This window comes from Actinosynnema sp. ALI-1.44 (assembly GCF_001984155.1).
Classification (GTDB): domain Bacteria; phylum Actinomycetota; class Actinomycetes; order Mycobacteriales; family Pseudonocardiaceae; genus Kibdelosporangium.
The window spans coordinates 55,795-110,481 of record NZ_MTQO01000041.1; the positions used below are offsets into that span (position 1 = coordinate 55,795).

The following is a 54,687-nucleotide window of genomic DNA, read 5'->3' on the forward strand; positions in this document are numbered from 1 at the left end:
CGCTGGGTGCCATCGCCGCGATCCTGGCGTTGCGAGACGGGAAAGTCCCGCCGACCCGCAACCTGGACACGCTCGACCCGGAGATCGACCTCGACGTGGTGACCGCAACCGCGCGGCACGGGCGGTGGACGACCGCGCTGGCGAACTCGTTCGGGTTCGGCGGCCACAACGTCTCACTGGTGCTGGGCCCACCCTGACACCCCGTGCAACCAATGTGGCCTTCGTTGCACTGGGTGGAACCAATGTGGCATTGGTTGCACTGGGTGGAACCAATGTGGCATTGGTTGCGCGGGGTGGAACCAATGTGGCATTGGTTGCGCGGGGTGGAACCAATGTGGCATTGGTTGCGTCCGCCGACCGCTATTCGGGGCGGAGCATCCGGCGGGCCAGGTCGATCACCTGCGCCCGAACCTGCGTCATGTCGGCCGACTCGGGCAGTACGGTCCTGGTGAGCTGCGGCACAGCTGACGGCCACGCGGCGAGACCGATCAGGAACAACATCGTCACCGCGGCGCGGGTGCCCGGCTCGGTGCCGAGCGTCGACGCGAGCGTCTCGACCTTGTCCGCGTAGTGCCCCGCCCTGGTCTGCTCGTCGGGCAACTCGCCGTCACCGTAGTGCAGCGCTTCCCACAGCATCAGCCGCAGCACTTGCGGGTTGTCGCGGTGGAAGTCGAAGAGCCTGCCGACGTACTCGAGCAGATCGCCGGACGGCTGGCCGACGGCCTCGGTGTGCTCGGCGAGCGCCTGGCTCACCACCGCCTCGAACAGCTTCTCCTTGCTGCCGAAGTTGCCGTAGAGCCGTTCCTTGTTGACACCCGCCTGCTTGGCGATGCGTTCCACGCGTGCGCCCGCGATGCCGTACGCGGCGAACTCGTCCCGCGCGGCGGCGAGCAGCTTCTCGCGTGTGGACAGTGCGGTCACCCCGAACATTCTAGGACCGTTCGGCCGTCCACAGACCCGGCACGCCTCGGGTAGGGTGAGTTCGCCGGGCCGCACGGACCGGTTCCGTCCAGGCAACCAGGAAGCCGGTGTGACTCCGGCACGGTCCCGCCACTGTGACCAGGCCACGGTCTGGGAGTCAGGAACTGCCCTGAACGGATGGCCCAGCTGGGACGAGGACATCCCGGACGGAGTGGTGACCATGCGTTTACGGGCGTTGGCCCTTGCTGTTTGCCTGGTGTCGGCGGGGTGCGCGAGCCAGCCCGCAGCGGCACCGCAGACAGCTCAGTCGGCGGTGACGGTCGACAACTGCGGCAAGCAGATCGCGTTCGACCGCGTGCCCCAGCGGGTTGTCGGGTACTACCAGCACCCCACCGAGATCATGATCGCGCTGGGACTGCGGGACAAGCTCATCGGCATGGCGTACCCGGACAACGACCCGCTGCCCCGGTACGCGGCCGACTACCGGTCAGTCCCGCGGATCTCGGACAAGGACGCCTCGTTCGAACAGGTCCTCGCCAAATCGCCGGACCTGGTCTACGGCGGCTACGACAGCGCTTTCGAGGACAAGTCCGGCCGCTCACGGGACACGTTCGCGGGCGCGGGCATCAAGACGTACCTCAGCCGTGAGGCGTGTCTCGACCGCGCGGTCACCATGGACGACGTCTACGAGGAACTCCGCACGGTCGGCGGCATCTTCCAGGTCCCGGACCGCGCGGACGCGCTGATCGCGGACATGAAGGCGAGCATCACCAGGACGACACAACGCCTGACCGGCGCCGAACCGCTGAAGGTCTTCGTCTACGACAGCGGCGAGGCGACGGCGTACACCGCGGCGGGAACGGGAATCGGCACCGAGATCATCAAGCTGGCCGGTGGTCGCAACGTGTTCGCCGACGTCCAGAAGGACTGGGCGGACGTGTCGTGGGAGCAGGTGCTGCAACGGTCGCCGGACTTGATCGTGGTCTACGACTACTTCGGCACACCCGCGCCGGACAAGAAGATCGAGCTGTTGCTGAGCAAGCCGGAACTGGCGAACGTCCCGGCGATCAGGAACCGCCGGTTCGCCCGGCTGACCCTGCAGGACACCGTGCTGGGTGTGCGGGCGCCGTACGCGGTCGAAACCCTGGCAGCCCAGGTGCACCCAGACCGGACCCCATGAACCCCGTCACCGACAACGAGGTCACGCGGGCACTCGCGCATGTGACGACCCTCGGCGGCATGTTCACGATCCAGCCGGAGCACCAAACGGGCGGCGGACTCCTCGGCGCGGAATGCGCCGACCACGCGGCCATCGGTGCTCGCCTGGCGGCCGTCGGAGCGTCGTACGGCACGGACGAAGTACGGGTCGCCGCGTCCATGCTCCAGTACGAGTTGTCCGCGCGGCTGCTGGCCGTGCTGGTGGGTACGTGGAGCCACCACCGCATCGTGGTGGACCCGGCCGGATTCACCGTCGGCGCGGACCGTGGCGCGTGGCAGCTCGCCGCGGCGCGACATCGAGCGTGGCGCGCGACTGACGTACCGGCGAGCCGGATAGTGCACCTGGTCGCGGGGCGCCTGGAAGTACTGCACCGGACGATTCGATCCCACACGCGGATCGCCGACGGACTGCTGTGGGGCAACGTCGCCTCGACGGCGACAGTGGTCCTGCACGGTATCGAGGAACCCGGCCCGCTGGCTCGTGCCCGCGCGCTGGTCTCCACCGCGCTCGAGGTGGACCCGTTGCGGCACCGGCTGGACGGGACCGTCGGCGGGAAGATCACCCGCAGGAGCTGCTGTCTGTACTACCGCACGAACGATCCACGGCCGTGCGAGGACTGCCCGCTGACCGGCGCCACGGTCACCCGGCTCAGGAGGTCCGGGTGACCCGTGCGAGGTATCCCGTGGTCCTGGTCGTCCTGGCGGCGTTCCTCGGTGTGTCGATGGTCGCCGGGATCGCGATCGGGTCGGTCGCCGTGGCACCGCTGGACGTCGTCACCGCTGTGCTGCACCGGATCGTGCCGGATCTCGTGGCTTCGACCGGGCCGGAGTACGTCGACGCCCTGATCGCCACGACCCGTGGACCGAGGGTCGTCGTCGGCGCGGTGGTCGGCGCCGGGCTGGCGACAGTCGGGATGGTTCTCCAGGCGCTGGTGCGCAATCCACTCGCGGACCCGTACCTGCTGGGTGTCTCCTCGGGTGCGTCGGTCGGTGCGGTGATGGCGATTCTGTCCGGTGCCATGGTGTTCGGGGTGGCGACGACGTCGATCGCCGCCTTCCTGGGGGCCTTGGTCGCCTTGCTGGTGGTGTACTTCGTGGCACGGGCCGGTGGGCGCATCACGACCATCGGCCTTGTCCTTGCCGGAGTCGCCGTCGCCTACGTGCTGTCCGCGTTGACCAGCCTGATGTTGTTGCTCGCGGACAGTGCCCAGCACGCGCGTCAGGTGCTGACGTGGTTGCTCGGTGGGCTCGGCGGGTCCACCTGGGCGTCGATGTGGCTGCCGTTGACGGCGGTGTGCGTCGGGCTTGTGCTGCTGATGGCTCGTGCCCGCGCCTTGAACCTGCTCTACGCGGGGGAGGACGCGGCCGTCGCGATGGGCTTGGACGTGAGCCGGTTCCGGGCGTGGATGTTCGTGCTCACCTCTGTGCTGACCGGACTGCTCGTCGCGGTCAGCGGGCCGATCGGCTTCGTGGGGCTGATCCTGCCGCACGCGGTGCGGTTGGTCGTCGGCAGCGATCACCGGCGCGCGCTGCCCGCGGCGGCGCTGGCCGGGGCGTCGTTCCTCGTCCTCGCCGACATCGTGGCGCGGACTGTTGCCTCGCCGCAGGAAATCCCGGTCGGCGTGTTCACGGCGCTGTGCGGTGGCCCGTTCTTCCTGTGGCTGGTCCGACGGCAGGCGCGCAGGGGAGCGGCGGCATGACAGCACGTGTCGAAGTCGAACACGTCAGCGTCGACCTGAGCGGCAAGCGGGTCGTGCACGACGTGTCGTTCGCGGTGCAGCCCGGCACTGTGGTCGGTGTCGTCGGCCCCAACGGGTCGGGGAAGTCCACTTTGCTGCGTGCGGTGATCGGCATCCTCACCCCGGCAACGGGTTCGGTGCGCATCGACGGGCGTGACGTCGCCAAGACCAGACCACGCGACCGCGCGAGTGTCCTCGCCGCTGTCCTCCAGGACACCACGGGTGACTTCGACCTCACCGTCGACGACGTCGTGATGATGGGACGTGCCTGCTACAAAAGGCCGTTCGAGGGCGACGACACTCGCGACCGGACAATCGTGGCCGACGCGCTCGCCGCCGTCGGCGCCGCGGGCCTGGCGGACAGGCGGTTCGCGTTCCTGTCCGGCGGGGAACGCCAGCGTGTCCTGATCGCTCGGGCGATCGCGCAACAACCCCGGGTGCTCGTGATGGACGAGCCGACCAACCACCTGGACCTCAGACACCAGTTCGACGTGCTGGCGTTGCCGCGCGAATTGGGCATCACGGCCGTGATCGCACTGCACGACCTGAACCTGGCCGCACACTACTGCGACGAGATCCACGTGCTGCACCACGGCAGGCAAACCCGATCCGGCACGCCAGAGCACGTCCTCGACCCCGCTACACTGGCGGAGGTGTACGGAGTGACTGCCGCTGTCGCGCCGCACCCGGCCACCGGGCGGCCGCACATCACCATCGACCCGACCAAGAGCGTCCGCCATGGATGAGAACCTGATCGAGACCGTCGGGCTCGTGCACATCCGCGACCGGCGCATGCTGCTGGTCCGTGGGCACGGCAAGCACGCCTTCTACCTGCCGGGCGGGAAGATCGACCCGGGTGAGGACGACGAGACCGCGCTCACCAGGGAAATCATGGAGGAACTGGGCTGCGCGGTGGTCGGTCTGCGCGGGTACCGAACGGTGGCGGAACGCGCCTACGGTCAGCCGGACGGCACGATGGTCGCGATCTCCTGCTATTTCGGCGAACTGGACGGCGACCCGGCCCCGATGGCCGAGATCGCGCAGATCGGCTGGTTCACCCACGGCCAGTACGCCCGGCAACCGGAAACCGCCCCAGCCGCGCTGCGGATCATGGACGAGCTGCGGGACCTCGATCTGATCGCGTGAGAACGGGCCGGTCCCCGGGTGGGAACCGGCCCGCTTCGCCGCGCGGGTTTACTTGATGGAGAACGAGTCGCCGTAGACCTTCCACGACAGCGGGGTGTTGAGGTCGAAGTTCTTGTTCTTCAGGAACACGCGCTGTGCGGTGTCGACCCTGCTGGTGTCGGAGTGCGCCTCTTCCTGCTTCATCGCCCACACGCGGGCGTCGAGGAACGCGTTGAGGTACGCGGTCTCGTCGCCGCCCTGTGCTGGTGGTTTCGCCTTGGCCAGCGCGCGCTTGCGGATGCTGCTGAAACTGGTCGCGTCGCCGCCGTCGCCGTGCATGACGATGGCGTCGTAGTAGGCGAACTGGCCGAGGGTGCGCAGGCCGTCCTGCTTGGCGCGGTTCACCGCCGGGTTGAAGTACACGCGGTCACGCTCGAACTCCTGGGCGTCCTGGAAGACCTTGTCCTTGGCCGCGGTCTTCCAGTCCTTGGTGTAGTTGGGGTCCAGGCCTTCGTGCGAGTCGCTGCCGTCCACGCGTTCCAGCGCGGGCAGGTACTTGGCCAGGACGTTGCCCGGTTTGCGCTTGGTGTACTCCCGTACGAGTTCCAGCATGTCGTGCGTGCCGGAGCAGAACCCGATGATGCCGCCGGTGTAGCCGCGGCCGTCGTCGATGTCCTCGATGTACTTGAACTGCGCGCGCCAGTCCAGTGAGGAGTTCTCCGCACTGGACACGATCTTCATCGCGATCTCCTTCTTCGCGGGGTCGTCCAGCCCGACCGCCGCGACCGCCGCCGACTGCTGCGGCGTGTCCGGCATGCTCGCCTGCGCGGTCACGCCCGCGGCCGGCATGAGCAGGCACGCGGTGCAGACCGCGGCGAGCGTACGGGTCATCTTCACAGGGTTTCTCCTCGCTCAAGTCTCACAACTGTGTGGGTTCAACTCTGTGGCGGCGAGTGCCAGTGAGCGTGACACGCGTGCGGAACCCCGGTCAACACTGTTAGGAAAGTTTCCTAACTAACATCGGCGTGCGACGCCCGAATTGTTCAGTTCTCCGATCCGGAAAGCGGAATGAGCCGGATGAACGGGACGAACGGGATTTGGGACCCCTCCCATGCGGATGGTCCTACCGTGCCGACATGACGGACGCGATGATGCGTGACGGGCGACAAACGCGACCGGGCCCAGTACAGGTCGCTGTTGCCCTTTGGTGGCTCGCTGCCTTGCTGACGGCGCTCATCGCGTTCGTCACCTTCGCCACGGTGGCCGACAAGATCCGCTGGGACGACATGCCGAGGGTGTTCGCGAACGCCGCGTTCATGATCGTCGTCGCGATAGTGACGATCACGCATTTCGGCCGCGGCAAGCCGGTGGCGCGCGTCGCGCTGACGGGGATGGCGGTCTACTACGTGTGGACCCTGGTCATCGGTGTGACAGTGCTGGTCGCGGGCGAGTCGGAGGCGAACGCGGTCATGGTCCTCATCGAGGTGACACGCACGCTCTTCGTGGTCGCCGCGGCGATCCTGTCGTTCACCCCGAGCGCGCACACCTACTTCCGCTCTTACAACCTGTATGCGACACGCGTCAAAGCCACGGTCATCGCGGGCTTGGCCTGGTTGGTCGCGGTCGCGGCGATGGCCGTGATCGTCGCGGTGTCGTTCATCGACAGCCTCCCCAGCCACGGTCGCAGTTGGATCGACTGGGCCACGGGCACGAACGCGATCGCTTCGGCTCTGGTGACCAGTATGGTGCTCTGCCTGCTGCCGACGTACGTGGCGATAGTCCGGCAGTTCGAGTACGGCAGGCAATGGGCGCGGGTGACGTTGTGCGTGCTCGGCGTCGCATTGAGCCTCCTCGCGGTGGTCCAGGCCCTCGACGTGTTCGACGACAGGCGTCCGGAGACGCTGGAGACGGTCGGCGCGGTGCTGTGCCTCGTCTTCGTCGCAGCGGTCGGTGTGGGCTTCGTGCTGTCCTACCTGCCCGCGGTCAACGCGCACTTCCGGCAATCCCCGCGGCCGGGGGACGGCCTGGGACCGCGCGGCTACCACTTCAGCTGACTGTTCCATAACGCGTCTTGGGCGGTTTCGGCTTCTCGTCACCTGGATTCAGCCCTCGCTGAAACGCCTTGTCTTGTTAATTTCCAACCGTCAGCCTGGGTATCAGGTTGGCGCCGCCGTTTCATTCCCTGCCAGTGAAGGAACCGGCGTATGAGACTCTCGACATCGCTCCTGGCCGTCGTGACCGCGGCGGGCTTGGTCTGCGCGCCCGTCGTGGCCACGGCGGGCACTGACGGCAACGGCATTCTCGCGACGGACGTCGCACCGGCTCCGGCGTGGGTGCGGGCCATGCCCGCGCCCGCCAAGGTCCACGGCGTCCAGGCCGCGAAGGTGCTCACCATCCAGTACCAGATCCAGCAGACCGGTTACTGGTGCGGACCGGCCGCGACGCGGATCGCCCTCTCGGCCAAGACCGGGAACCTCCCGAGTCAGCAGCAGCTCGCCAACGAGCTGCCGACCACCACCAACGGCACGGACTGGATCGGCCAGGTCACGCGCGTGCTCAACAACAGGCTGGGCACGAGCTACTACGAGACCAAGGAAATGCCCAACGATCCGCCGACGCAGGCGCAGCGCGACCTGTTGTGGCGCGACGTCGTGTACGACATCGACCGGGGATGGGCGATTGTCGCCAACATCGTCGCACCGGCCAACAACCACCCGCCTGGTTACCCGAACTACACCGTGTGGCACTACTTCACGGTCATCGGGTACGACAGCTCGAACTCCAGTGTCAAGATCGCCGACCCGGCGAACTTCGGCGGCTACCAGCAATACTGGATCTCGTTCAACCAGTTGGCGACGTTGATTCCCCCGAAGGGCTACTCGGCCTGATTCCCGCCGCCGTCCGGCTCTCCTCCGCCCTGCCGGGGAGCCGGACGGTCCAGTAGTGCCACCCCTCGTCCGGACAGGGTGTGCACGGCCGATCCGTTGCGTCGCTGGGTGATCACCAGGCCCGCGGCGCGCAGGACCGCGGCGTGCTGCGAGGCGCCGGACGGTGTCGTGCCGGTCGCGCGAGCCAGTTGCGTGGTGTTCAGGCTCGGGCGGTCCGCGATGGTCCGCAGCACCGTCGCCCTGGTCCGGCCGAGCAACGCCACCAGCGTGTCCTGGGTCGGCGGCCGGCCGGGCCCGCCCGACGTCGCCCAGCCGATGACCGGGTCGATCGGGTACGCGAGCACCGGTTGTGTCGTGGTGTCGACCAACGACATCGGTGTCTGCCAGCAGAAGAACGACGGGACGAGCACCAGTCCGCGGCCGTGCAGGTGCAGGTCCTGGTCGACGGGGTAGCCGACTTCGAGGACCGGCGCGGTCCACCGGATCGACGGGTGCAGCGTGGACAGCACGTGTTCGAGGCCGTGTGTCATGGTCAACCCGGCGCGCAGCGACCATTCCGCGGCGACGTGGGATTTGAGCACCTGGGCGTACGGCAGCAGCGCCTGGGCGTGGTAGTGCCGGATCCGGTCGGCCAGCTTGCGCATGACGTCGACATCGCCGGATGCCAGCCGCGACGCCCAGCCCGGCAGTCTGGTCTGCCCGGCGAGCCTGCTCATGTCCGCGCGCAGTGTCGCGCTGCTGGTGCTCAAGAGCGCTTCCAGCCCGTCGTCGAGGTCGGGGCTGTCCACATACGGGGTCAGGAAGTCCGGTGAGTACCCCTTCGGCGGGGCCAGTGTGGTCAGCATGTCGCTGGATGGTCCCAACGCCGCGCGTGCGCCGCGCCGCCACGGCCCGTACACCGCGGCGCCGTGCCTCGTCTGCAGCAGGTGCAGGCTGAGCAGGACCTCCCAGAGGGGATGCGGCTGTGCCCTGATCCGTATCCGGGTGAGGTCTTCGGTCGTGAAGTGTATCCGTAGCATCAGCGCCCCCGATTGGCCACCGCGGAATTGTCGCACCCCTGGAAGTCCTTCTGAAGCTTCGCCGGGTGAACTACGTGGTGGCCATCCGGTTTGGCGCGGGCCAGTCGTCGCTCCGGAGCGCTGCCCGGCGATGACGGGACTCGTGCGGGGAAGGCGCAACAGCCATCGCTCGATAGTCTACAAGTGACAGTCACTTTAGGACTTCTAGAGTGTCTTGTGTGGACGACATCGCTGTCGGGGCTGGAGTTTCCCCGCCGTGTGTGTCATCCGCCCTTGACATTCGCGTTCGCGGTCTGCTCACTGTTCGGATCGGCCCGGAGTTCGGTGCCCGATCGATCAACGGGTTACTGTGTGGCAGACCTTCACGGGTCTGCTTTTCCTGGGGGTTGTCTTGAGGGGAGGGACAGACATGCCTCAGCCTGGCATGCACCGCGCGATCGTCGCGGTCGACGTGGAGGGGTTCTCCAGCCGGACCGACCTGCACCAGTCGGCCGTGCGCCGCAACCTGTACGAGTCGCTGGAACAGGGTTTCAACGAGGCCGGGATCCCGTGGCAGGCGTGCGACACCAGCCAGGACCGGGGTGACGGCGTGCTCGTGCTCGTGCCGCCGGACATCGCGCACACCAACCTGGTCGACCAGTTGCCGCACCGGCTGGCCGCCGCGCTGCGCCGCAACAACGCGATCTACGCGGTCGAGGCGCAGATCCGGCTCAGAGTGGCCGTGCACGTCGGCAAGATCGACTTCGACGACCGCGGAATCGCTGGTCACACGGTCAACTTCACCTGCAGGATGCTGGACGCCCCCGTGCTCAAGGCGGTGCTGGCCGCCTCCCGCGGGGTGTTCTCGCTGATGGTCTCCGACTGGTTCTACCGCCAGGTCGTCGAGCCGGACCCGGCGATCCGGCCGGACACGTACCGCGAGGTCTTCGTCGGCGTGAAGGAGGAGTCCGCCACCGCCGCGTGGATCCGGCTGCCGGAGGACCTGCTCAAGACGGCCGACCCCGGCCAGGCCATGGCCGACGTCGACGTGGAGATCCGCCGCTACGGCCTGCCGACCGGCCCGGCGGCGGCCAGCACCCTGCACGACGGCGAAGGCCTGCGGGAACACTGGGACTTCCGGCCGGCGGAACTGCCCGCCGCCGACTACCCGGCGCTCCCATCGGGCCAGCCGCGCCAGCGCCTGATCGACCGTCTGCAGCCGTTGGTCCGCACGGTCGTCGGGCGGGTCGTCCCGGCCAAGTCGCCGCGGGCGGAGTGGCATTCGCCGAGGGAACTGCCGCACGACGTCCCCGGTTTCAGCGGCCGCACCGCCGAGTTGGAACGCCTCGACGCGCTGCGGGCCGCGGTCGGCGTCGCCGTGATCGACGGACCTGCCGGTGTCGGCAAGACCGCGCTGGCCGTGCACTGGGCGCACCAGGTGGCCGCGGACTTCCCCGACGGCCAGCTGTACCTGAACCTGCGTGGCTTCGACCCGCACCAGCGGCCGATGTCCCAGGCGGACGCGTTGCGCAAACTCCTCGGCGCGCTGGGCGTCAACGCCCAGCGCATCCCCGCGGACCTGGACGAGCAGACCAGGCTGTTCCGGTCAGTGGTCACCGGGCAGCGCGTGCTGATCGTGCTGGACAACGCCCGCACCGCCGAGCAGGTGCGCAGGCTGTTGCCCGGCCACTCGACCTGCTTCGTCGTCGTGACCAGCCGCAACCGGCTGGAAGGGCTGATCGCGTGGGACGGTGCGGTCCGGGTGAACCTGGATGTGCTGCCGCAGCCGGACGCGATCGCGCTCGTCACCGACATCGTCGGGGAGGCGAGGGCCGCCGCGGAACCGGACGCCTGCGCCGAACTGGCCAGGCTCTGCGGCTACATGCCGTTGGCGTTGCGGATCGTGGCCGAGCGCGGCGCCGTCCACGAGAGCCTCCGCCTGGCTGACATGGTTCGCGGGTTGTCCGCCGAGCACGATCGTCTCGACCAGCTGTCCAACGGCGACGAGGCGACCGCGGTCCGGACGGTCTTCTCGTGGAGCTACAACGCGTTGCAGCCGGATGCCGCGCGCCTGTTCCGGCTGCTCGGGCTGCACCCGGGGCCCGAGGTGAGCATCGCCGCGGCTGGTGCGCTGGCCGGTCTGGTGCCCGGCAAGGCCCGGCAACTGCTGGACACGCTGGCGGGCGCGCACATGTTGGAGGAGGTCGGGCGCGACCGGTACCGGCTGCACGACCTGCTGCGGATGTACGCCGCCGAGTGCGCGATGGACGCCGAATCCGAACAGGACCGCGACGAGGCCGTACGCCGTGTCCTGAGCTGGTACCTCTACAGCGCCGACGCCGCGGCCCGGCTCCTGGCGCCACAACGCCGTCGCGCGGCGCTGCCGCAGTTGACCGACGGGCAGCAGCAGCCGGAGGCCTTCGCCACCTATCACGAGGCACTGACGTGGTTCAAAGCCGAACGGGCCAACCTGGTCGCCGCGACCCGGCAGGCCGAGCAGGCCGGGGAGTACGCCGTCGCGTGGAAACTCCCGGCCGCCCTGCTCGGTTTCTTCAACCTGCGCAAGCACTGGGCGGACTGGATCAGCGTGCACAAGATCGCGTTGCAGGCCGCCCGCGAGCTCGCCGACCCGTACGCCGAGGCGTGGACCCTCAACAGCCTCGGCATCGCCTACTACGACCTGCGGTGGTTCACCAAGGCCGCGGAGTACTTCCAGCGCGCGCTGCAGATCCGCCGCGAGATCGGCGACCGCTACGGCGAAGGCAGCACGCTGGACAACCTCGGCAACACCCTGCGCAAGCTGCGGCACTTCGACGAGTCCATCGAGTGCTACCAACGCGCGCTCGAACTGTTCCGCGAGATCAGCGACCGCTACGGCGAAGGCAGCACGCTGCGCAACCTCGGCGGCGCCTACCGCGGGCTGCGCCGCCTGGACGAAGCCGTCGACCACTACCGGCAGGCGCTGCAGATCTGGCGGGAACTGGGCGAGCGGTACGGCGAAGGCAACACCCTGAGCAACCTCGGCGACATCCACCGCAAACTGGGGCGTTCCGAACAGGCCATCGAATGCTACGAGAAGGCGCTGCGAATCTGCCGCGAGATCGACAACCGCTACGGCGAAGGCGCTGTGCTGGACAACCTCGGCGACGTCTACGAAGATCTCGAACGCCACGAGGAAGCGATCCGCTACTACAACCAGGCGCTGCGGATCTCCCAGGAGATCGGCGACAATTTCGCCGAGGGCAACACGCTCGACAACCTCGGCTGCGCCAATTACCACGCGCGTGATTTCGAATCGGCCGAACAGTACCTGCGGAAGGCGCTCGTGCTGCGCCAGGAGATCAACGACCGACGCGGCGAGGCGATCACGTTCCACCACCTCGGCGTGGTCTGCTACGCGGGCGGTGACCTCGTCGAAGGGCACGAGAACTGGCGGCGCGCGCTGGAGATCTTCGACGAGCTGACCGAGCCGCACAGCATCCAGATCCGAGTGGGTTTCGACTCCGACGACGACCACGGCGAGGAGGACAGGGAAGCACCGTTCTTCGCCTGACCGGACGATGCCGTTCGCTGGGTGCCGTGAAGGCCGGACACGCTCGCGGTCACTTCCACCATGGCTTGGCGGAACTGGTGTCCCGCCAGGCATTGGTGGTGCAGTGCACCTCGCCGCCGCCGATGTGCGCCCACCGGAAGTCGTCGATCCACCGGATCCGCACGCCGGACGCGGCGACGGCTCGTTCGGTGGCTTGCCGGAAGACGTCCTTGCCCCGCACGACGGGCCCATGTGGATCGGGCGCGGCGAACAAGCGATCGGTCAACGACAGCCCGTTGGGGATTCCCGGCGTCCACGCGTAGAACAGGGGGACCTCGGCGTACTTGCGGAAGAGGACGGGAACGCGGACGAGCTCGTCGGCCCGCAGCCCGGTTTCCGCGAGCATGACCCCGACCTGGTTGTCGATGTGCCGAGCGGCTTGTTCATTGTCGCCGAGGAAAGCCGGGTCGCCGAGCAGTTCACCGGCGGTTGGCTTGGCACTGGCGCCGGTGTCGGCCAGCAGCCTGGTGTCCTGGGGGACTTCGCGCAGCAGCCGCTCGGCCAGTCTCGGGTCGGCGACCATCAACGTCCACCCGCGGGCGTTGTCGGCGCGGATGACGTGCATGGTCTCGTCGGCGTGACCGACGATGAGCCAGGAGGTGTCGATGACCACCGGCGGCTGCTGCCCTTGCGCGGTGAGCATGGTGATGAACGCCTTGTCCGGCTTGAGAACGTTGTCGAAGCCGGTGCCGTGAACCAGGCGTCCCTGCGGGAAACCGCGGTATGGCGGCAACGACTCGATGTTGCCGGTCGCGTTGCGCTGGTCGTGGATGAAGTGCCGGTCCTCAAGCGTGTACTGCTGCACGACGCCGACGTCGGGCCCGCGCAGGTCCCGGAACACCAGCCGCCCGGCCGGTCGGGGAGTGAGGACGGTGCCGCCCTTGCCGTCGGGGACCTGGAAGACGTTGGCGGACCGGATGGCCACCCGCATGGTCTGGACGCCGTGCCTGGTCGGCATGCTGGCGGTGGCGGGCTCGAACAGGTCCTGCCACCAGACGTCCTTCCACCAGGAGGATGTCCCCTTGACGAACCGGATGTCGGGTGCCTCCTGGCGCAGCGGAGTGCTGAACTTCTCGAAGTCACCGGGGAAGTCCTGGGGCAACGCGGGAATCGTGCCGGGCCCCGGACGGTCGACCCAGCCCGGCCCGGTGTTGGGACGGGCGGCGAACACGGTGGTGGCGGGCTGCAGGTCGTTCTGCAGGAGAAGGGGAGCGACCCGCATCCGGTGCCGTGCCTTGACCCGGTCGTCGACGGTCAGCGTGACCGTGACCCAGCCGTCCCACTGGGCAGGGTCACGGAGGATGTCCTTGCCCTCCACACCGAGTTCGACGCCGGAGCGCAATTCGGCGGCCGACAACCGCGTGTCCGGGTCGAAGGAGCCACGACGTTTGACGAAGACCCGCGCCCGCGAGTCCACACCGATCACCCCGAACCGCCCACCACCGCGTCCGACCCGCACCCGCGCGAGGTCGGCTTCGTCACGCAACCCGTTGACACGCTCGTCGGCGGCGTCGTTGCACGCCGCGAGCCGGGCGTCGACCTCCCCGCCGAGCGCGTCGAGATCAACGGGCTCGACCCGACAGCGCCGCTGATCGTCATCCACATTGGGCAGGAAGATCGTGTCGCCGGACAGTGCCGCCTCGGCACTCGCACTGGCGGAGAACCCACTGACAAGAAGGCAAGCGGCAACCACCCCGACGATCCCGCGTGCTTTGACTTCGACCCCCACGGCGTTCCTCCCTGAACGAATCACTCCCGCGACCCTAGAAGCGGGAGAAGGAGAAGACGTCGGTCAAAGGGAGGAGACCGGACCGTCGAAAGGTCCACAAACGGGGTGGTATCCAGCCTTGATCGCGGCCACGGTGGACAAGGGGGTCAACACGTCGGCGGGTCCGTCGAACAGCTCCCGAGGCGCGTCGTACCCGGCGGGCGTCCACCGCCGCAGCACCCGGTCGTACAGGAGCCAGTAGTCGCCGTCCCGCAGGACGAACACCCCGTCAGGCAGCGCGTCCCACGAGGCCGGGTGCGTCACACGAACGCCGTCGACGACCCCGCGTTGACGGTGCAGCACACTGTCCATCTCGTCCGCACTGGGACGTCGAGACAGCCCCAGCCCATCGGTCCACGCGGCCCGAAACATCTGATACTCCGCATACCTGCACTCGGCACACGGCCGGTGCCCAGCAGCCAGCGCAACGGCCTCGTCGTGAAAGAACAGCTCGGTGAAATGACGCGGCCGCATGATCTGGCGGCGTCGCCCCCGGAACTCCAGAACGCACACGAGCCACCGGCGGACCTGATGCCGCCGCACAATCACAAGGTCGTCGTTGTGCAGCACACCCCGGTTGCCGTACATGGTCCCGCGATGCTCAGTGGAGATCAAATCCCCAGCAGGCGTGACCCGATTGCGCAACGGACGAGACAGCATGCCCCCACCCCACCAGGCACGCGGAACAAGATCTGGCGGTTTTCCGACACCGTCCCCGGGTTACGGGCGTCGCATGCCGGTAAGGCGGCCTCCACGGCAAGCACTGCGTGGTTCAGCGACTGGAGCTAGCCGTTCGCGGGCACGGCCTGGTGAGCAATCGCAGAAGTGGGCGGCCTGCGCGCAAGCGCAGGGGGGTGGGCGGCCTGCGCGCAAGCGCAGGGGTTTGCGGCCCTGCGCGCTAGCGCAGAGTGGTGCTTCGGGGGTGTCTCCTGCCCGTCGGCCTGGGCGAAGCCAACCACGGGCTGTCAGGAGGTCGGCCTACCCGAAGAGCCCCGGCGATAGCGGTACCGATCCTCTTGACTGTCCGTGGTTCCCTGGGGCAGGTCGACGGGCAGGGGACGCCCGCGCCCTGAACCCCGGGTCATAAAAACATGCGCCGGGAAGAACACGACGCGAAGACCTCCTGCTCAGAGGTCTGCCTCCCGGCGAGGGACCCCTTCTTTTTGTCTTTTCAGACCCGGGATCTCCAGTTCCGGGTCGGGTGACCACGCCTTACTCCTGGTCAAGGCTCGGATGCGGCGGGGGAAAAGATAGCCCCTCGCCGGGTGGCAGACCTCCAAGCAGGAGATGGAATGGGTGTACTCCCTACCCACAGCCGAGATCCTGTTGTGTGTACCCGAGGCGAGGGCGCCTCCTGCCCGTCGACCTGCCCCAGGGAACCACGGACTATCAAGAGGATCGGTACCGCCATCGCTGGGCCTCCCGGGCAGGCCGACCTCTTGACAGCCCGTGGTTGGCTTCGCCCAGGCCGACGGGCAGGAGACACCCCCGAAGCCCACCCCTGCGCTTGCGCGCGAGCCGCAAACCCTGCGCTGGCGCGCACGCCGCAAACCCTGCGCTTGCGCGCGGCGCAAACCCCGCACTTGCGCGCAGGCCGCCAACCCCGCGCATGCGCGCAGGCCGCCCACTCTGCGCTTGCGCGCAAGCCGTGAGCCAACGCTGTTGCTCAGCCCGGGCTGGCTTTCCCGTGCCGCCAGTAGCCGATGAAGGTCACCGCCGACTTCGGTACGGAACGCTCCTGCACGAGATGTCGGCGTACTCCGGTGGCCAGGGCGCTCTCGCCCGCGACCCACGTGTACTGCGGGATTTCCGGGAGGGTTGTGTCCTTGAGTGTTCGCAGCGCCAGCTTGCCGGGCACTTCTCCGGAGTCGTTGCGGGCGAGCCAGTGCACGGTCACCGTGGCTTTGGTTTCGAGTTCCCGGATGTCGTCGGTGTGCGGTACTTCGAGGTACACGTCGGCGCTCAGTGTTTCCGGCGCGCGCTCCAGTATGGCCAGTGCCGCCGGGACCGCGCTCTCGTCCGCCACGATCAGCTGGCGTGACGCGTCCGCTGTGGGCAGGTAGCCGATGCCTTCGTCGAAGATGCCGACCGGGTCGCCGGGCAGGGCACTGGTCGCGAAGACCGACGCCGGTCCCGCGTCGCCGTGCAGTGCGAACTCGATGTCCATCTCCAGCGGGTCGGTGCGGAACGCTCGGACCGTGTAGTTGCGCACCCACGGCCGGTGGGCCACCCTTGTCAGCAGGAACTGCGCCAGCCACGCGTTGTTGGAGAACGTGGGCATGGTCAGCAGGTCCTGGCCGTCGCGGCGGAAGAACAGCCGCACGCACTGGTCGAAGCCCTGGTGTTCGAACTCGGCCAGCTCGTCACCGGTCAGGGTGACCGTGACGAAGTTCCGGCTGATCCGCGTCGTGCGCGCGACCGTCGCCCTGATCATCTTCCTGCGCTCGGGCGGCTTGACTCTCGACATGACCACTTCATCCCAACTCTAGGTTAGGCTAACCTAAGTGATCAGGTCGGTCGGCGCAAGGACGGCTCAGCCGCACTTCTCCTCGGTCTTCACCGCCCCGAAGTCGATCACGGTGTCGGCGTTGAACGCCGTGCCCGCCGCCACGTTCTGGCTGCACACCTTCCAGTTGCGGTCCGCGACCTGCTGGCGGCCCTTGCCCGTGGCGTCGTGCGAGCGGGTCAGGAACGTCGAGTTGCCGGTCACGCGCTGGATGGTGTCCTGCGCCTCCTGCAACTGCTTTCCGACCAGGTCAGGCATCGTCCACGAGTTCTTGGCCGCGGTCGGCCGGGTGGCGGACGGGCTGGTCCCGCCTCCCGGGTTCGTCTGGCCGCAACCGGCGAGCACGGCAACGCACACGGCCCCGATGAGCGCGATTCGCACGGGAGTCCCTTTCGTCGCACCGATTTTCACTCCTTCGAGCGTCGCACACCAGGACCGGGCGCGCAGGGCTACGGTCGAACCGTTCCGGGGAATCGGTGCGCGCCGCACTGGACTCACCCGCGGCCCGCCGTAAAGATCAACACCGCAGCGGGTCCGATGCGAGACTGAAGGACACAAATGACACAGCACCAGAAAGTCCACGCCGCGATCATCGGCTGCGGGGTGGTCGCGGAAACCTCGCACATCCCGGCGTTGCGCGCGTCAGCCGATCGGGTGGAACTGGTCGCGGCCGTGGAGAGCGACCCGGAGCGCCTCGCTGACTTCCAACGCCAGTACGACATCCCGTCGGCCTACGCGACGGTCGACGCGATGCTGGCCGACTGCCGCCCGACCCTGGCGATCGTGTGCACCCCGCCCGCGACGCACGCGGACATCGCCGTGCGGTCACTACAAGCGGGCGCGTGGGTGTTGCTGGAGAAACCACCCTGCCTGTCGTTGGCCGAGTACGCCAGGATCGAGGCCGCGGAGACCGACGGTGGGCCGTACGCGGGCGTAGTGTTCCAGCACCGCTTCGGTTCCGGCGCCCGCAACGCCGTCGACCTGATCTCCTCCGGCGCGCTCGGCCAGCCGTTGGTGGCCTTGTGCACGACAACGTGGTATCGCGACCAAAGCTACTTCGACGTGCCGTGGCGTGGCCGCTGGGACACCGAAGGCGGCGGAACCACGGTGGGGCACGGCATCCACCAGATCGACCTGCTGCTGGCGATGCTGGGCGAGTGGCAGGAGGTCCGCGCGATGGCCGGGCGGCTGGCCCGTGCCGTGGACACCGAGGACGTGTCGATGGCGTCGGTCCGATTCGCCAACGGCGCCATGGCGTCCATTGTGAACAGTGCGCTGTCGCCCCGCGAGGAGAGCTACATCCGCGTCGACCTGGCCGACGCCACGGTGGAACTGACCCACCTCTACGGCTACCGCAACGCCGACTGGCGCTACACACCCGCGGTGCACGTCCGCGACGCCCAGCGGATCGGGTCGTGGACCGACATCCCGCAGGACGTACCCAGCTCACACTCCGCGCAGCTGCCGTACTTCCTCGACGCCATGGCCACGGGTGACCGGCCGCCGCTGTCCGGCAGCGAAGGACGTGCGGCGCTGGAACTCGTCGCGGCCATCTACAAGTCGGCCTTCACCGCCCGCCCGGTGCGCAACGGCGAGATCGGCCCGGACGACCCGTACTACCACCGGATGGACGGAGAAACGGACCAGTGACCCTTGTGGACGACGGGCGCGCGCTGACGTTGACGCTGTCGGGCACGAACACCGAACTGCTGCGGTACACCTACCGCCCGGACACCCCGGCCTCCGAGTGCCCGTGCCCGAGCTTCCACCCGCTGCGGTCACTCGACGGCGACGTCGTCAGCGGCCACCGGCCCCACGACTACCGCTGGCACAAGGGGCTCGCGATGACCGCAACGTCGGCTCGCTCGTGCACCGGGGGTTCACCGGCGCGTGGACCGAGGAGATCGACTGGATCACCGCCGCGGGCGAGACGTGGATCGCCGAGCGCCGCACGATCGACCACGTGCTCGACGTCGACTGCTGGTGGCTCGACCTGACCTTCGAGCTGCGCAACGTGCGTGGCGCGGTGCTGGAGTTCGGCAGCCCGACCGTGTTCGGCCGGGAACAGGCCGGGTACTGCGGGTTCTTCTGGCGCGGGCCGCGTTCGTTCACCGGCGGCACGATCCTGGCGCCGGACGGCCGCACCGGGCCCGAGTTGATGGGCGAACGAGCGGACTGGCTCGCGTTCGTCGGTACGCACGACGAGGTTGACCGGATGTCCACTGTGGTGTGCCAGGGGGATCCGGCGAACCCGCCCGGCCGGTGGTTCGCGCGCACCGAGCCGTACCCGGGTGTCAACCCTTCGCTGGCGTTTGACGAACCGCTGGACCTGCCTGTCGGCGCGACACTCCGGCTGCGCTACCGGTTGATGATCGGCTGCGGCGCGTGGGACACCGGCCGGATCGGCGACCTGGTGCGAACTTGGGAGTGGTGACCGCGCCAGACCGGCACGCGACGCCGCGACCAAGTGGCTGAACAGCTAACGCCCGAGGACAGGCACCAGTCCCGTGAGCAAGTAGGTGCACGCCCACCTGGACTCGGTGCCTTTGGGGTTGATCGCGCCCTTCGCCAGTTTCGCGGCGAGCTTTCGTGGCTCCGGGATGGTGGTGGGGTCGTCGGCGCCCTTGAGCGCGGTCTTCCAGTCGACCTGTGTGAGCCGGGAGATCTCGCTCGCCACGACCAGACGACGCACCTTGGGGTCGTTCTCGAGGACCTGGACCACCAGGTCGGCGTTCTGCTTGCCGGGCAGTTTGGCGATGACGCTCAGGGAGTTCGTCCGCAGGGTCGCGGTGTCGCCGTCGACCGCCCACTTCCGGAACCACTCCGCCGCCTTGTCCGACACGACGTTGCCTAGACTCACGTCCGTCCGGTGCGCTGTCGGCGTGGTGCGCAGCGGGCCGGGGTCACCTTGCTCGACGCCCGCCAGCAGTGTTGCCCGACTGGCTTTGGTGAGGATGAGCAGGTTCGAGTGCGTGATGTCCTTGCGCCACATGTCGACCCCTAGGACTCTTTCGTACGCCTCGACCAGGTCGACCGAGGCCGTTCGCTGGCCGGTCTCCACCATGCCAAGCAATGACTTGGAAAACTTGACGGAACTCGCCATCTGGGTGAGCGACATCCCGGCACCCTCGCGTTCGGCCCTGAGCCGAGCTCCGGACACGGTCACAGGTGTGGACACTCTGTGAACACCTTTCCCATTCACCTCACAGCACGTGATGTCGAGACTACCGGTGGCAGCACTGACCAGGTAGAGGCCACAGCGCCAGAGAGTGAGTGAGCGAAATGAGTGACCAGGCAGCCGAGCCGGCCTTCGACGCCGCCAACATGGATTTCAACACCATGATCGCGCAGATCGTCACCGATCAAGCGCCTCGTGTTTTCGCAGTGGTGCTGGAGTTCGGTGAACAGACTGACGCGGAGATCGTGGGATGGGGTTTGGAGCTCGACCATGGTGCCTACATGGTGACTGCCGACGGGCGGAACCAGTACGCGCTCGCTGAACCGGGCAACGCACTGCGCTATCTGCGTAACCGGAGCAACGTCAAACCGCACCTCATATGGGCGAAGCGCACTCCCGGGGAATGACCGGCCGCTGAACAGCATGACACCGCCCCGGCGTCACGAGAAGTGACGCCGGGGCGGTGGTCGAGGACTGGCCTCTCAGCTGTCACCGTTGTGCGTGATGGGGGTGGTGTCCTCGGGGCCGAGTTCCCTGCCGTCGTGGGAGAGGATCCGCAGCGGCGGGAGCGGCTGACCGTCCTGGGCGTCGACCAGTCGTGTCCTGCTCTCCTCCGGCCCGAAGAAGTGCTCCTCGCTCCACTGCCGCAACGCCACCAGCACCGGGAACAGGCCGCGGCCCTTCTCGGTCAGCACGTACTCCTGGTACGGGCTGCCGTCGCCTGCCGGGACGGTTCGCAGGATCCCGTGCGTGACCAGGTTCTGCAGCCTGGCCGAGAGAATGTTCTTGGCCAGGCCGAGGTTGCGCTGGAACTCGCCGAACCGGCGCAGGCCGTCGAAGGCGTCCCGGATGATCAGCAACGACCAGCCGTCGCCGATCGCGTCGAGCGGCCGCGCGACGGTGCAGCTCGCGTCCTCGTGGCTGGTTCGCTTCGGCATGCGGCGGCCCCCTCTCGTGGTTTCCTCCGAGCGACGATACTGGTTGCAAAGTGAAACTGCGATCTGCCATGCTGAGGTGGTTGCAAAGTGAAACCGCAATCATGGGGGCATCGTGCCGCAAATGGCCAAGGCGGGTGTGAGCAGACGGACCGCGTTGATGTTCTCGGTCGCGTGTGGGCTGGCGGTCGCCAATGTGTACTACGCCCAGCCGTTGCTGGACGTGATCAGCGCCGACATGGGCCTGAGCCACGCCGTCGTCGGCATTGTCGGCACGGTCACCCAGGTCGGGTACGGCGCCGGGTTGGTGCTGATCGTCCCGCTCGGCGACCTGGTGAACCAGCGGCGGCTGGTCGTCGGGCAGACGGTGCTCTCCGCTCTCGCGTTGGTCGCGGTCGCGTTGGCGCCGACGACGGCTGTGCTGCTGATCGGTTTGACGGCCGTTGGCGCCCTCACGGTGGTCACCCAGGTTCTCGTCGCCTACTCGGCGGGCATGGCGGACGACTCCGGCCGTGGCCGCGTCGTCGGCATCGTCACCAGCGGGATCGTCATCGGCATCCTGCTGGCCCGGACCGTGTCCGGCACCGTGGCCGACCTGGCGGGGTGGCGGGCGGTGTACGTCCTCGCCGCCGCCGCGGCTCTGGCCATGGCCGGTCTGCTGTGGATGAAGCTGCCGCCGGGCGGCGAACCGCGGGAACGGATTACCTACCCGAAGCTGATCGGATCCCTGTTCACGTTGTTCGCGACGGTTCCCGTGTTGCGGACGCGTGCTGTCCTCGCGTTACTGATCTTCATGGGGTTCACGGTCATCGCCACCCCCATGGTGCTCCCGCTCAGCGCGCCGCCGTATTCCCTGTCCACGACAGAGGTCGGCTTGTTCGGCCTCGCTGGAGCCGTCGGCGCGCTCGGCGCGTCGCACGCCGGGCGGCTGACCGACCGCGGTCATGGCCAGCGCGTCACCGCAATCGGCCTCGTGGTCATGCTGGTGTCCTGGATCCCGATCGCGTTGCTGCCCCAGTCGCTGTGGGGGCTTGTCATCGGCGTGCTGGCGATCGATTTCGGCCTCCAGTCCGTGCACGTGACCAACCAGAGTCTCGTCTACCGCACCCGGCCGGAAGCACAGAGTCGGCTGACGGCCGGGTATATGGTGTTCTATTCGATCGGCAGCGCCACCGGCGCCATTGTGTCCACTGTGACCTACACGCACGCCGGGTGGACCGGAGTGTGTGTCCTCGGTGCCGCCATCGCCCTGATCGCGTTGCTGTTCTGGAACTTCGCGGACCGGCGCAGAATCTGACAGCGGGCGTTTCCTGCCTGATCACCGGATACGCGAAGACTTCGAACGGGGAAGCGCGGTCGTGGCACATCGTCCCGGAATGGCCATAGGGTGGTCGCGATCAGACAGGGGGGAATCGCGTGGCACCAGTGACCAAACGAACGGGCGCGGTCGCGCTGTTGTTGTCCGAACCGGAGTCGAGAATCCTCGACGACCCGTACTACCTGGTCGTCATGCGCGCGGCGTTCCGCGAACTGGCCGGCCGGGGCAGCCAGCTGCTGCTGATGTTCGTCGACAACCGGGAGGACATCCCGCGCACGATGAAGTTCCTCGACGGCGGGCACGTCGACGGGGCGCTGGTGTTCGCACCGCACACAGGCGATCCGCTCGCGGCCGCGTTGCGGCAGTTGCGGGTGCCGATCGTCTTCGGCGGCTCGTCGGTCGGCAACGCCCCTGGTGTGTACACAGTGGACTACGACAACAGGTCGGGCGCCAGGATGGCCGTCGAGCACCTGCTGTCGCGGGGGCGCAAGCGAATCGTCACGATCAGCGGGCCGCCGGACCAGCGCGCCGCGCGTGACCGGCTGGCCGGCTGGCGCGAGGCGATGGCGGCGGCGGGGATGGTGACAGAGGGGCGGGCGGAAGCCGCGGACTTCACGCAGGCGGGTGCGGACCAGGCGATGCGGTCGCTGCTCGATCGGGTGCCGGATCTCGACGCGGTGTTCGCGGCGAGTGACCCGATGGCAGCCGGGGCGATCAGCGCGCTGCGGGCGGCCGGGCGGATCGTCCCGGACGACGTCGCGGTCGTGGGGTTCGACGACAACCCCCGCGTGGCCCCGGTGCTGGAACCGCCGCTGACCACAGTGCACCAGGACCCGGCCGAGCAGGTCGTGCGGATGATCGAGATGCTGCTCGCGCTGCGGTCCGGCAACGAGCCGCCGACACGGCGACTGGTCCTGCCGGTCACGCTGACCAGGCGCGATTCCGCGTAGCTACCCGCCTCCCAGGTATCGCGTGTCAGTGGCCTGTCTGCCGGTGCTGGCGGCCCAGGATCTCGTGCCTGCGCTGTCCCAGGAGGACGTCGTGGTCGCGGTCGATCCACTGGCGGCGCAACACACCCAGTGCGACGCACATCGTGAACCCGCTGACGCCGTCGAGCTTGCCCACGTCGTCGGTGACGAACGTGGCCAGATCGTCCTCGTCGCGGAAGACGCCGTGGTGGATGATCGACGCCGGACCGGCCGTCATCACCGTCAACCTGCCTGACCGGTGCGCGCCGAGCGCCGCCAGCGCGGCCGGGATGTGCCGGGGGCGCACGTCGAACGTGAGCAGCGCGGTGATCGGGTGACCGAGCACCGCCGGTTCGATCTCCACACGGGGCCGCGCCGCGCCGCGGTCGAGCAGCGACTGGAGCAGCCGGTGCGCGGTCGACCTGCTGACGTCCAACGACCTGGCGACCTCGGCCGCGGACACCCGGCCGTCGTCGAACAGCAACCGCAGCGTCTGGAACTCGGCATCGGTGAGGGCCCCGACGTCCGCGTCGGCCGGTGACGCGTACGCGCCGAGCACGTCGGCCTGCTCGTCGGTGAGCCGGTCGATCCGCCACGACACGGCACGCCGCGCGATCCGGAGCACCAGGTGCGACTGGACGGACGCGACACCGGGGATGCCGGGCAGCGTCTTCGTCAGCAGCTTGCGCTGATCCGTTCCGGCCAACGGGTAGATGGTGCAATGGATGTCGGCGTCGCCGGTGGTGACCAAAATGGACTGCGCTTCCGGTACGCCCCGTACCGCGGCCGCGACCTCGCCGACTTTCCCCGGTTCACACCGGATCCACACCACGTACGGGTTGCCGCTGAGGAACAACGGCCAGTGCACTGTCGAGATGACGCGCATCAGGCGCTCTTCCCGCAGCCGCTGCATCCGTCGGCTGATGGTGCTCGCCGACGTGCCCAGCACATCGGCGACGACGTTGAGCGGCGCGCGCGGGGCGAGTTGCAGCGCGGCCACCAGGTCGAGATCCGCGTCATCCAGTGCGTGCACGTCGGCATCCTAGCTTGAACAAAGCGTGCAGAACCAAGCTTGGACTTGACACAACGTTGCATAACGTCGTTGGATGCCGACACAAGGAGGTGGGCATGTCCGGGGAGACCAAACAGCGGCGTTCGGTGACGTCGTTCGTGCTGCGCGTGCTCGACGTGGTCGACCGGGTGGGCAACAAGCTGCCGCACCCGTTCTGGCTGTTCGTCATCATGAGCGTGCTGGTGGTGCTCGCCAGCTGGATCCTGTCGCTGGCACACGTCTCCGTGGTGTCACCGGCCGACGGCAAGACGATCGGCGTCAGGAGCCTGGTCTCCGACGCGGGCGTGCAGATGATCCTCGGCGACCTGATCAAGAACTTCGTGAACTTCCCGCCGCTCGGGCTGATCGTGGTGGTCATGCTCGGCGTCGCGGTGGCCGACAAGACCGGCCTGCTGCCCGCGCTGATGCGGGCCGCGCTGGCCAAGGTGCCCGCCAAGCTGGTCACGTTCGCGATCTCGTTGACCGCGATGTTCGCCCAGATCGCCTCCGACGCGGCGTTCGTCGTGATGATCCCGCTCGCGATGATCGCCTTCCGCGCGGTCGGCCGCAGCCCGGTGATCGGCGCCGTCGTCGCGTACGTGTCGGTCGGCGGCGCGAGCAGCATCGGCCTGGTGATCACCGGCTCCGACGCCATATTCGCCGGGCTGACCACGTCGGCCGCGCACACGATCGACCCGGACTACCTGGTCACGCCGGTTTCCAACTACTACTTCTCGGTGGCGTCCTCGCTGCTGCTCGCGGTCAGCATCACGGTCATCACCGAACTGGTCGTGGCCAAGCGGGTGGCCGCGATGAACGCCGTCGAGCCGGAGCTCACCGACGTCGAAGAACTGCCGGACATGACGCTGTCGGCGGCCGAGCGCAAGGGCGTGCGGCGGGCTCTGCTCGCCGCGGGCGCCTACGTCGCGCTGGTCGTGCTGGCGATGGTGCCGTCCGGGTCACCGCTGCGCGGCGAGGGCGGCTCGATCGTGAACTCGCCGCTGATGAACAACATCGCGGTGATCCTGATGCTGTTCTTCATGATCATCGGCGCCGTCTACGGCGTCACGGTCGGCACCATGAAATCCCCCAAGGACTTCCCCGACCTGATGGGCCAGGGCCTGCGCGAACTGGTCCCGGTGCTGGTGCTGTTCTTCGCGGTGTCGCAGTTCCTCGGCTACTTCAAGTGGACCAACATCGGCCAGGTGATCGCGATCAGCGGCGCCCGCGCGCTGGACTCGCTTGGCGCGCAGCCAGTGGTCATCTTCATCGGCGCGGTGCTGCTGATCAGCCTGATGAACCTGCTGCTGACCAGCGGATCGGCGATGTACGCGCTGGTCGCGCCGGTGCTCGTGCCAATGCTGATGCTGCTGCACATCCAGCCGGAGACCACGCAGGCGCTGTTCCGGATCGCCGACGCGCCCACCAACAGCGTCACCCCGATGAGCCCGTACTTCGTCATCGCGCTCGGGTTCATCCGCCGCTACCGGCCCTCGGCCGGGGTCGGCACGCTGATGTCCCTCGTCCTGCCGATCGCCGTGGTGAACCTGTGCGTGTGGCTGCTGATGTTCCTTGCCTGGTACGGAATCGGCCTGCCGCTCGGTCCCGGCGTACCGGTCCGCTGAGGAAGGTGTTCGCGATGTCCCTAGACCAGTGGTGCCGCGCGCGGCTCGACCCGATCCTCGCCGATCTGTCCACCTTGGTCGCGTCGGAGTCGCCGAGTTCGGCGAAACCGTTGCTGGACAGCACGGCCGACCTGATCAGGGCCTGGCTCGACGACCGGCTCGGGCCCCCCGACGAGTGGCGGCGGCACGTCCAGGCCGACCACGGCGACGTGCTGACCGCGACCTACCGGGGCACGACCGAGGACCAGGTCCTGCTGATCGGCCACTACGACACCGTGTGGCCGTCGGGAACACTGGCGGACATGCCGTTCCATGTGGACGGTGTCAAGGTGACCGGGCCGGGCGTGTACGACATGAAAGCCGGGCTGGTCACCGGGATCTGGGCGCTGCGGGCGTTGCGGGCGCTGGACCTGCCGTGCCCGACGGTGACCTTCCTGCTCAACGGGGACGAGGAACTCGGCAGCCCGGTGTCCCGGCCGTACATCGAACAGGCGGCCGCCGACAGTCTCGCCGCGCTGGTGCTGGAGCCGGGCGTCGGCTGGGACGTCAAGACCGAACGCAAGGGCGTCGGCGTCTTCACCCTTGGCGCACAAGGGATCGAGGCCCACGCGGGCAACGACCCGGAGGCCGGGGCCAGCGCCGTGCACGCGCTGGCGCGGGCCGTCGGGCACCTCGTCGCGGCCGAGGACCGCGCGGCGGGCACCACGATCAACGTCGGCACGATCACCGGCGGCACAGCGCGCAACGTCATCGCGGGCGAGGCACACGGCATGGTCGACATCCGGGTGACCACCCAGACCGAGGCCGACCGGGTCGACCAGGTCCTCGCCGGGCTGTCGGACCCGGATCTGGCGGCCCCGGATCCCCGCGTGCGGATGTCGGTGACCGGCGGGTGGAACCGGCCGCCGATGCGGCTCACGCCGTCGAGCAAGCGGCTGTTCGACCTCGCGAACGACGTCGCGACGGACATCCGCGGCCCGCTCACCCCGATCAGCGTCGGCGGCGGGAGCGACGCCAACTTCGTTGCCGCGCTTGGCGTTCCCGTGCTCGACGGTCTCGGGGCCAGCGGCGCGGGCGCACATGCCCGGCACGAGCACGTACTCGTCGCCGACATGACCGACCGCGTCGCCCTGGTCGCGGGCATCCTGACGCGCCTAGCTGGGTGACGCGGCACCGCCGGGGCGGTCGCGGATCCACTCCTCCGCCCATGCGGTGAGCATGATCACCGGCTCCGCCAACGCTTTGCCCTTGTCGGTGAGGCGGTACTCGATGCGCACCGGCGCTTCGTCGTAGACGTGCCGGGTGAGGATGCCGTCCTGTTCCAGGTCCCGCAGCCGCTGCGCGAGGACCCGGTGTGAGATGCCCGGGCAAGCGTTGGCGATGTCGTTGAAGCGCGTCAGGCCGGTCAGCAGGGCGCGGATCACCGCGCCTGCCCAGCGGCGGCCGATGATGTCCAAAGCCTGGTGGTAGTAGGGGCAGAACGCGGTGTCACCGTTGCGCAGCAACGACGTGGGCTCGCTCACCGGCCGCTCCCTCTGGTTACGAAAGATTACCTGGTTGACAAGTGTAACCCATCGCGTACTAGGTTGTAGAAGGTTACTAGGTACGGTTTTGTTACCGATGGGGGTCAGATGGAGACGACAGGGTTGGCCGCGCCGCGGACCGAGCGGGCGACGACGCGAAGGTGGCTGGCCGTGGCGGTCGTCGGCGTCGGGGTCTTCGCGATGATCACCGCCGAGCAGTTGCCGGTCGGGTTGCTGTCCAGGATCGGTGCCGATCTGTCCATTTCAGACGGCACGGTCGGGCTGCTGGTGACCGCGCCGGGGGTGGTGGCCGCGATCTGCTCGTTGCTGGTGCCGCTGTCCGCGCGGCGGATGGACCGCAGGCTGTTGCTGGCCGGGTTGCTGCTGCTGATGGTCGTCGCGCAGGTCATGACAGTCCTTGCGGACAACCTGCCGGTGCTGATCGCCGCACGGGTGCTTGTCGGGGTGACCATCGGCGGTTTCTGGGCCACCGCGGGCAGCCTGGCCGTGCGACTCGTACCCGCGCACCACGTGCCCCGCGCCACCTCGATCATCTTCGGTGGCGTCGCGGCAGGCAACGTGCTGGGCGTACCGGCGGGCACGCGGCTCGGAGAGCTCGTCGGGTGGCGTGCCGCGTTCCTCACCTTGGGCGGGCTCGGTTTGCTGCTTTTCGTCGGCATGCTCGTGTTGTTGCCCCGGCTCGCCGCTGCCGCGCCGATCGACCTGACCGCGCTGCGCACGCAGTGGCGTAACCCGGCGGTACGGGCGGCCATGCTCGCCACGCTGCTGATCGTCGCAGGGCACTACGCCGCGTTCACGTACCTGAGTCCGTTGCTGCGTGACGTTTCCGGGGTCGGTGCCGGAATGGTCAGCTCGGTGCTCCTGGTGTACGGCGTGGCCGGGTTGGTCAGCAACTTCATCGCCGGTTCGGCCGCGGGTTCCGCGCTGCGCCGTACCGTCGCCGTCGTCGTGTTCGCGCTCGCGGCCACGGTGTTGCTGTTCCCGTTGCTCGGGGTCACCACAGTCGGCGGGTTCGCGCTGGTCCTGGTGTGGGGCTTGGCTTTCGGAGGAGTCGGCGTGGCGCTGCAGACCTGGATCATCAGGGTGGCGACCACCGGCGCGGAGGCCGCGACCGTGCTCAACGTGACGGTGTTCAACTTCGCCATCGCGCTCGGCGCGTTCGCGGGCGGGTTCATTGTGGACAACCTCGGGCTGTCCACAATGATGTGGGTCAGTGGCGCGTTGATCGCTGTCAGCCTGCTGACAGTGCTCAGCGCAAGGACAACCACGCCGCTCGCGGACTCAGCCGCGTGACTGGACTGTCAGATCGCCGAAGACCACGGCACGCGGCAATGGCATCTTCATGAACTCGTGCGGGAAACCGAGTTCGACGACACTGGCCTTCGCCAACGCCGCCACATGGCTGTCGTCGAACCGGACGCCGAGCGCGCCGACGTTGTCCTCGACCTGCTTGGTCGTGCGTGCGCCGATGATCGGCGACGTCACGGCCGGGTTGAGCAGCGTCCACGCCAGTGCGACCTGAGCCGGGGTCGCGCCGATCTGCGTCGCGACTTCCTCAGCAAGATCTCTGGGCATCGCGACGCAAGCCGATTAGGTCACATCCAACACAGGGCGCTCCGGCCTGGTCGGGGCGCCCAATCTTTTGGGTGCTGACTTCCGAACCTACTGCGATGATCAGTGAATGTCCGTTGACGAGTTGCACGCCCAGATACAGGACGTCATCCTGCGACTCGCGAACGTCCGCACCATCATCAACAGCGCCGGACAACACGTAGACGAAGCCCGAAGTATCGGGCAGGCAGCCTTTCAGGGCTCTGCCCAGGTGGAAGGTGTACGGCACGCAGGCGGTCACTCCGAAGCGCTCAGCGCGCTGGAGACCGCCTGTGAACTTCTCAACCGAGCCACGCGGAATCTGCAGAGTTACGTTGCAAATCGCCTGGGGCCGAGTAACGTACCTGGCGCGCCTGTGCCGCGTTCAACCCCTACGCCTACGGAACCCGGCAGCAGTTCTCCGGCGGATGTTCCTGGGGAGAGAGTGGAACAGATTCGTGCCGAATTGCCTCCACCGGTCTCCCCTGGCACCGGGCAGAAGACACACGGTCGACTCGTAGCGAACGGCAAAGAAATCCCCATCGCGAGTGGACGAGACGCGATGTCAGAGGGCGCGACGAAGGAACTGCGCGCGATGGGCATGCCTCGCCCGCCTGCGCGAGCGTCGGATGTCGAAATGAAGGTTGCTTACTGGCAGCGGATGAGCGACACCACGCACGCCACCGTGGTGATCAACAATGTCCCCTGCAAGGGCCAGTACAGTTGTGACGAACTGGTCCCGGTCCTGTTGCCCGAAGGCAGCACCTTGACGGTCCACGGCCAAACGGCAAGCGGCGTGAAGTTCAGAAAGCGATATACAGGAGGCAAAGAACCGTGGTGGAGTTGAAGCTTCTGTGGGACCACCAACACGGCGACAAGCCCGTCATCGCTAGCACTCTGGCCGACCTGACCCGGGTCCTGGACGAAGTCACAGCACAAGCTGCCGCGGAAGGGGCGCGCCTGATCGTCCAAGCGATTCCGGACCTTGGCCCTTCGGCGCCCTTGCTTGACATCGGGCTTGCTGGCGAGCGTGGCGCGATGTACTACGCGGGGGACGAGTGCCCGGACGGCTGCTTCAGCTCGGGCGGGGCACCTTCGAACACAGGCACGGTTCTGTACTACTTCATGACGGCCGACACGGAGTATCCGCCGGGTTCGGAGTTGCCCATGGCAGCCATCAGGCAAGCCGCGGGAGAGTTCATGGCTACTGGCGCGCGACCAAGTTCGATCGACTGGCAGCCCGTGCCGGAGTTGGAGCCGGTGGACGGAACGCCATGGTGGGAGCAGTGACAACAAACGTGTTCGCCCTGGTCACGGCCCCTATGTGAGAGAGCGTCAATCCCAGGTTGTTCGGGGTGTCGATGAAGTTGCCGCCCCGGTCGACGCAGGCGTCGAATATCCGGCGGTCCTAGTCGGAGCCCCAGCCCCAGTCGGTCCCGAATGTCATCGTGCCGAGGGACAGCGGTGAGACACGCAGACCCGAGCGGGCCGGTCGTGTCACGGATGGCGTAAAGAAGACCTGGGTGGGCGTTATGTCCGGAACTTCTGGACCCTAGAGTTGCGTTGGCCATTATGTCCGCCCTGCCGTCAAGTTAAGGAGAAGACCTCCGGATGGTGTTCAAGAAGATGTTGCAGAAGCTCGGCGTCGGCGGCCCGTCCGTCGACACCGTGCTGGCCGACCCGAGGGTCACGCCCGGCGGGACGCTCACCGGTGAGGTGCGCATCCAGGGCGGCGACGGCGACGCCGAGATCGAGCACATCGCGTTGTCACTGGTCACCCGGGTCGAGCGGGGTGACCGCGGACAGGGCATGGTGGAGTTCCACCGTGTCGTGGTCTCCGGCCCGACGAAGCTCGCGGCCAAGCAGGACCGCACCATCCCGTTCAGCATCCCCGTACCGTGGGAGGCCCCGATCACCGAGGTCGGTGGGCAGCGGCTGCCGCGGATGGAGCTGGGGCTGCGCACCGAGCTGTCCATCGCCAAGGCGGTCGACAAGGGCGACCTCGACCCGGTTTACGTCCTCCCGCTCGAGTCGCAGGACGCCGTGCTCGAGGCGTTCGGCCAGCTCGGTTTCCAGTTCAAGTCCGCCGACCTGGAAGCGGGCCGGATCTACGGTATCCGCCAGGAACTCCCGTTCTTCCAAGAGATCGAGTTCTACCCGCCGCAGCAGTTCGCCGGCCGGATCAACGAGGTCGAGCTGACGATCGTCGCCTCGCACGAAGGCATCGTGGTCGTTCTCGAGGCCGACAAGCGCGGCGGCTTCGGCGGCGGCCAGGACGTGATCGGCCGCTTCGAGGCGTCACACCGGGAAGCGCTCGAACTGGACTGGGCCCGCATGTTCCACGAGTGGCTCGACCGCGTCGCCAGTCGTCGGGGCGGCATGTTCGGCGGTGGCCACGGCGGCCACTACGACGATGACTACGGGCATCGAGGCCGTCGTGGCGGTGGCATGGGCGGCATGGTCGCCGGTGCCGCTGCCGGTGTCGTCGGCGGCATGATGATCGGCGAGATGCTCGACGGCTTCGGCGGCGAGGACGAAGGCGGCGGCGAAGAAGGCTGACAACGCGACTCACCCGGGTGCCGAACAGCACCCGGGTGTCTTCCTGCTAAGACACCTTCTGCGCGTACCGGAACCCTGTATCACCGCCCAGCGGCCGTATGTGCTCGATCGGCCAGCCCAGCACAACTGTCGTTCCCGACACCGTCGACGTCACGTCGCACTCGTCTGCCAACGCCGCCATCAGCTGCAACCCCCGGCCCCGCGTGCTCGGGCCCGCGCGGGGCGTTCGCCACTGCCCGTTGTCCGACACGACCGTCCACGCGCAGTGCCCGGACTTGTCGCACCCCGCGAACAGGGTCACAGGCCCGCTTCTGCCCAGGTAGGCGTGCTCCACCGCGTTCGTGGCCGCCTCGTCCAACGCCAGCACGATGTCCTGTGTCAGGTTCGTGCCCAGGTTCAGGGCGTGCGCCCAGTCACCGATGTCCCGCCGTGCCATTCCCAGGTTCGTGGGATCTGCGGAAAACCGCAGGTAGACGTGTGGTTGAGTAACATCGGCGTCTGCGATCACCTTGGCGGCCACCCTCGGCAGGGTCGAACCCCATTCGGCGAGTGGGACCGCGGCCTTCTTTCGCATCGTCGCCAACACCTTCGACTCGCTGACAAGTCCGATACCGGCTTACCCGGTGCGGCCGAGAACTATTCCTCCGTTCGGTCCACTGCGGACGTGTCACCGCTCTCGTCACGGAGTGTGATCGTACGGAGTCCGCTCGCTCGACCAGGGGGGCATCGTTTGGGGCGGCTTTCGTACGGGAAAATGGATCAAGGCGGACAACGGTGTCCGCCACCACTAGGGGAGTCGTCTTGAACACAAGTCACCTGGGGGACGCGCCGCGACCCGTTGTCAGCCTCGCACCCGGCCTGCGCCTGCGCACCGAGGTCGGCGTCGCACTGCATGAGCTGTCCCAGTCGGCCGACGCGCGAATCGTCCACGACAACCTCCGGGGCGCGCTGGCGTACACGGCCGCGATCGGTGAGACGGCCATGATCGCCACGGCTGCCGAGTGCGTGCGACTCGCTGTCAGCCGCCTGGACGCCGGGCTTGTCAGTCCCGCGTGTGCCGCGCTGACCGAGGCACTGCGAATGCTGAGCCCGGCGCAGCGCCAGGACGCGGTCCCGGTGCTGGCGCCAGTGCTGTAGCCCGGGGGCTCACGGCGCGATGCCGACCCCGGGGTGGAGCCGTTTCCAGAGCTTGGCCTGCACGCTGGACAGTGCGGGCCAGTGCAGGCGGCCACCGAGGCCGCTGTCGGCTTCCGGTGCGTTTTCACCCACGTCGCCAGGGCCGAGATGGCGGCCGCGTACCCGGAGTCACTCACCGCGGAGTGCTCGCTCTCTCGGGTGAAAATCTGCTCCAGGTGTCGCGCGTTGCCCGCGTTCGTCACCGAGGCGCGAGAGGCCGCCCGCAGGCCGCTGCTGGTCATCGAGTCCTTGCGCAGCCCCCACAGCGGGTATTGCGGTTCGCTCGGCCGAGGGTGGTTGCCGCAGTAATACTGGTAGACCACGCGGAGGTCGACCCGCGCATCGAGTTCGCGTCTGTCCTAAGCAGACATCCGCTGGTGTCAGGCGGTGGTGAGTGCCACCTCGGTCGACTTGATCAACGCGACGACCTTGGCGCCCGCGCTCAGCGCGAGGTCGTCGACGGCCTCCTTGGTGATCGCCGCGGTCAGTTCGCCACCGTCGACAGTGACCTTGACGGTGGCCATCGCCCCACCGGTGGCGATCGCCACGACCTCGCCGCGCAGCTGGTTGCGGATGCTGATGCCCTTGACCGGCTCGGTGGCCAGCGCGACCTCCGTCGACTTCACCAGGACGCTCACCGGGGTGCCGTCGGCGATGCCGAGGTCGTCGACGGCCTCGCGGGTGATCGCCGCGGTGATCTCCTGTCCACCGGTCAGCCGGGTCTTGACCGTGGCCATGGCCTCGCCGGGCTGGACGGCGCTCACGGTGCCCGTGAGCTGGTTGCGGATGCTCAACGCCATGATCGCGGACTGTAGTGGGACGGGGACGGCACCGCGAGCCGAGTCCGTTTCGCCCTGATCCACGGGTTCGTCGCATGACGAATGTGGTGGCGAGTTACAGTCAACGGTGTGAACGTCGAGGTGACCCCCTTGCCGGGCCTGGGCACGCGTCAGGACTTCCTCTCCCGCGGCGGTCGGCGGATCGGTGTGATCACCTACCGCGACGGCCGGATGGAGATGATCGTCTCCAAGCAGGACGACACGGACTCGTGTGTGGCGTCGATCCCGCTGACCGTCGAGGAGAGCGCCACGCTCGCGACCCTGCTCGGCGCGCCCCAGCTCGTGACGATGCTGGAGGAGCAGAACAAAGACGTCTCCGGGATCACGACGCGGCAGCTGCCGCTCGCACCGGGCTCGCCGTACGACGGCAGGACCCTCGGCGACACGGCGCTGCGCACCAGGACAGCTGTGTCAGTCGTCGCCGTCGTGCGTGGCGGTACCGCGCATCCATCACCCCGGCCGGACTTCCGGCTCAGCGGCGGCGACATGCTCGTCACGGTCGGCACGGCCGACGGACTGGGCAAAGCCGTCGAGGTGCTCGAGACCGGCTGACAGCCGGCCTGATCCACAAGGGGACAAGTGCACGACACCGCCATCTCCCTGATCGAACTGGGAGCGGTTTTCTTCGGCCTGGGCCTGCTCGGACGACTGGCGTGGCGGATCGGTATCTCACCGATCCCGCTGTACCTGTTGGGAGGGCTCGCTTTCGGGTCCGGTGGCCTGATCCCGTTGCACGGGATCGACGAGTTCGCCTCGCTGGCAGGCGAAATCGGCGTGATCCTGCTGCTGTTGCTGCTGGGCCTGGAGTACTCGGCCAACGAACTCGTCACCGGCATGCGCCGGGCGTGGCTGGCCGGCCTGCTGGACCTGGTGCTCAACGCGTTGCCCGGCGCGGCCGTGGCGCTGCTGCTGGGCTGGGGCCCGGTCGGCGCGATCGCGATGGCGGGCGTGACCTACATATCGTCGTCCGGGATCATCGCCAAGGTCCTCGGCGACCTCGGCAGGCTGGGCAACCGCGAAACACCCGTGGTGCTGTCGATCCTGGTGTTCGAAGACCTGGCGATGGCCGTGTACCTGCCGATCCTGACCGCCTTGCTCGCGGGTGCGACCCTGATGGGCGGGTTGACCGCGGTCGGGGTGTCGCTGATCGTGATCACGATCGTGCTGGTGATCGCCCTGAAGTTCGGCCGGTACGTCTCGATGCTGGTGGACAGCCCGGAGCCGGAGGTGTTCCTGCTGCGGGTGTTGGGCGCGGCGCTGCTGGTTGCCGGGATCGCCTCGCAGTTGCAGGTGTCCGCGGCGGTCGGCGCGTTCCTGTTGGGCATCGCGATCTCCGGGTCGACGGCGGAGAACGCGACCAAGCTGCTGGAGCCGTTGCGGGACCTGTTCGCCGCGATGTTCTTCGTGGTGTTCGGGCTCAACACCAACCCGACGACGATCCCGCCGGTGCTCGGCTGGGCGGTGGCGCTGGCTTTCGTGACCACGCTGACGAAGGTGGCCACGGGCTGGTTCGCGGCGCGACAGCAGGGCATCGGCCGGATGGGCCGGGCACGAGCGGGCGCCGCGCTGGTGGCCAGGGGCGAGTTCTCCATCGTCATCGCGGGTCTCGCGGTGGCGGCCGGGGCGGTGGAGGACGAACTGGCAGCACTCGCGACGGCGTACGTCCTGCTGATGGCAGTGCTCGGCCCGGTCGCGGCGCGCGTGGTCGAGCCGGTCGCGCGTAGCCTGCAACGAAAACTACAGCCGCGCACGGCTTAGGCATGCCGCGACGCCGGTAGGGCCGCCTTCACGGCGCAGGGGTCACCGGGATGATCCGGGCGTCGACGAGTGATCCGCCGGAGATGGTCAGAACGCCGATGGTGCCGTGCGGCTGGCGTCGCCGGTCGGTGGGCGAACCGGGGTTGAAGATCCGCACCCCGTCGCCGGTCCGGTCCATCGGGATGTGCGAGTGCCCGAACACGACCAGATCGGCATCGGGGAACCGGCGCCGCATCCGCGCGGTTCGCCCGGTGGCCTGCCCGCTGTCGTGGATCATCGCGACCCGCAGGCCGTCGAGTTCGACCTCGAGGGTCTCCGGCGCACCCCAGGCGGCGACATCGGGACCGTCGTTGTTGCCCAGCACAACGTGGACCGGCGCGAATTCGGCGAGCTCGTCGAGAACGTCCGGCGTGCACACGTCGCCTGCGTGCAGGATCACGTCGGCGTCGCGGAGGTGCTCGGCGACGCGTGGCGGGCAGGACTTCCAACGCCGAGGCGAGTGGGTATCGGCGAGCACGACGACCATCACAGACCGAACCTAACGCGCTGGAGACCTCAGCGCGGCATGAAGGAGCGGAAGTCCTCCATCGCGCCTTCCACCACGTCGCAGACCGGACACGCCGAGGTTGTGGTCGGTGTCGTCGGCGGACGCTCGACCGCGCGCACCGACGGGTCCACCGACGGCGGGACAGCGGAGGACGTCCGAGTGGGACTCTGCTTCGGCTTCTGCGGTGGCACCACTGGACGCGGTGGCGGCTGCACGGTCGCCGTCATCGTCACGGTCGACGGCGGGACGGTGATCGCGGGCACGGTGATCGTCGGCAGCGCGGGCGACAGCGGCTCGGCGACGACCTGCGTCACCCGCTTCGGTGCGTCGGCGACCAGCGAGATGACCACGACTCCCGCCGCACACGCACCGAGCAGCGCCAACGGAACCCGCATCGGCCGGGGCTGCTTCGGGGCTCTGACGCGATCTCGCCCGGTCTTCTTCGCGTGCCGCAGTGCGGCGTCCGCTTCGACGATCAGGGCTTGGACGTCGGTCCCGGGGTCGCCGACAGCCACGCCGAACGACGCGGTGATCGTGTCGATCCGGACCGTTCCGCCGTGCGTGGGGGCCTGCACCACGAGCGAGCGGATGTCCTGGCGGACGCGTTCGGTCACCGCCAGCGCTTCCTCGAGCACGGTCCCGGGCAACAGGATCAGGAACTCGTCGCCACCGTGCCCGCCGTAGCGGCCGACGAGGTCGCCCTTCCGCGTTCGCTGTTTGAGAGTGTCCGCGACCGCCTTGAGGACCGCGTCACCGGCGACGTGCCCGTAGCGGTCGTTTACACGCTTGAAGTTGTCGAGGTCGACGACCACCAGCGCTGTCGACGGCGAGGCTGCCAGGACGTGCGGCGCTTGTTCGTCCCAGCCCCACCTGTCCAGCAACAGGGTCAGCCGGTCGGTAGCCCACCGGCCATGGGGCCGGCCGCACGAGTCGCAGCTGGGCGAAGTGGTCATTCGGGGCAGCCTCCTTCGGCCGGTGAGACTATCGGTTGCCCGGTCATCACGCAGCGTCTCGGTGGGGTGAACCCGTGGCCTGTCGGGTGATCTTCGTTCATCCGCTCGTGCTGCTCCGTCACAACTGTGCACGACGTGACAAAACCGGAGTCCGGACCTGTCACGGCTCGCCACGTGTCCCCGAATGCGTCAGAAGCCCAACTGCTGGCGCAGCACGGTCAAGGTGTGGGACGACTCGACGGTCCGCTCCTGGTCGGCGGCCGCGACAGCCTGGGCGAACGCGTCCCCGACCACCATGCCGGTCAACGACTCCCCGGACATCCCGGTCGGGCTGTGCGGCGCGTACAGCGACACCGTCACCTCGCCCGTCAGTTCGTCGGCCAGTTGGTCCGTCACCAGAACGGTCTTGGCGCCGACGGTCCGCGCCCGGTCGAGCAGGACCGCCATGTCCACGAGCATTCGGCCGGGCGCGAACAGGACCACCGCGTCGCCGTGTTCCACGTCCATCAGGTCGTCGGCGAGCTTGAACCCGGCGGACTGGATCGACCGGGCGCGCAGTCCGACGCGCCGCAGCTTCAACGCCAGGTGTTCGGCCGACACCGACGACGCGCCGATGCCGTACGTCAGGACCTGCTTGGCCTCAAGGAGAATCCGCACAGCCGTGCCGTACGCGTCGGGGGAGTGGTTGCGGCGCAACAACTCGATCCGGTCGAGCGCTTCGCCGACCACCCTGTGCCAGACCTGTTCCAGGTCGCCACCGGTGGACTCGACACGCTGCCGCGCGCGTTCCTCCGGGGCGATCTCGGTGGTGAACGGCGCCGCGACCTTGCCCTTGAGCTCGGCGAGACCGGTGTACCCGAGCGCCTGCAGCGTGCGGATCACGGTGGCGTTGCTGGTCTTGCTCTCCGCGCCGATGTCCTGTGCGGACATGTAGAGCAGCCGTTCCGGCGTGATCGCCGAGAGCGACCGGCAGACACCCCGCGCCGCGGGGGAGAACTCGTCCCACCGGTCGCGGATCCGGGACCGCAGATCGACCAGCGCCGGATTTCGTGTCGCATTCGTTACGTCGGGCTGCACGTTCGTACTCTACATTACGGCATGTAAGAGACGTTACGAAATTGGTGGTTTGGTAACAGAATGTCCATCAAGACGATCGAGATCTCCGGCGAACCCCACGACCGCGGCAGGCAGCACGGCCAGGCCGCGGCCGGGGAGATCGCGGCGGCGATCGAGTACTACGCACGGGCGTTCCAGCAACAGACCCGGCTGTCCTGGCCGGAGATCCTCGACCGCGCCCGGCCGTGGCAGGAGCTGATCGGCAAGGACTACCCCGAGATGCTGGCCGAGATGACCGGTATCGCCGAGGGCGCCGGGGTCGGTCTCACCGAGGTCGTCACACTCAACTGCCGCGGCGAGATCCTGTACGACACCGGCTTCGGCACGCAGGTCGACGGCTGCACGTCGTTCTCCCTCGCCGCACCCGCTTCCGGCGACGGGCACGTCTACGCCGGGCAGAACTGGGACTGGCGCCACCAGGTACGCGACACCGTGATCGTCGTGCGGGTCGTGCAGCCGCCGAAGCCGACCGTGATCATGCAGGTCGAAGCCGGTCAGATCGGCAGGCACGGCGCCAACTCGGCCGGGATCGCGTTGAACGCCAACGGTCTCGGCGGCCGGTTCGACAACACCGTCGGCGTCCCGCAGACCGTCATCCGCAGGCGGGTGCTCGACTCGGCCAACCTCACCGACGCGATCACCATCCTGACCAAGACCCGCGCCCATATCGCCAGCAACGCACTGCTGACGCACCGCTCAGGCTTCTCCATCGACCTGGAGACCACACCGGGCGCGGTGTTCTGGGAGTACCCGTCCGACGGCTTGCTCGTGCACGGAAACCACTACCAGGCAGGCGTTCCCGTGCAGCTCGCGGCGACATACCGGCCGATGTCGCCGGACTCGCTGCTGCGCGTCCCGCAGGCGCGCAAGGGCCTCAGGGCAGCCGCCGACGCCGGGAAACCGGTGGACGTGCGCACGGCGGTCCACACCGCGATGTCCGACCACCTCGGCCACCCCGAGTCGGTCTGCACGCACCCCGACGACCGGCAGGTGCCGGTCCGCCAATGGTCCACATTGGTCTCCAGCCTGGTCGACCTGACCACCGGCGACTACCACCTCACCCACGGCACACCGTGCGAGAACTCGTACACGCGCGTGCCCTTCAACCTCTACGACTAGGAACAACATGTCCAGTGCGCCGCGATGGCTCGCCATGGCCACCCTTGTCACGCTGGTCGCCGGGTGCTCCGGCACGAAGACGGATCCCGACCAGGTCAGGCAGAACGTCCGGCTGGTCGACGCGACCCCGGCCGCGGCCGGTCCGCTCGCCGAGGCGAACTGGCTGATCGCCAAGGAGCCGTCCACCGTGGACCTCGACCTCGACGCCGCGAACTCGCAGAGCGACCTGGTCATGGCCAACGTCTGCGAGCGGCTGCTGCAACTGCGGCCCGATCTGACCTCGAAACCCCACCTGGCCAGCGCGTACAAGTGGGCGACGCCGGACACGCTCGTGTTCACGCTGCGCACGGACGTGACGTTCCACAGCGGCAAGCCGATGACCGCGGACGACGTGGTCTGGAGCATGCGGCGGCACGCCGCGGACGGCGCGGCCGAGTCCGACGAGTACGTCAACGTCACGTCGATCGGCAGGACCGGCCCGGCCGAGGTGACCGTCAAACTCAAGCAGCCGGACGCGCTGTTCCTGCAGGCCATGGCCGGAGACGCCGGAGTCGTGCTCGAACGGGCCGCGGTCGAGGCACAGGGCGACAAGTACGGCACGCCACGCGGCAAGGACGCCTGCTCGGGCCCGTTCACGCTCGACACCTGGGCGTCCGGCGACCGGGTCGTGCTGAGCAAGGCACCGGACTACTGGGACAAGGCAAAGGCCGCGAAGACCGGGCGGATCACCTTCCGCTGGGCCGAGGACGACGCCATCGTCAACTCCCTGGTCACCGGCTCGGCCGACGGCGCCTACCTGGAGAACCTGGCGGCGGCGACCCGGCTGGCGTCCGGCGGCACCACGACCATCAGCCAGGGCCCGGACACCCGCGTGTGGAACCTGATGGCGACCGAACGCGGCGCCCTCGCGGACGCCCGGCTGCGCAAGGCACTGGCGCTGGCGATCAACCGGGACGGGATCAACCGCGCCGCGATGGCCGGGCTCGGCCAGCCCGCGAAGGAACCCGTCGGGCCGGGAGCGTGGGGCTACGAGAAAGCTGTGTTCCAAAGCGCGTACGACTCGCTGCCCGGCTCGCCCGTGCCACCGGACGTCGAAGCGGCCAAGAAACTCGTTGGCGAGGTCGGCCCGACCGAGCCGATCGTGGTCGCCAGCGACGGCACCCCGATCAGGGACGTGATCGCCAACGCGCTGGTGGACGCGGCGGGCAAGATCGGGCTTCAGGCGAGCATCACCCAGATCCCGCCGCAGCAGTACGGCGAGTACCTGATCAAACCCGACCTGCGCAAGCAGGCGGACCTGTTCGCCGACGACTACTACATCTCCAAGAACGACCCGGTGGGCTTCTACAAGAACGGCTCGTCGAAGTCGTCGGTGAACTGGGTCTTCAAGGACCCGGAGTACGACGAACTCGTGCCCAAGGCCCGTGCCGCGATCGACGACGCCGAGCGGGCCGGGATCGCCACCGACATGGCGCGCCGGTGGGCCGACGGGATGCCGTGGATCTCGTTGGTACAGAGCCCGAGCACGGTCGCTCTGTCCACAAAGGTCACCGGAGTGCCCGCCTCCGGCTGCTACCGGTACTACCCGTGGGCCGCCGACCTGGGAGCCAAGGGGTCGTGATGATGACTGTCGTCGCACGGCGGCTGGGGGCGATGGTGCTGACCCTCGTCCTCAGCTCGGTCGTGATCTTCGCGGCGATGTACGCCGCGCCAGGCGATCCGGTCACGTTCCTGATCGGCAACCCGGAGAACGTCACCCCGGAGAAGGTGGCGGCGGTGCGCGCCCAGTACCACCTCGACGAGCCGGTGTGGGTGCAGTACGGGCTCTGGGCGGGCAACGTCGTGCAGGGCGACTTCGGCACGTCGTTCGTCTACCGGCAGCCGGTCACGGATCTGATGGGACCGCGCCTGGGCGTCACGTTGACGCTCGTGGCCATGGCCGCGGTGCTGTTCGTGCTGCTCGGTGTGTCGCTGGGTGTCGTCTCGGCGCTCAAGCGAGGCACCGTGGTCGACTCGGTCATCACGGGCGTGACCACGTTTCTCAACTCGGTGCCCAGCTTCGTCATCGCGCTGGTGCTGGTGTCGTTCTTCGCCGTGGAGCTCGGTTGGTTCGACGTCGCCGGTGCGGGAACGGGGTTCGGCGACCGGATCTACCACCTGACGCTGCCCGCGGTCGCGCTCGCTCTCGGCGCGCTCGCGGTGATCAGCCGGGTGACCAGGCAGACCATGCTCGAACAGCGGACGCTGGACCACGTCGAGGCGGCGCGGAGTTTCGGCCTGGCACCGCACAAGGTCGTGCTGCGGCACGTGTTGCGCAACTCGCTCGGGCCGATCGTGACGATGTGCGGGATGGTGCTGGCCAGCATGCTCGCCGGGACGATCGTGATCGAGAAGGTGTTCGGGCTCAACGGTGTCGGCAGCCTGCTCGTCGAGGCGATCAACACGCACGACTTCCCCGTCGTGCAGGCGATCCTGCTGTACATGGTGGCCGCGTACATGGTGGTGACCACGATCGTCGACCTGGCGTATCCGCTGATCGACGCCCGGACCAGGGAAAGGAGCAGGACGTGACAGTGCTGTTGCGTCCCGCGGGCACGCGGCCCGCCTGGCTGTACCGGATCTGCGCGGGCATTCTCGTGATCACGGTCGCGGCGGCCGTGTTCGCGCCGATCGTCGCGCCCTACGAGCCGTCCGCGGCGGATTTCGCGGCGTTGTGGCAGCCGCCGTCGCTCGAACACTGGCTCGGCACGGATCACCTGGGCCGCGACATCCTCTCCAGGGTGATCCACGGCGCTCAGCCGAGCCTGCTCGGCGCGATCGCGTTGCTGGCGTTCGCGACCGTGCTCGGTGTCCTCATCGGAGTGGTGGCCGCGTGGAAACGCGGCTGGGTGGACACCGTGCTGGCCCGGATCACCGACGTGATGTTCGCGTTCCCCGGTCTGCTGTTCGTGGTGCTGGTCATCGCGGTGTTCGGCCGTGGCCCGGCGACCGCGGTCATCGGGATGGGGCTGGCGTTCGCGCCCGTGATCGCCAAGTTCACCCGCGCTGTCGCGCTGGAGGAACTGGCCAGGCCGTACGTCGACGCCTACCGCCTGCAGGGAGTCGGCGGCGTCGAGCTTTGCCTGCGTTACGTGGTGCCGAACCTGCTGCCGACCCTGGCCGGGTACCTGGTCGTGCTGTTCGGCGACGGCCTGATGAGCTTGGCGGCGTTGAACTTCCTCGGGTTCGGCGCGCAGCCGCCCAGTTCGGAATGGGGCCTGATGGTGGAGGAGAGCCGGGCGGGCGTGATCCAGGGCTACCTCGCCCCGGCGATCATCCCCGGCCTGGCCATCGCGATCGTGGTGGTGGCGACCAACGTGGTCGGTGTCCGCCTCTCCGACAAGCTGGCGGTGCGCCCATGACGGCACTTGTGGTGGAGAACCTGTCGTTGTCGGTCCCGTCCCGGCAGATCCTGCGTGACGTCTCCCTGCGCGTCCAGGTCGGTGAGGTCGTCGGGGTGGTCGGCGAATCCGGCTCCGGCAAGTCCACGACCGCGCGGGCCGTGCTCGGCCTGCAACCCGACGACGCCACGGTGTCCGGTGAGATCTCGGTGTGCGGGCACGACGTCGTCCACGCCTGCCCGGCTGTGCTGCAGGAGGTCCGCGCCCGGCAGGCGGCGATGATCTTCCAGGAGCCGCGCCGGGTGCTCAACCCGGTCAGGCGGATCGGCGACTCGGCCTGCGAACGCCTGGTCCGCGTGCACGGGGCGAGCAAGTCGGCCGCCACGGCCGAAGTGAGCGCTCTGCTGGCCGAAGTGGGCCTGAGCGACCAGGTTCTGCGGCGTTACCCGCACGAGTTGTCCGGTGGGATGCTGCAGCGAGTCGTGATCGCCGCCGCGTTGAGCACCGGTCCGCGCTTGCTGTTGGCGGATGAGGCGACCAGCGCCTTGGACGTGACCACGCAAGCGGAGGTGTTGGCCGTGCTGCGAGGGCTGCAACGCGAGCGGGAGATGAGCGTTCTGTTCATCACGCACGACCTGCACCTCGCTGGCGCGTACTGCGATCGCGTGTACGTGATGAAGGACGGAGCCGTGGTGGATCACCAGGAGGCGAGCACAATCTTCGTCAACCCGGACAACCCGTACACGCGGCAGTTGGCCGAAGCCGTGCCACAGCTGCCCACGCGGGAGGTGCGGCATGCCTGACGTGCTGGCGGCCGAGGGGCTGACGAAAAGCTACAAAGGACGGTGCGTCGCCGACAGCGTGAGCTTCACGGTGGCACGCGGCGGATCGGTCGGTGTGGTAGGTGAGTCGGGGTCCGGCAAGACGACCGTCGCCCGCATGATCTCCGGGCTGATCGAGCCGGACGCCGGGACTGTGTCGGTGAACGGCCGAGCGCGTGGGCACGACCGTGGCCGTGCGGCCAGGCTTCGCCGTGCCCGGGAGATCCAGATGGTCTTCCAGGACCCGTACGGGTCCCTGGATCGGCGGCTCACCGTCGGCAACGCCCTGCGTGACGTCCTCAAGCGCCACCGCTGCGGCAAGACCGTGGCGGAACTGATGGACAGCGTCGGGCTCGCGGCCGAACTGGAGTCGTCACGGCCGCACCAGCTCAGCGGCGGCCAACGGCAACGCGTGGCGATCGCCAAGGCGCTCGCGGTGGACCCGGCGGTGCTGGTGCTCGACGAGGCCGTGTCCGCGCTGGACGTCTCGGTCCAGGCCAGGATCCTGGCCCTGCTCAACGAGATCCGCCGCGACACGGGAGTGGGCTTGGTGTTCGTGACGCACGACTTGGCGGTGGCCGCCGAGGTCACCGACACCCTGCTGGTGATGTACCAGGGCAAGGTCGTCGAACACGGCGACACAGCCACAGTGCTGCGTTCACCCGAGCACCCGTACACCGAGATGCTGCTGTCGTCGGCGCCTGGCCCCGGATGGCGGCCGGAACAAGTCGCCGAACTGCGAGCCGCGTTCGCCGATTCCCAGGAGGCTGCCGATGCGTGACCGGGCCAGCGAGTTCTACCGGCGCGGCCGGACGACGATCTTCGCGTCCCCAGTGGACCAACGGCTGCACTACTGCCTCTACGTCCCCGAGGCGATCGTCGACAGGGCGCCGCTGGTGGTCATGCAGCACGGCACCAACCGCTCGGCGGTGAAGTCCCGTGACAACATGATCGAGTTCGCCGACGAGCACGGCGCGGTGATCCTCGCGCCGATCTTCCCCGCCGGGCTCGTGGACCCCGACGACATCCACAACTACAAGTTCATCGACTACCGCGGCATCCGGTTCGACCGGATGCTGCTGTCCATAGTGGATGAGGTGGCGCGGCGGTTCCCCGTCGCGCCGGAGCGGTTCCACCTGCACGGCTTCTCCGGCGGCGGCCAGTTCACCCACCGGTTCCTCTACCTGCACCCCGACCGGCTCGCGTCCGCGTCGATCGGCGCGCCCGGCCGGATCACGCAGCTCGACGACACCCTGCCGTGGTGGCTGGGCACCCGGGACTTCGAGCAGCGGTTCGGCGCGCCGATCGACTTCGGCGCACTGCGCCGCGTGCCCATCCAGCTGGTGGTCGGTTCGGCGGACACCGAGACCTGGGAGATCGACAACCCGGGTGACTCCAATTGGATGGACGGTGTCGAGCAGACCGGTGCCACCCGGGTCGAGCGGCTGCGCACCTTGGAACGCGGCTACCGGTCGCACGGCCTCGACGTGACGTTCGACCTGGTGGACGGCGTCGGCCACAGAGGGTCGCAGGTGTTAGGCGCGGTTCGGCGGTTCTTCGGCGAGCACATCGGCAAGCGCGGGCAGTGAGATGTTGCGGCCGGAGACGATCGCGACCGCCCGTCCGGCGACGTCGACCTTCCCGGCCAGCAGCGCCGCGACCGGCACGGCGGCCGATCCTTCCGCGAGCACGCCGTGGTTGGCCGCGAGGTGGCGGATGGCGTGCCGCAGCTCCGGTTCGGTGACCGTGACCAGCGAATGGACGTGCTCGGCGATCAGGCCGACGGTCACCGAACCGGGTTCGAGGTTGCCGGTAATCCCGTCGGCGAGGGTTTCGCCGACGGTTACCTTCACATCGTGCCCGGCTTTGACGGTTTCCGACATCGCCAGGGACGCCGCCGACTCGACTCCGACGATCCGCACGTCCGCCCGTTGTGACGCCCACAGACCCAGCCCCGAGGCGAGCCCGCCGCCGCCGACCGCGCACACCACGGTCATGGGACCGTCGACCTGGCTGTCGAGTTCGTAGCCGATGGTGGCCTGGCCCGCGATCACGTCCGGGTCGTTGTAGGGGGAGACGTACACGCCGTCGGTGAGGCTCAACGCGTGCTGCTCGGCCTCGTCATAGGAGGTGCCGACCTGGACCAGCGTGACGTTCTCGAACGCCTTGAGCTTGGCGACCTTCGCGGGGGAGGCGTTGCCGGGAACCACGACGGTGGCGCGGATACCCAGCAGCGCGGACGCCGTCGCCACCCCGAGCCCGTGGTTGCCCGCCGAAGCGGTGACGACTTCGGTCCCCGCGGGGAGGCCGGTCATCGCCGCGATCGCGCCCCTGACCTTGAAGGAACCGCTGGGCTGCGCGGTCTCCAGTTTCAACAGGACGGTCCCGGTGCTGTCCACAGGGGACGGACGAAGCACGGCGGACACCCGTTGCCACGCCGTGGCCAGGTCGTCGACGCGGGGAACACGCACAGATCGGATCATCGGACGGGTCATGCGTCCCAGGTTAGCGGTGCGGTTTAAATCCGTTGAGCCGCAGGGGGACAAGGCTCTAGCCTCGGTTCCGCACGGCGATGGGGAGCTTACTGCTACCAGGGGCCGACGCGCTGGAAGGCGCGGCGGAAGGGATAGTGCTCCCCGGTCACCCGTGCACCCGCGAGGCCATGAAGGAACTTACTGCTACTACCGCCGCTCGCCCACCATTTAGTTGCTTCGCCTTCCTCGCCTTGACTTCGGGCCCGCGACCCAGGGGAGGGGTCGCGGGCTCTTGCGCGTCCCGGTACGGACATGCTTGTCTCGTGCCGACTGGGAGGTGCGCCATGAAGGTCCGACTGGTTCTGGCGGTCGCTTGCGCGTTGCTCGGTACCGCGCCCGCGGTGAGCGCCACGACTCCGACCGAGGTCAAGATCCTGCAGGTGAACATCTGCAACAGCGGCCTCGCCGGGTGCTACACCGGCAAAGCGGTTGCCCACACGGTTTCGGTGATCACATCGGTCAAACCGAAGGTGCTGTCGGTGAACGAGTCCTGCGTCAGCGACATCGAACCACTGCACAAGGCGATGGGCCCGTCCGCGGTCGCGTTCGTCGCGGCCCAGCGCCCGGACGGCACGCCAGTGCTGTGCAGGAACGGCGAACAGTACGGGAACATCGTGATGGTGACGGGCGAACTCGCCGGGTCCGTGACCGCGACAGGTCTCTACAACACCCAGGACACCAGCGCGGAACGCCGTTCCTGGGCCTGTCTGCCCGCCGGGAAGATCGGCGCCTGCACAACGCACCTGTCCGCCCGCAGCGGCTCGACAGCGCTCGCGCAGTGCAAGGAACTCATGGCCAGAGTCGTCGGGTACCCGCGGCCCGCCGTGGTCGCCGGTGACATGAACCTGCGCTACCACGGCTGGCCGGACGTACAGGACTGCAACCCGCCCGGTTTCTACCGCAAGGGCGACGGGGGCCTGCAACACATCTTCGCCAGTACGAATCTCGCGTTCAAGCGCGGCACCAGGATCGACATGGACGGCACCACCGACCATCCCGGATGGATGGTCACGGTGAATATGAGTTGACCCCATTCTTGGCGCCCTGCATCATTTGACCACACACCGAGCAAGGAGAGCGGTCATGGTGAACGGGCGACAGCGGGGAAACGCCGCTGAGCAGTCGCCGCTCTCGTTGCGGGGGTGCGGTTCGATCAGTTGTGCGGGCTCCTCGCCGTGACATGGGTTTCTTTTGTCGCGTAACGGGAGCCGCCCGCCGGAAGCCACCGGTCAGGGCGGTTTTCGCTGTTCGGATCGAGAACACAAGCGGTCGTGGCGTACCAGGCTAACGCGTCAGGCTTCCACCCTGAAGAAGCGGGTTCGATTCCCGCCGGCCGTTCTCAGTGCATTGTTTCAGCGCATTTCTTTGCCCGTTGGTCCAGTTGGCATGGACGCCGGACTCTGACTCCGGAGACCGAGGTTCGAACCCTTGACGGGCAGCCAGGCCCCTGTGGCGGAATGGCAGACGCACGCGATTCAAAATCGCGGGTCCGCGAGGGCGTGCAGGTTCGAGTCCTGCCAGGGGTACTGTCCGGTTTGGAGGGCTGGCCGAGTCAGGCAAGGCACCGGTTTGCTACACCGAGGTCCGGGTGACACCCGGCGCGCGTTCGAATCGCGCGCCCTCCGCATGCAGCAGCATCCACCAGGGGAGACCATCGTGATCGACGCGAGGACGGTCGTGCGCAGGACCATGCGCGTGCCGCTGGGTGACGGCAAGCCGGGTGACGGCGCCGGTGTCGCCCGGCAGATGGACGCCGCCCTGGTCGGTATGGGTTTCAAGGCCAGCCGCGAACTGCTCGAGCACATCGCCGGGTTCGAGCCCCGCTCCGCGATGGACATCGCCTACCCGGTCGTCAGGGCCGCGCGTGAACTGGTCGGCGACAACGTTCCGCACAACGCGTACTTCATCCGGTTCCCCAAGGACGTCCCGGACACCGTGGAGTTCTGGGTGAAGTGCATGCGGGACGCCCTGATGCCCGTCCCGGCCGACGGCTGGGTCAACCTGCTCGAACTGCCGACGTACGGCACGTACCAGCACACCTACGAGGAACTGCTGGCCGCGCACGACGAACTGATCCCGTCGGTCAAGGACCGGGTCACCGTCGTGCACCTCGGTGGCACCCTTGCGGAGGAGAGCGCTCTGCTCTTCCAGGGCCTCGCGGCCAGCGTGACGCCGCTCGGCGAGGCCGACCTGGCGCTGCTGGAGGAACTCGCTGGTCTGACCGACGAACTGCCGCAGGTCATGCCGGTCAGGGAGAACCGCGCGGTCGTCAATTCCGTGCGGCTGGCGGCTGGTCAGCCGTTGGTGCTCGTGGACACCGTCACCGATGTGCTGCGGGTCGCGTGCCACGCCAGCGGTGGGGACGTCACGTTGCAAGAGCGCACCAAGTTCCGCGGCTTCAAGCGGCGTGAACGGCGCGTGCTGATGGCCGCGCTGGACGACGTGATCGCCGCAGACACCGGCAAGCTCGGGGACATCGCCCGATTCGCCGAGCCGTGGAAGCGGTTGGGGGAACGGCTGCACCCGCACGAGTACCCGCAGTTCCCCCATGCGGCGGACGTCTTCGCGGTCGCCCGTGGTGAGCGCAAGGTCCGTTCGCTGGCCGCACGGGCGGAACACGCCTACCTCACCGAGGGAGCAGTCGCGGCCGCGGCCGTGCTCGCCAACGCCCCCGGCATGCTGGTTCGGTCGATGGACCGGTTGTTGCGCGAGACGGACCCGGCGCAGGCCAAGCAGGTTCTCGACGTGGTGGAGAAGTCCATCGGAGCGGTGTCGGGCCGCGTGCTGTGCTCGGTGCGCCAGCACCTCGCCAACCGTGCGACGCCGGACTCCGCGCGCGTGTTCGCCACGCGCGGGCGCCGCGCCTGGGTGGCTGATGACACTCGGAAGCCGTTGTCAGTCAACACGATCAACAGCGCGGTCGCCATGGTGGACGCGGAGTTGCTGAGCCGCGTTCCCTCCTATGAGCGGATCGTGGTGCATCCGGACGTGTTCGACGTGGCGGTGCCGTTGTCCGGCAAGGCCACGGAGGACGGTTTCGCCGTGCTGCCACGCGGCACCCGGACGCCGGTCGACGGCGACGTGCTCAGGTTCTTCACCTACTGGCGCCAGCGTTCCGAGCGCACCGACTACGACCTGTCTGTCCTGTTGCTGAACAAGGACTTCCAGTACGTGGGGCACGTGTCGTGGACCAACTACGACACCGACGGCGCGGTGTACTCCGGCGACATCACCGAAGCCAAGGACGGCGCCACGGAGTTCATCGACATCGAGTTGGACGCGGTGTCGGCCAAGTACATCGTGCCGCAGGTGCACATCTACTCGGGGGAGTCGTTCGAGCAGGTCGCCGAGTCGATGTTCGGCTGGATGACACGGGAGCGCGGCCAGGAAGGCGCGCCGTTCGAGCCACGCACGGTCCGGACGCGTTCGGACATGCGCGGCTACGGCCGGGTCGCGTTGCCGATCGTGTTCGGTCGTGACGACGACGGCGAGTGGACGGGCACCTGGACACACCTGTACCAAACCGGCCAGTTGAACTTCAACCGTGTCGAGGGCGCCGTGAGCAACAGCGGACGGCTGGCGCGCGCGGTGTACGAGCGGCGTTACCTCACGATGTCGTACCTGATCAACTTGCTCACGGCCAAGGCGGGCTCGGTAACCGTGTGGGAGCCAGGCATGCGATGGGACGAGCCGGTCGTCTTCATCGGGATGGACCGTCCGGAAGACCTGCCCGAATGCTCGACGGTGTTCACCCGCGACCGGCTCAACCGGCTGGTTCCGGCGTAGTAGACTGGCGATGCGAGGCCATGGCGGAGCTTCCTTCTGTGCCTGTAACGCCTTCAGCTCCACCGCTTTCCTCGCGATGACGGATACGAGGGCCTGCTCCGGCAGGCCCTCGTTCTCATGTCACGTCTCGCCGAACGGTGATCAGCCTGGCCGCGACAGCGGCGGTGACGGCGTAGCCCACCATCAGCACCGCGCCCGCCCACATCGGCACCAAGTCGCCCGCGGGGGCGATCGAGCCGAGCGCGTCGCGGTTCCAGCCGCTCGCCGCCTTGCCGACACCGGTCGGCGTCCACCTGCCGACCGCCGGAACCATCATGACCAGCGCCCATTCCGCGTAGAACACCCACACGAACGCGACTGTGATCGCGGCGACCATGTTGCGGATCAACGCACCGACACCGGCGCCGAACAGGCACCACAACCCCGTGCTCAGCACCGAACCCAGCACCACCGCGGGCACGTTCGCAGTCCACACCGGATAGTCGTAGGCGGACAGCAGGATCGCCACGAGCGGTCCGGTCACCAGCACGGCCGCGACACCGACGACGAGTCCGATCACGCTGCTGGCAACCAACTTCGCCGTGATCACGCGGCCACGCCGTGGCGTGACGAGAAAGGCCCATGTGATCGTGCGGTGCCGGTACTCGCTGGTGACCAGGAGGATGCCGAGGATCATGACGAACATGTAGCCCTGCTGGGACATGCTGTACGCGGAGTCGACGGCGCGTTCGTTCACCGTCTCCGGCTTGATGAACACGACCACCTGAAGGACTGCCCACACCGCGCACATCACCACGGCGATGACGGCCACCCACCGCATGGACCGGGTGAGCCGCAGCACCTCGGCCTTCACCAAAGTAATCACGACAGTTCCGCCTCCCCGGGTTTTTGCGCTTGGTCACGTTGGTCCGCACAGTCCAGTTCGGTGCGTACTGGTGGCTGGTTTGCGTCACGTTCCCCTGAGGTGCGGTTGGGTGCCACGTGGTCTGCGTTCGGTCTTGGGGTTGACAAAGGGGGTGTCATGACCGCACCAGCTGCAGGTAGGTGTCCTCCAGGTCGCCGAACTCGTCGACCGGGCCGGACGCGAGCAGCTCGCCGTGGTTGATGACGACCACGGCGTCCACGGTCTTGGCCATCTCGGTGAGCACGTGACTCGACACCAGCACCGCCCGGCCGTCCACCGCCAACGCCCGCAGGAACCCGCGCAGCCAGTGGATACCCTCCGGGTCGAGGCCGTTGGCGGGCTCGTCGAGGATGAGCACGGACGGGTCGCCCAGCAGTGCGCTGGCGATCGCCAGCCGTTGCCGCATCCCCAGCGAGAAGCCGCCGATGCGGCGACCGGCCGCGTACCGCAGGTCCACCAGGTCGAGCACCTCGTCCAGCCGCTCGGTCGGGATCCCGGCCGCTGTGCTGAGCACCCGGAGATGCGTACGCGCGGTGTGCGCCGGGTGGAACGCCGTCGACTCCAGCACGGCACCGACGGACTTCATCGGCTCGGGCAGATCCACGTACCTGACGCCGTCGACCGTTGCCGTGCCGGACGTCGGCGTGACCAGACCGAGGATCATCCGCAGCGTGGTCGTCTTCCCGGCGCCGTTCGGGCCGAGGAACCCGGTGACCGCTCCCGGTAGGACGGTGAACGACAGGTCCGTCACCGCCCGCACGTCGCCGAACCGTTTGCTCAGCTTCTCCACTGCTATCACGATGATCAGCCTGCCCGTGGCGGATCTCCCCGGCATCGGCTCCGGGCTGGGTCTTGGGCGGGTGGAGGCGGCTCCACCCCGGGCTGGAGGTGCCGGTCCGGGAGCGGAGGTACCGTGAGCCCGTGGGCAGATGGCGGTACGCGGTGTGGACCGTGGTCGTGCTGTATCTCGGCGGTGACCTCGTGGGTTCCGTCATCAACTCCACCCGGGTGCACGGCTGGGCGGGGGTGGTGCTCGACAGCGGTCTGCACCTTCTGGCGTTGGCGTGCGGCTACGCCGCCTACCGCTGGGACCGGTACAACGTCTGGTTGCTTGCGGTGACAGCGGCATGCGGCATGGCGGAGCACTTCCACACCCAGTACGCCGGGACCGGTCTGATGTTCCTCGCGGTCTGGCTGGCGCCGTTCCGGACACGGCTGTGGCACGCGATAGCGCTGTCCGTGGCCGTGGCGGCGACGTACGTCGGCGTATCGCTGGTTGTGTCGCTGGACGGGTTCGCGATCTTCGGCATCGGCTTCGCGCTCGGCTGGGCCGGTTTCCTCGCCGCGGTGCTCAACCAACTCGCGGTGACGCGCAGGCAGACCGCTGCCACGGTCGAAGCGGAAGCCCGCACGGCGGTGCTGGGGGAGCGGCAACGACTGGCCCGGGAGATCCACGACATCCTCGCGCACTCGTTGTCCGCCCAGGTCGTGCACCTGGAAGGGGCGCGGTTGCTGTTGGAGCAGGGCGCGGACCGGGACGTGGTCCTCGATCGCGTCGTGCGTGCCGGGGATCTGGCCAGGGCGGGCCTGGAGGACTCGAAACGGGCGGTGGCCGCGTTGCGAGGCGATCAGGCGCCGCTGGCCGAGCAGTTGGAACAGTTGGCGGACCAGTTCCGGGCGACCACCGGACGTGACTGCGAGGTCACGGTGACCGGCGACGTGGGGCGGCTGACGCCGGAAGCGTGGCTCGCTGTGGTGCGTACCGCGCAGGAAGCGTTGACCAACGCCCACAAACACGCGCCACGGGCGTCGGTCACGCTGGCCTTGCGATGCGGGCCGGACTGGTGTGAGTTGGACGTCGAGGACACCGGCGGGGCGGCAGCCGGGAACACGGGGAACGGGTACGGACTGGTGGGTATGCGGGAACGGGCCGAACTGATCGGCGGCACGCTGGCAGCCGGGCCGGTCGACGGTGGGTTCCGGGTGCGGCTGCGGGTCCCGGCATGACCAGGGTGATCGTGGTCGACGACCAGACCGTGGTCAGGGAAGGGCTCGTACTGCTGTTGCAGTTGCTGCCGGACATCGAGGTGGTCGGTTCGGCCGCCGGTGGTGAGGAAGCTCTGCGCCTGGTCGCCACGCAGAAGCCGGACGTGGTGCTGATGGACCTCCGGATGCCCAAGATGGACGGTGTGGAGGCGACGAAACGGATCCGTGCCGACCACCCGGACACCCAGGTCGTCGTGCTGACCACGTACTCCGACGACGAATCCGTGTTCGCGGCGCTGCGCGCGGGTGCACGCGGCTACCTCACCAAGGACGCGCGGGCGGGGGAGATCGCCGAGGCCATCGCGGCGGTGCGGCGGGGTGAGGCCCAGTTCGACCCGGCCATCCAACGCAGGCTCGCCGAGCAGGTCACCAGCCGCGCGGTGTCCAGCGAGGCACTGCCCGACGGCCTGACTCCGCGGGAGGCCGACGTGTTGCGGCTGATCGCGGACGGACGGTCCAATGTGGAGATAGCTGCCCAGTTGGTGATCACCGAAGCGACGGTGAAGACCCACATCAACAACCTCTTCGCCAAGACAGGCGTACGTGACCGCGCGCAGGCGGTCACGTACGCGTTCAGGCGCGGTCTGGTCGGATAGACGTTGCCAGAGGGCCGGTGCCGACGCGGGAGACCAGTCCGTCCGCGACCGGTGCGCCACCCGGCAGCGGAACGCCGCGTCGCCGTCGAACCGGATTGGCGCGTTCTCGCCACCGCCCTGGCGCAGGCCGAACGTGTGGTCCTCGCTGGGAGGAAGGGCGTCCACTGTGGTGCGCTGAGATGGCTTGCCCGGTTGCGTGTGTGGATGGGCCGCCGCGCGAGGGCTGCGGCGGCCCTTGCCTGGGGTGGGCTCAGCAGCGCTTCCAGATGAACCGGAACCGGCCGTTGGGGTTGCGGTCGGGGGAGTCCATCGAGATCCAGCTCGTCGTGGTCTGCGGGTTGGACGATCCGGCGCTCACCCGCAGCGCGGTGTTGACGTTGAAGTAGCGGTGTTCACCGCAGGGCGCGAACACGACCGACCCGGGGTCGGTGACGTCGGTGGTCGACCAGTCACCGCGCTGCGGGCCGGTGAACGGGTGCACCCTGCGGGCGGTCGGGGTCTCGCCCTGGAAGTAGTAGTCCGCGCCCTGCCAGGCCTGTGCGCCCGCGGCAAGGCTGATGCGGCCGGAGTACTCGGCGCGCACGATCCCGAACGTGAATCCGGACGGCACCCGGACGTCGAGACTGAGCTGGCAGTTCTTCCTGACGTCGGTCGGGTCGGCGCCGGGGCCGACTTTCGCGACGTATCCCTCGCGGTGGGTGAAGGTGAACTCGGAGTTGTCGTCGGCGACACTGACTTCGGTCGATCCGACCGGGCAGCCCGACCCGTTGGCGGTCACGACGCGAACGGTGACCCGACCCACCGGGACCTCGTCAGCGACCGTCGCCGTCGGCGTTGGCAGGGATAAAGCCACGGCAAGGGCAAGCATCGTAGTGATCATTGAGGCACCTTTCGAACAAAAACCATATTCCGGTAGCGGGCCCTGCACGCAGGGTAGCCCCATCGGGGCATATGAAAAGCCTACGGATGGAGCAATAGTTTTAGTCGAGGCACTTTCCTGGAAATTCTGAAACGTATTCGAGTTATGATCCTACGACTCGACGATTCCATTTATTGGGACCGTCCATAACAGATTTACCCAGAATTTCGTGATGCCCTTCCCTGGTTTGTCATGGGTGTGGGCGAAGACGGTCAGCGGGTCTGTCGGCGCATCCCGGTGCGGGCGCGGACGGGGGTGAAGTTCCTCCCGTGTAAGAACAAGTCGTGAAATAAGGGGCGGATCACGTTGCCGTGCACCGGGCCTTGACTGGTGTAAACCATTTCATCCGGCAGTAGTCGCAGGTTGAGGGCTTGTGGGCGGCTTGGATATGCCACTCGTGCATGACGGCGCCGAGGTGAACCCGTCCGGCGTCTGGTCCGTAGTCATCGACAAGGAGGGGTATGACTGAGCGTAGGTGGCCATAGTAGACGGTTCGCGCCGAGCCTTGACGGGCGCCGCAACGGGTTTATATGGTCCAGACCACTCGTGATCTACGCGAGCATGGACGGCAGGCGCGGGCCGTCCGCAATGCGAGGAGTTTCATTTCCATGTCCCTGAAACGAAAGCTGTCCGTGGCCGCCGCCGCGGCCGGAATCGCTCCCGTGCTGCT

The 54,687-nt window shown here is 68.1% G+C and carries 56 protein-coding genes, 4 tRNA genes, 2 pseudogenes and 1 riboswitch (2 of these 63 cut by a window edge); of the genes and pseudogenes, 41 read left to right on the forward strand and 21 right to left on the reverse strand.

All coding sequences use genetic code 11. The features are described from left to right. Window positions 1–197: the final stretch of a beta-ketoacyl-[acyl-carrier-protein] synthase family protein gene (locus tag ALI144C_RS15455; protein ID WP_076987801.1), read on the forward strand. 1,015 nt of this gene lie to the left of the window's left edge; 197 of the gene's 1,212 nt are visible here — the last part of the coding sequence; the start codon falls outside the window, past its left edge; it ends in the stop codon at window positions 195–197. A 163-nt stretch (window positions 198–360) separates the two neighbouring features. On the opposite strand, the gene ALI144C_RS15460 is transcribed toward ALI144C_RS15455, so the two are convergent. Then, window positions 361–921 carry a TetR family transcriptional regulator gene (locus ALI144C_RS15460; RefSeq protein ID WP_202818956.1) on the reverse strand — a complete coding sequence of 187 codons (561 nt, stop codon included), beginning with the start codon at window positions 919–921 and terminating at the stop codon, window positions 361–363. A 46-nt stretch (window positions 922–967) separates the two neighbouring features. Further along, a riboswitch (cobalamin riboswitch) is annotated at window positions 968–1,108 on the forward strand. Between the two features lie 33 nt (window positions 1,109–1,141). On the opposite strand from ALI144C_RS15460, the gene ALI144C_RS15465 reads away from it, so the two are divergent. From ALI144C_RS15465 to ALI144C_RS15485, 5 genes are read left to right on the forward strand one after another with little or no spacing between them, the layout of a single operon-like run. After that, window positions 1,142–2,101, forward strand: a complete 960-nt coding sequence (locus ALI144C_RS15465; RefSeq protein WP_076987974.1) for an ABC transporter substrate-binding protein — start codon at window positions 1,142–1,144, stop codon at window positions 2,099–2,101. Further along, complete coding sequence (locus ALI144C_RS15470; protein WP_076987803.1) at window positions 2,098–2,805, forward strand: (2Fe-2S)-binding protein; 708 nt, start codon at window positions 2,098–2,100, stop codon at window positions 2,803–2,805. The genes ALI144C_RS15465 and ALI144C_RS15470 overlap by 4 nt, the downstream gene beginning before the upstream one ends. After that, entirely contained in the window at window positions 2,802–3,839 is a 1,038-nt protein-coding gene (locus tag ALI144C_RS15475) for a FecCD family ABC transporter permease (RefSeq protein WP_076987804.1), read from the forward strand. Before ALI144C_RS15470 ends, ALI144C_RS15475 begins: the two co-directional genes overlap by 4 nt. Beyond that, the gene (locus tag ALI144C_RS15480) at window positions 3,836–4,624 is read left to right on the forward strand and encodes an ABC transporter ATP-binding protein (RefSeq protein ID WP_076987805.1); all 789 of its coding nucleotides are present in this window, start codon (window positions 3,836–3,838) and stop codon (window positions 4,622–4,624) included. The genes ALI144C_RS15475 and ALI144C_RS15480 overlap by 4 nt, the downstream gene beginning before the upstream one ends. After that, complete coding sequence (locus tag ALI144C_RS15485) at window positions 4,617–5,024, forward strand: NUDIX hydrolase (RefSeq protein WP_076987806.1); 408 nt, start codon at window positions 4,617–4,619, stop codon at window positions 5,022–5,024. Before ALI144C_RS15480 ends, ALI144C_RS15485 begins: the two co-directional genes overlap by 8 nt. Window positions 5,025–5,072: 48 nt before the next feature. Here the strand turns inward: ALI144C_RS15485 and ALI144C_RS15490 are convergent, their stop codons facing one another. Beyond that, entirely contained in the window at window positions 5,073–5,894 is an 822-nt protein-coding gene (locus ALI144C_RS15490; RefSeq protein ID WP_083753087.1) for a chitosanase, read from the reverse strand. Window positions 5,895–6,139: 245 nt separating this feature from the next. Between ALI144C_RS15490 and ALI144C_RS15495 the strand changes: the two genes are divergently transcribed. Together ALI144C_RS15495 and ALI144C_RS15500 are read left to right on the forward strand one after the other, a co-directional pair. After that, complete coding sequence (locus tag ALI144C_RS15495) at window positions 6,140–7,057, forward strand: hypothetical protein (RefSeq protein WP_143230668.1); 918 nt, start codon at window positions 6,140–6,142, stop codon at window positions 7,055–7,057. Between the two features lie 150 nt (window positions 7,058–7,207). Then, window positions 7,208–7,891: a C39 family peptidase gene (locus ALI144C_RS15500; protein ID WP_083753052.1), complete on the forward strand. Its 684-nt coding sequence runs from the start codon at window positions 7,208–7,210 to the stop codon at window positions 7,889–7,891. Here the strand turns inward: ALI144C_RS15500 and ALI144C_RS15505 are convergent. Next, window positions 7,879–8,910, reverse strand: a complete 1,032-nt coding sequence (locus ALI144C_RS15505) for an ArsR/SmtB family transcription factor (protein ID WP_076987808.1) — start codon at window positions 8,908–8,910, stop codon at window positions 7,879–7,881. The genes ALI144C_RS15500 and ALI144C_RS15505 overlap by 13 nt on opposite strands. A 409-nt stretch (window positions 8,911–9,319) precedes the next feature. On the opposite strand from ALI144C_RS15505, the gene ALI144C_RS15510 reads away from it, so the two are divergent. Next, complete coding sequence (locus ALI144C_RS15510) at window positions 9,320–12,442, forward strand: ATP-binding protein (RefSeq protein ID WP_083753053.1); 3,123 nt, start codon at window positions 9,320–9,322, stop codon at window positions 12,440–12,442. 49 nt (window positions 12,443–12,491) lie between these two features. Here the strand turns inward: ALI144C_RS15510 and ALI144C_RS15515 are convergent, their stop codons facing one another. The 4 genes from ALI144C_RS15515 to ALI144C_RS15530 form a co-directional block, all read right to left on the reverse strand. Further along, window positions 12,492–14,210: a protein-arginine deiminase family protein gene (locus ALI144C_RS15515; protein ID WP_076987810.1), complete on the reverse strand. Its 1,719-nt coding sequence runs from the start codon at window positions 14,208–14,210 to the stop codon at window positions 12,492–12,494. Between the two features lie 63 nt (window positions 14,211–14,273). After that, complete coding sequence (locus ALI144C_RS15520) at window positions 14,274–14,909, reverse strand: hypothetical protein (protein ID WP_076987811.1); 636 nt, start codon at window positions 14,907–14,909, stop codon at window positions 14,274–14,276. 1,006 nt (window positions 14,910–15,915) lie between these two features. Beyond that, the gene (locus ALI144C_RS15525) at window positions 15,916–16,716 is read right to left on the reverse strand and encodes a siderophore-interacting protein (RefSeq protein ID WP_076987812.1); all 801 of its coding nucleotides are present in this window, start codon (window positions 16,714–16,716) and stop codon (window positions 15,916–15,918) included. 66 nt (window positions 16,717–16,782) lie between these two features. Further along, on the reverse strand, window positions 16,783–17,136 hold the full coding sequence (locus tag ALI144C_RS15530) for a PASTA domain-containing protein (protein WP_076987813.1): 354 nt from the start codon (window positions 17,134–17,136) through the stop codon (window positions 16,783–16,785). A gap of 177 nt (window positions 17,137–17,313) precedes the next feature. On the opposite strand from ALI144C_RS15530, the gene ALI144C_RS15535 reads away from it, so the two are divergent. The 3 genes and pseudogenes from ALI144C_RS15535 (at window position 17,314) to ALI144C_RS15540 (ending at window position 19,189) form a co-directional block, all read left to right on the forward strand. Continuing rightward, window positions 17,314–18,405, forward strand: coding sequence for a Gfo/Idh/MocA family protein (locus tag ALI144C_RS15535; RefSeq protein ID WP_076987814.1), 1,092 nt, complete (start codon window positions 17,314–17,316; stop codon window positions 18,403–18,405). Window positions 18,406–18,410: 5 nt separating this feature from the next. Beyond that, window positions 18,411–18,602, forward strand: a pseudogene (locus ALI144C_RS59040) (DUF6807 family protein); the annotation flags it as partial. 20 nt (window positions 18,603–18,622) lie between these two features. Next, on the forward strand, window positions 18,623–19,189 hold the full coding sequence (locus ALI144C_RS15540; protein WP_202818957.1) for a DUF6807 family protein: 567 nt from the start codon (window positions 18,623–18,625) through the stop codon (window positions 19,187–19,189). A 45-nt stretch (window positions 19,190–19,234) separates the two neighbouring features. Here the strand turns inward: ALI144C_RS15540 and ALI144C_RS15545 are convergent, their stop codons facing one another. After that, entirely contained in the window at window positions 19,235–19,933 is a 699-nt protein-coding gene (locus ALI144C_RS15545; RefSeq protein ID WP_237774152.1) for a helix-turn-helix domain-containing protein, read from the reverse strand. 104 nt (window positions 19,934–20,037) lie between these two features. On the opposite strand from ALI144C_RS15545, the gene ALI144C_RS15550 reads away from it, so the two are divergent. Next, entirely contained in the window at window positions 20,038–20,340 is a 303-nt protein-coding gene (locus tag ALI144C_RS15550) for a hypothetical protein (protein ID WP_083753055.1), read from the forward strand. A 75-nt stretch (window positions 20,341–20,415) separates the two neighbouring features. Here ALI144C_RS15550 and ALI144C_RS15555 read toward each other — a convergent pair whose 3' ends face one another. After that, the gene (locus ALI144C_RS15555) at window positions 20,416–20,871 is read right to left on the reverse strand and encodes a winged helix-turn-helix transcriptional regulator (RefSeq protein ID WP_076987815.1); all 456 of its coding nucleotides are present in this window, start codon (window positions 20,869–20,871) and stop codon (window positions 20,416–20,418) included. A 121-nt stretch (window positions 20,872–20,992) separates the two neighbouring features. Between ALI144C_RS15555 and ALI144C_RS15560 the strand changes: the two genes are divergently transcribed. After that, window positions 20,993–22,165 carry an MFS transporter gene (locus ALI144C_RS15560; protein ID WP_076987816.1) on the forward strand — a complete coding sequence of 391 codons (1,173 nt, stop codon included), beginning with the start codon at window positions 20,993–20,995 and terminating at the stop codon, window positions 22,163–22,165. Between the two features lie 128 nt (window positions 22,166–22,293). Beyond that, complete coding sequence (locus tag ALI144C_RS15565; protein WP_076987817.1) at window positions 22,294–23,136, forward strand: LacI family DNA-binding transcriptional regulator; 843 nt, start codon at window positions 22,294–22,296, stop codon at window positions 23,134–23,136. A 25-nt stretch (window positions 23,137–23,161) separates the two neighbouring features. Here ALI144C_RS15565 and ALI144C_RS15570 read toward each other — a convergent pair whose 3' ends face one another. Continuing rightward, window positions 23,162–24,187, reverse strand: a complete 1,026-nt coding sequence (locus ALI144C_RS15570; protein WP_076987818.1) for an Lrp/AsnC family transcriptional regulator — start codon at window positions 24,185–24,187, stop codon at window positions 23,162–23,164. A 95-nt stretch (window positions 24,188–24,282) separates the two neighbouring features. Between ALI144C_RS15570 and ALI144C_RS15575 the strand changes: the two genes are divergently transcribed. Next, a complete protein-coding gene (locus ALI144C_RS15575; protein WP_076987819.1) occupies window positions 24,283–25,830 on the forward strand; it encodes an AbgT family transporter in 1,548 nt (515 codons plus the stop codon). 14 nt (window positions 25,831–25,844) lie between these two features. After that, entirely contained in the window at window positions 25,845–26,996 is a 1,152-nt protein-coding gene (locus ALI144C_RS15580; RefSeq protein WP_076987979.1) for a M20 family metallopeptidase, read from the forward strand. Here the strand turns inward: ALI144C_RS15580 and ALI144C_RS15585 are convergent. After that, window positions 26,985–27,353 (reverse strand): winged helix-turn-helix transcriptional regulator, encoded by a 369-nt coding sequence (locus tag ALI144C_RS15585; RefSeq protein WP_237774153.1) that lies wholly within the window; start codon window positions 27,351–27,353, stop codon window positions 26,985–26,987. The two genes, ALI144C_RS15580 and ALI144C_RS15585, sit on opposite strands and share 12 nt — an antisense overlap. Window positions 27,354–27,461: 108 nt before the next feature. Between ALI144C_RS15585 and ALI144C_RS15590 the strand changes: the two genes are divergently transcribed. Beyond that, on the forward strand, window positions 27,462–28,667 hold the full coding sequence (locus ALI144C_RS15590; protein ID WP_076987820.1) for an MFS transporter: 1,206 nt from the start codon (window positions 27,462–27,464) through the stop codon (window positions 28,665–28,667). On the opposite strand, the gene ALI144C_RS15595 is transcribed toward ALI144C_RS15590, so the two are convergent. Further along, window positions 28,656–28,949, reverse strand: coding sequence for an aldo/keto reductase (locus ALI144C_RS15595; protein WP_076987821.1), 294 nt, complete (start codon window positions 28,947–28,949; stop codon window positions 28,656–28,658). The two genes, ALI144C_RS15590 and ALI144C_RS15595, sit on opposite strands and share 12 nt — an antisense overlap. A 106-nt stretch (window positions 28,950–29,055) precedes the next feature. On the opposite strand from ALI144C_RS15595, the gene ALI144C_RS15600 reads away from it, so the two are divergent. The 3 genes from ALI144C_RS15600 to ALI144C_RS15610 all read left to right on the forward strand — a co-directional run bounded on the left by ALI144C_RS15600 (window position 29,056) and on the right by ALI144C_RS15610 (window position 31,523). Further along, a complete protein-coding gene (locus ALI144C_RS15600; RefSeq protein ID WP_076987822.1) occupies window positions 29,056–29,811 on the forward strand; it encodes a DddA-like double-stranded DNA deaminase toxin in 756 nt (251 codons plus the stop codon). After that, a complete protein-coding gene (locus ALI144C_RS15605; protein WP_076987823.1) occupies window positions 29,799–30,254 on the forward strand; it encodes an Imm1 family immunity protein in 456 nt (151 codons plus the stop codon). Before ALI144C_RS15600 ends, ALI144C_RS15605 begins: the two co-directional genes overlap by 13 nt. Window positions 30,255–30,575: 321 nt before the next feature. Continuing rightward, the gene (locus ALI144C_RS15610; protein WP_076987824.1) at window positions 30,576–31,523 is read left to right on the forward strand and encodes a sporulation protein; all 948 of its coding nucleotides are present in this window, start codon (window positions 30,576–30,578) and stop codon (window positions 31,521–31,523) included. 46 nt (window positions 31,524–31,569) lie between these two features. Here the strand turns inward: ALI144C_RS15610 and ALI144C_RS15615 are convergent, their stop codons facing one another. Beyond that, entirely contained in the window at window positions 31,570–32,097 is a 528-nt protein-coding gene (locus tag ALI144C_RS15615; protein ID WP_143230669.1) for an ATP-binding protein, read from the reverse strand. A gap of 227 nt (window positions 32,098–32,324) precedes the next feature. Between ALI144C_RS15615 and ALI144C_RS15620 the strand changes: the two genes are divergently transcribed. Then, window positions 32,325–32,660: a hypothetical protein gene (locus ALI144C_RS15620; RefSeq protein ID WP_076987826.1), complete on the forward strand. Its 336-nt coding sequence runs from the start codon at window positions 32,325–32,327 to the stop codon at window positions 32,658–32,660. An 81-nt stretch (window positions 32,661–32,741) separates the two neighbouring features. Beyond that, on the forward strand, window positions 32,742–33,008 hold the full coding sequence (locus ALI144C_RS15625; protein WP_076987827.1) for a hypothetical protein: 267 nt from the start codon (window positions 32,742–32,744) through the stop codon (window positions 33,006–33,008). A gap of 71 nt (window positions 33,009–33,079) precedes the next feature. On the opposite strand, the gene ALI144C_RS15630 is transcribed toward ALI144C_RS15625, so the two are convergent. Further along, window positions 33,080–33,499 carry a TOBE domain-containing protein gene (locus tag ALI144C_RS15630; RefSeq protein WP_076987981.1) on the reverse strand — a complete coding sequence of 140 codons (420 nt, stop codon included), beginning with the start codon at window positions 33,497–33,499 and terminating at the stop codon, window positions 33,080–33,082. Window positions 33,500–33,607: 108 nt separating this feature from the next. On the opposite strand from ALI144C_RS15630, the gene ALI144C_RS15635 reads away from it, so the two are divergent. After that, window positions 33,608–34,090, forward strand: coding sequence for a cation:proton antiporter regulatory subunit (locus ALI144C_RS15635; protein WP_076987828.1), 483 nt, complete (start codon window positions 33,608–33,610; stop codon window positions 34,088–34,090). A 27-nt stretch (window positions 34,091–34,117) separates the two neighbouring features. After that, window positions 34,118–35,296, forward strand: a complete 1,179-nt coding sequence (locus ALI144C_RS15640) for a cation:proton antiporter (RefSeq protein ID WP_076987829.1) — start codon at window positions 34,118–34,120, stop codon at window positions 35,294–35,296. Between the two features lie 28 nt (window positions 35,297–35,324). Here the strand turns inward: ALI144C_RS15640 and ALI144C_RS15645 are convergent, their stop codons facing one another. From ALI144C_RS15645 to ALI144C_RS15655, 3 genes are all read right to left on the reverse strand, one after another. Continuing rightward, entirely contained in the window at window positions 35,325–35,822 is a 498-nt protein-coding gene (locus tag ALI144C_RS15645; protein ID WP_237774168.1) for a metallophosphoesterase family protein, read from the reverse strand. A 29-nt stretch (window positions 35,823–35,851) separates the two neighbouring features. Next, window positions 35,852–36,796: a GGDEF domain-containing protein gene (locus ALI144C_RS15650; RefSeq protein WP_076987831.1), complete on the reverse strand. Its 945-nt coding sequence runs from the start codon at window positions 36,794–36,796 to the stop codon at window positions 35,852–35,854. Window positions 36,797–36,985: 189 nt separating this feature from the next. After that, a complete protein-coding gene (locus tag ALI144C_RS15655; RefSeq protein WP_076987832.1) occupies window positions 36,986–37,873 on the reverse strand; it encodes a MurR/RpiR family transcriptional regulator in 888 nt (295 codons plus the stop codon). A gap of 60 nt (window positions 37,874–37,933) precedes the next feature. Between ALI144C_RS15655 and ALI144C_RS15660 the strand changes: the two genes are divergently transcribed. Genes ALI144C_RS15660 through ALI144C_RS15690 form a run of 7 tightly spaced genes read left to right on the forward strand, consistent with a single transcriptional unit; the run spans window position 37,934 to window position 44,821 of the window. Continuing rightward, window positions 37,934–39,031 (forward strand): C45 family autoproteolytic acyltransferase/hydolase, encoded by a 1,098-nt coding sequence (locus tag ALI144C_RS15660; RefSeq protein WP_076987833.1) that lies wholly within the window; start codon window positions 37,934–37,936, stop codon window positions 39,029–39,031. 7 nt (window positions 39,032–39,038) lie between these two features. Then, a complete protein-coding gene (locus tag ALI144C_RS15665) occupies window positions 39,039–40,652 on the forward strand; it encodes an ABC transporter substrate-binding protein (protein ID WP_076987834.1) in 1,614 nt (537 codons plus the stop codon). Further along, window positions 40,652–41,602, forward strand: a complete 951-nt coding sequence (locus ALI144C_RS15670) for an ABC transporter permease (protein WP_076987835.1) — start codon at window positions 40,652–40,654, stop codon at window positions 41,600–41,602. Before ALI144C_RS15665 ends, ALI144C_RS15670 begins: the two co-directional genes overlap by 1 nt. Beyond that, window positions 41,599–42,432 carry an ABC transporter permease gene (locus ALI144C_RS15675; protein WP_076987836.1) on the forward strand — a complete coding sequence of 278 codons (834 nt, stop codon included), beginning with the start codon at window positions 41,599–41,601 and terminating at the stop codon, window positions 42,430–42,432. Before ALI144C_RS15670 ends, ALI144C_RS15675 begins: the two co-directional genes overlap by 4 nt. Next, window positions 42,429–43,214, forward strand: coding sequence for an ATP-binding cassette domain-containing protein (locus tag ALI144C_RS15680; RefSeq protein ID WP_076987837.1), 786 nt, complete (start codon window positions 42,429–42,431; stop codon window positions 43,212–43,214). Before ALI144C_RS15675 ends, ALI144C_RS15680 begins: the two co-directional genes overlap by 4 nt. Next, window positions 43,207–44,013: an ABC transporter ATP-binding protein gene (locus tag ALI144C_RS15685; protein ID WP_076987838.1), complete on the forward strand. Its 807-nt coding sequence runs from the start codon at window positions 43,207–43,209 to the stop codon at window positions 44,011–44,013. The genes ALI144C_RS15680 and ALI144C_RS15685 overlap by 8 nt, the downstream gene beginning before the upstream one ends. Then, complete coding sequence (locus tag ALI144C_RS15690; protein WP_076987839.1) at window positions 44,006–44,821, forward strand: PHB depolymerase family esterase; 816 nt, start codon at window positions 44,006–44,008, stop codon at window positions 44,819–44,821. Before ALI144C_RS15685 ends, ALI144C_RS15690 begins: the two co-directional genes overlap by 8 nt. On the opposite strand, the gene ALI144C_RS15695 is transcribed toward ALI144C_RS15690, so the two are convergent. Next, window positions 44,768–45,727, reverse strand: a complete 960-nt coding sequence (locus ALI144C_RS15695; protein WP_083753058.1) for a threonine ammonia-lyase — start codon at window positions 45,725–45,727, stop codon at window positions 44,768–44,770. The genes ALI144C_RS15690 and ALI144C_RS15695 overlap by 54 nt on opposite strands. Window positions 45,728–46,050: 323 nt before the next feature. Between ALI144C_RS15695 and ALI144C_RS15700 the strand changes: the two genes are divergently transcribed. The 6 genes from ALI144C_RS15700 to ALI144C_RS15725 all read left to right on the forward strand — a co-directional run bounded on the left by ALI144C_RS15700 (window position 46,051) and on the right by ALI144C_RS15725 (window position 49,552). Continuing rightward, window positions 46,051–46,794, forward strand: coding sequence for an endonuclease/exonuclease/phosphatase family protein (locus tag ALI144C_RS15700; protein ID WP_076987840.1), 744 nt, complete (start codon window positions 46,051–46,053; stop codon window positions 46,792–46,794). A gap of 237 nt (window positions 46,795–47,031) precedes the next feature. After that, window positions 47,032–47,104 (forward strand) — tRNA-Gly (locus ALI144C_RS15705). Between the two features lie 28 nt (window positions 47,105–47,132). After that, window positions 47,133–47,208, forward strand: a tRNA-Gln gene (locus tag ALI144C_RS15710). Window position 47,209: 1 nt separating this feature from the next. After that, a tRNA-Leu gene (locus ALI144C_RS15715) sits at window positions 47,210–47,292 on the forward strand. A gap of 11 nt (window positions 47,293–47,303) precedes the next feature. Further along, a tRNA-Ser gene (locus ALI144C_RS15720) sits at window positions 47,304–47,391 on the forward strand. Window positions 47,392–47,422: 31 nt separating this feature from the next. Then, complete coding sequence (locus ALI144C_RS15725) at window positions 47,423–49,552, forward strand: TerD family protein (RefSeq protein ID WP_202818958.1); 2,130 nt, start codon at window positions 47,423–47,425, stop codon at window positions 49,550–49,552. Window positions 49,553–49,667: 115 nt separating this feature from the next. On the opposite strand, the gene ALI144C_RS15730 is transcribed toward ALI144C_RS15725, so the two are convergent. Together ALI144C_RS15730 and ALI144C_RS15735 are read right to left on the reverse strand one after the other, a co-directional pair. Next, window positions 49,668–50,417, reverse strand: coding sequence for an ABC transporter permease subunit (locus tag ALI144C_RS15730; protein WP_143230670.1), 750 nt, complete (start codon window positions 50,415–50,417; stop codon window positions 49,668–49,670). 199 nt (window positions 50,418–50,616) lie between these two features. Beyond that, window positions 50,617–51,291: pseudogene (locus ALI144C_RS15735) on the reverse strand (ATP-binding cassette domain-containing protein); the annotation flags it as partial. Window positions 51,292–51,377: 86 nt separating this feature from the next. Between ALI144C_RS15735 and ALI144C_RS15740 the strand changes: the two are divergent. Together ALI144C_RS15740 and ALI144C_RS15745 are read left to right on the forward strand one after the other, a co-directional pair. Continuing rightward, a complete protein-coding gene (locus ALI144C_RS15740) occupies window positions 51,378–52,463 on the forward strand; it encodes a sensor histidine kinase (RefSeq protein WP_076987983.1) in 1,086 nt (361 codons plus the stop codon). Beyond that, entirely contained in the window at window positions 52,460–53,098 is a 639-nt protein-coding gene (locus ALI144C_RS15745; RefSeq protein WP_076987844.1) for a response regulator, read from the forward strand. The genes ALI144C_RS15740 and ALI144C_RS15745 overlap by 4 nt, the downstream gene beginning before the upstream one ends. Window positions 53,099–53,348: 250 nt before the next feature. Here ALI144C_RS15745 and ALI144C_RS15750 read toward each other — a convergent pair whose 3' ends face one another. Next, window positions 53,349–53,978, reverse strand: coding sequence for a DUF4360 domain-containing protein (locus tag ALI144C_RS15750; protein ID WP_076987845.1), 630 nt, complete (start codon window positions 53,976–53,978; stop codon window positions 53,349–53,351). Between the two features lie 647 nt (window positions 53,979–54,625). Between ALI144C_RS15750 and ALI144C_RS15755 the strand changes: the two genes are divergently transcribed. Next, window positions 54,626–54,687 carry the beginning of a lytic polysaccharide monooxygenase gene (locus tag ALI144C_RS15755; protein ID WP_076987846.1) on the forward strand. It continues 742 nt past the right edge of the window, so only the first 62 of its 804 coding nucleotides appear in the window; its start codon is at window positions 54,626–54,628; the stop codon falls past the right edge of the window.

Excerpts from the sequence above, each read along its gene's own strand:
- ALI144C_RS15465 (WP_076987974.1), top strand. The coding sequence starts at position 1,142 with ATGCGTTTACGGGCGTTGGCCCTTGCTGTTTGCCTGGTGTCGGCGGGG.
- ALI144C_RS15470 (WP_076987803.1), top strand. The coding sequence starts at position 2,098 with ATGAACCCCGTCACCGACAACGAGGTCACGCGGGCACTCGCGCATGTG.
- ALI144C_RS15480 (WP_076987805.1), top strand. The coding sequence starts at position 3,836 with ATGACAGCACGTGTCGAAGTCGAACACGTCAGCGTCGACCTGAGCGGC.
- ALI144C_RS15485 (WP_076987806.1), top strand. The coding sequence starts at position 4,617 with ATGGATGAGAACCTGATCGAGACCGTCGGGCTCGTGCACATCCGCGAC.
- ALI144C_RS15490 (WP_083753087.1), bottom strand. The coding sequence starts at position 5,894 with ATGACCCGTACGCTCGCCGCGGTCTGCACCGCGTGCCTGCTCATGCCG.
- ALI144C_RS15495 (WP_143230668.1), top strand. The coding sequence starts at position 6,140 with ATGACGGACGCGATGATGCGTGACGGGCGACAAACGCGACCGGGCCCA.
- ALI144C_RS15500 (WP_083753052.1), top strand. The coding sequence starts at position 7,208 with ATGAGACTCTCGACATCGCTCCTGGCCGTCGTGACCGCGGCGGGCTTG.
- ALI144C_RS15505 (WP_076987808.1), bottom strand. The coding sequence starts at position 8,910 with ATGCTACGGATACACTTCACGACCGAAGACCTCACCCGGATACGGATC.
- ALI144C_RS15510 (WP_083753053.1), top strand. The coding sequence starts at position 9,320 with ATGCCTCAGCCTGGCATGCACCGCGCGATCGTCGCGGTCGACGTGGAG.
- ALI144C_RS15520 (WP_076987811.1), bottom strand. The coding sequence starts at position 14,909 with ATGCTGTCTCGTCCGTTGCGCAATCGGGTCACGCCTGCTGGGGATTTG.
- ALI144C_RS15525 (WP_076987812.1), bottom strand. The coding sequence starts at position 16,716 with ATGTCGAGAGTCAAGCCGCCCGAGCGCAGGAAGATGATCAGGGCGACG.
- ALI144C_RS15535 (WP_076987814.1), top strand. The coding sequence starts at position 17,314 with ATGACACAGCACCAGAAAGTCCACGCCGCGATCATCGGCTGCGGGGTG.
- ALI144C_RS15550 (WP_083753055.1), top strand. The coding sequence starts at position 20,038 with ATGAGTGACCAGGCAGCCGAGCCGGCCTTCGACGCCGCCAACATGGAT.
- ALI144C_RS15555 (WP_076987815.1), bottom strand. The coding sequence starts at position 20,871 with ATGCCGAAGCGAACCAGCCACGAGGACGCGAGCTGCACCGTCGCGCGG.
- ALI144C_RS15560 (WP_076987816.1), top strand. The coding sequence starts at position 20,993 with ATGGCCAAGGCGGGTGTGAGCAGACGGACCGCGTTGATGTTCTCGGTC.
- ALI144C_RS15575 (WP_076987819.1), top strand. The coding sequence starts at position 24,283 with ATGTCCGGGGAGACCAAACAGCGGCGTTCGGTGACGTCGTTCGTGCTG.
- ALI144C_RS15580 (WP_076987979.1), top strand. The coding sequence starts at position 25,845 with ATGTCCCTAGACCAGTGGTGCCGCGCGCGGCTCGACCCGATCCTCGCC.
- ALI144C_RS15590 (WP_076987820.1), top strand. The coding sequence starts at position 27,462 with ATGGAGACGACAGGGTTGGCCGCGCCGCGGACCGAGCGGGCGACGACG.
- ALI144C_RS15595 (WP_076987821.1), bottom strand. The coding sequence starts at position 28,949 with ATGCCCAGAGATCTTGCTGAGGAAGTCGCGACGCAGATCGGCGCGACC.
- ALI144C_RS15600 (WP_076987822.1), top strand. The coding sequence starts at position 29,056 with ATGTCCGTTGACGAGTTGCACGCCCAGATACAGGACGTCATCCTGCGA.
- ALI144C_RS15610 (WP_076987824.1), top strand. The coding sequence starts at position 30,576 with ATGGTGTTCAAGAAGATGTTGCAGAAGCTCGGCGTCGGCGGCCCGTCC.
- ALI144C_RS15615 (WP_143230669.1), bottom strand. The coding sequence starts at position 32,097 with ATGCGAAAGAAGGCCGCGGTCCCACTCGCCGAATGGGGTTCGACCCTG.
- ALI144C_RS15630 (WP_076987981.1), bottom strand. The coding sequence starts at position 33,499 with ATGGCGTTGAGCATCCGCAACCAGCTCACGGGCACCGTGAGCGCCGTC.
- ALI144C_RS15645 (WP_237774168.1), bottom strand. The coding sequence starts at position 35,822 with ATGGTCGTCGTGCTCGCCGATACCCACTCGCCTCGGCGTTGGAAGTCC.
- ALI144C_RS15650 (WP_076987831.1), bottom strand. The coding sequence starts at position 36,796 with ATGACCACTTCGCCCAGCTGCGACTCGTGCGGCCGGCCCCATGGCCGG.
- ALI144C_RS15660 (WP_076987833.1), top strand. The coding sequence starts at position 37,934 with ATGTCCATCAAGACGATCGAGATCTCCGGCGAACCCCACGACCGCGGC.
- ALI144C_RS15665 (WP_076987834.1), top strand. The coding sequence starts at position 39,039 with ATGTCCAGTGCGCCGCGATGGCTCGCCATGGCCACCCTTGTCACGCTG.
- ALI144C_RS15670 (WP_076987835.1), top strand. The coding sequence starts at position 40,652 with ATGATGACTGTCGTCGCACGGCGGCTGGGGGCGATGGTGCTGACCCTC.
- ALI144C_RS15680 (WP_076987837.1), top strand. The coding sequence starts at position 42,429 with ATGACGGCACTTGTGGTGGAGAACCTGTCGTTGTCGGTCCCGTCCCGG.
- ALI144C_RS15685 (WP_076987838.1), top strand. The coding sequence starts at position 43,207 with ATGCCTGACGTGCTGGCGGCCGAGGGGCTGACGAAAAGCTACAAAGGA.
- ALI144C_RS15690 (WP_076987839.1), top strand. The coding sequence starts at position 44,006 with ATGCGTGACCGGGCCAGCGAGTTCTACCGGCGCGGCCGGACGACGATC.
- ALI144C_RS15695 (WP_083753058.1), bottom strand. The coding sequence starts at position 45,727 with ATGACCCGTCCGATGATCCGATCTGTGCGTGTTCCCCGCGTCGACGAC.
- ALI144C_RS15700 (WP_076987840.1), top strand. The coding sequence starts at position 46,051 with ATGAAGGTCCGACTGGTTCTGGCGGTCGCTTGCGCGTTGCTCGGTACC.
- ALI144C_RS15745 (WP_076987844.1), top strand. The coding sequence starts at position 52,460 with ATGACCAGGGTGATCGTGGTCGACGACCAGACCGTGGTCAGGGAAGGG.
- ALI144C_RS15750 (WP_076987845.1), bottom strand. The coding sequence starts at position 53,978 with ATGATCACTACGATGCTTGCCCTTGCCGTGGCTTTATCCCTGCCAACG.